Consider the following 57671-nt stretch of genomic DNA (forward strand, 5'->3'; position numbering starts at 1 on the left):
CAAATTTAGACATGAATCTTTAAGAAAAAAGAGAACTGCAAGCCTCTGCACTTTTCGCTGCAATTCTCTGCACTTTCTGCTTGCAAAAAACATTACAATAGCTATTATAAGTTAGAGATATAAGGTTTAAAATCCCCCATTTAGGGGAGGGTTACTTAAAATGAAAGACGTATAAATTAATAAACAGTAGTACTTTAGTATGAATTTTATTGAAAATTGATTACATGAATATGGGCCAAAGGTAGGTGTTGCAAAAATTAACATTTATGCATCACTTACCTGGGGCTTGATTTTTATGGCGTCATAATGTTGCATATATTCGAGTGTCCACTCCGCAACAAGATTACACATTCCAAAAAAAAGCAATACTTACATATTGTGAAACGAACCAAATTGAATTGTTAGAAGACTATATTTTTGAGGAAAAACAAAGCAGCAAAAATTTGGAGAGAGAACAATTCCAAATTCTTATGCAGCAACTAAACTCAGGTGATACACTTATTGTCTATAAATTAGATCGTTTAGGTAGAAATCTTTCTGATATGATTCGTACCCATGAAAAACTGATTAAAAATGATATTGGGGGCATTGCTATTAATGATAACATTGATACGCGGAAGAAAGATGACATGACTACGAAAGTAATGGTTACAACCTTATCTTTGTTTGCTGATATTGAACGAAACTATATACTGGAGCGAACACAGGCTGGTCGTATGAAGTATGTAGAGAATGGCGGGAAACTGGGGAGAACTCCTAAAATTAATAAGTCTAAAACTGATTTGATACTTGAGTTACTTGAACAGGGAAAAGCGAAACAGGAGATTGCTGATTTTTCAAATGTTGACAGGACTACTATTTATCGCACATTAAAACGAAATGGTTATTAGGAACATTATTCATAACGAGTGTCATCTATGTATTATTCAGTCTCAAAGAATCGAATTGACAAACAATCATAGGAAGTATACCCGAAAAAACTAAAACGGATCATAACATGGAAAATAAACTCCATCCATGTCATGACCCATTTTATACGTATAGATTAACTCTTCAAACTATCACCATGTTATTACATTTTATGTCCCCACTGGTCAAAGTGATAGTCTTTACCGTCGATTTTAAACCAACCGTCTGCATAAAGTGAACCATCTTCTCTAGCACAGTACCAAAGGTATCCGTATGCAAGAGGCCAAGGTCTATATCCACCACCAACTTGGAACCATCCTGTTTTTGCTGCCCCTTTCTCATCGAAGTAATAATATTTATTATCGATAGTTTGCCAACCCGTTTGTGCTACGCCGTTATTGTCGAAATGGTATAGCTTACCGTCGATTTTTTCAAATCCTGCTCGGTTAACTGATCCGTCTCCATGAAAATAATATTTTTTTCCGTCAATGTTTTCATAAGCATTGAACGTGTAATTGCGACCATTTGTGAAATAATATCTTTTACCGTCTATCATTTTCCAACCGGTATAGAAAACTCCATCTTCTAAACTATAATATTCTAGTAGGTTCTCACTTTTGTTGAGCCCCGTTTTATAAAGCGAACCGTCATGCTTAAATGATAATATTTTGTTGTCCAACCCAACATTAACAACGCTGTCTATAACTTTTCCATTTAGATCAGAAACTCTCTCAAGCACACCTTTGTCAGAAACGTGAATAATTTTATTTTGATCTTCTAAGCGTATTTCCTTTTTATTTACCTCGTAATTTTGGAAGTAATAAATTTTACCATCTACTTCTTTTAGACCTTCTTTAACGATTGCTCCAGAAGCATCGGCATAGGAATCTCCATCCCAGGTTGATCGTTGTAAAACACCGTCATCATTAAAGTAGTAGTATTTATTCTCAATCAGTGAATCACTTCCACCTCCAGTAACCATGTAGCCATAAGGCGGTGAGAAATAATAAGTCTTCCCCTTAATTTCTTGCCAGCCTGTCAAAATGACTCCTTCAGCATCCGTAAAGGAATACCCACTACCTCGGTTTACCCAACTGTTCTTTATCACGTTTCCAGAGGAATCTTTTGCAATCCATTTCGTAGCATCTTTTTCATCAGCTACAGCCTGTACTTTATCATACTTCTGTCTCTCATTTTCTTTACCCGGATACCACTCTATTAACCAATTGTTAATTTCATTGTTGCTTTTACCAGGGAAGCCAATTTCAGATCGGAAACTCTGATCAGTATCGAACCCTGAAATATACAGATTACCACCTAAACTTACTCCATTTTTGTTATTCAAACGGAACTGAAATTTACCATCGTTAGAATTTCCTATCTGAACAAGTTCAAACACTTCATCATCGCCAAGCGAATCGGAATATTGAAGTCCGTTTCCTTCTTTTCCTGAAAGATATTTTGAACCTGTTTTTACGATTACTTTATTCGTTCCTTTTTTATAAGGGATAATTTGATAAGGTTTACCATCATTTAGTTTAATGAATGGCAGTTCCAGAGATGTCTCTATGACATTAGTACGCTCCGCCAATACATCAGATAATCGATCATAAAAATCTGCACGAGCTTTAGGATCATTATTAACATAGTTGTCAAGGACATCTTTAGATACTGGCTTTGAAGTCAATGTTACCAATCGTTTTTGCTCATCTGATAATTTATTTGCTATATAATCAAATAGGGTATCCTGACTATAAGTAATCACGTCCCAATCTGGAGTCCAAACGTCTGCATATTTTTTATAAAGTGGACTAAGTATTCTTGGGTTTTTACCAGATGCTTTTTCTACAAATCCAGTGTGATCTTGATTCATTACAACTCCGGTCTTTCCTTCGTTTAATTGTGCTTGTGTAATGTAAAGAAGATCGTGTTCTGAGATATTTGCTCCATTAGGATTTAAATCTATAATTGCTCCTGCGTCAGTAATTTTAAGCTGCTGCCCAGATTTTAGTTGATGATTTTCAATTCTTCCATTTGGATAGCGCACTTTAACTGACTTAGTAAAATTCATATCACCTTGTGTATGATACATGGAAATATTAAATTCCCCAGATTTAAAATTAGGAGCCTGATAAGCTAGATTTTCTGCATATACATCAATGGTAGTGCTTGGTGCTATATCCCCTGGTTCTAGTCCAAGTGCTTCATAAGTGTTTGCTACAGCACCTAATACAGTAATAGTTATATCTAATACCGCACCTACCCCTGCGCTAGCCTTATTTTCTGCTACAGGAGCCATAGAAAAAAGAATACCTAGTGCTGCTGTTGCAGGGATTACCTTCTTCCCAATTCCATTTGTTTTAAATTTCTTTTTCATTTCGTTCTCCTCTCGTTGTGAAATTATTCACTTTAAAATCAGTTAAAATTAATGTTCTGAAGTTCAGCATAGTTTAAAAACCTTTCAAAAGACTTTCGTAAATGTTACAAAAGTCTTTCATAACCTTATTTCTTTTCTGATGTAACAGGAAGAGTAAACCAAAATTCACTCCCTTGTTTACCGTCTGAACGATCTCGCACACCAATTTTGCCTTTGTGTATTTCAATTAATGATTGTGCAATGGCTAATCCAATTCCAGATCCCCCAGATTGTGAACCTCTTGAAGAATCCGTTCTAAAAAAGCGTTCAAATATGCGTAGTTGATCACTGTAGGCAATTCCTTCTCCTTCATCACGCAAAATGAATTGAACGTGATGCTTCTGCTTATTTTCTTCTACAATTAATTCAATCGTCCCAGCCACTGGAGAATATCGAATTGCATTATGTAACAAATTACTGATAACCCGTGCTATCTTACAAGGCATAATCCAGAGCTTAGGCAATGTATCAGAAACTTGTAATTGCAAATGGATCTGTTTTTCTTCTAATAAAATAGAATGTGAATCTAGTACTTCTAATAGAATACGATCCATATGTGTGAAACTCGGATAAAAATCTTCTTGTCCAAGTTCTAACTTAGAAAGATCAAATAAGTCATTAATTAATCCACTTAATCGTTGTATTTCTTTATGGATTGTCGTTAAGTACTGCGTTTTCATTTCGGGATTTACAATTACATCATCTTGTAATGCTTCAATCATCAATTGTATGCTAGCCATAGGTGTTCGTAAGTCATGTGAAATATTCGCAATGAGCTCTGTACGTGCTTTTTCTCCTTCTTCTAATTTCGTAAACCCTTCTTTTAATTTTTTCGCCATTTGTTGAAAGGCTGTTGCTAATTCTTTAAATTCTTGTGGTCCTTGTCCAATTCTATACGTCGTCCCAAATTGTCTATCACTAAATTCTTTTGTTAATGCAATTAAATTTTGAATAGATTCCGTAATGGGGCGTGTTAATAGCCAATAAATAATCGTTGAAAACGCCATTGCTACGATTACAATTCCTATAAATAGTTGCGTTTGTTCCGGTTTAAGTAACATTTTCATTTCGCTATACCAAATAGCAACTAGCATAATGCTGGTGCTTAATATATTCATCAATAACAATTGATTTCGTAATTTCATATTGTAGTTCCCCCTTGTTGTAACATAAAACGAATATCAGTTAACACATCTTATCGTAAACACCTTTCAATTTTCTTTCAAAACTATAACAAATTTCTTTCAAGAGTATCACTAAAGATTAAAAGGATGGATTGAAATTGCGAAACTCACCTTAAACCAAAATTAAATTCATAGCATACCCACAGAAACCTTTTTTAAATTTATCGGTTTGAACACAGAAGGAATAGACACATTATCGTTAATATGAATTAGAAACAGAAATTCACTTGTTTTTCTGTTATATGGATTAAGCCAACGAAAGACTTTTGTAACAATTACGAAAGTCTTTTGTAATGCTTGTGAAAGGAATTTGAAAGATATTTAAAGTAAGATAAACTTATTGCAAACACACATACGAACTACCTTATAAACTGTATATTTTATTTTTCTAATGCAATTAAAATGCTGAATTTGATATTGAATCATTTTTTGAATTTTAAGCGATTTATGAGTTCCAAAATATATTTGGTACAATCATCTTTATTAAATGAAGAACAAATCGCCCAGATGTGTTAGAAAAATAAAATTAATCAAACCGAGCTTCCCCCAAGCTTCTTTTTTACACAACAAAACCCACAGAAAACAATCTGTGGGTTTTGTTGTGTTTATGTTTTTTTACTTGAACAAGTAAGATTTTTTAAGATTTATTGCAGTAAAAATGCCTAACATATTAGTCGTATCAAATATGTTTGGGTTCTTTATTTTCAAGATTTTTTTCAATTAGGTCTTGATAACGTACAATTTTCTTTTTTTGATATGGTGACCCCTATTAGAGTGGATAGTTCCTTTTACTTAATCGCCTCATGAACCTTTAACTGCTTACCTTTTATCGTTGTGTTTTTCATTACTTTTAAAACAAGTGGTCCTTTTCCGTTTAATATCTCAACGTAAGAAACATTATCTTGAATCGTAATAATCCCGATATCATCCGCTGTAACACCTGGAATTTTGGCAATTGTACCAACGAAATCCACTGCTCGGATTTTCTTTTTCTTTCCGCCATTAAAATAAAGCTTCATGATTCCCTTATTGAGACTAGCGCTTTTATCTTTTTTCACAATTGGCTTAGCATTTATTTTTTCTTCAAATGCCGCCTTTCTTGTGATAACTGCTTCTTTTGAAGGTGCATCTATTTTTACAATTTCAAAACCGATATACGCTTCGATTTCTGTTAGAAATCTTTCTTCATACGGGGTTACAAATGTAATTGCTTTTCCGCTCTTACCAGCACGTCCCGTTCTTCCTGTACGGTGTACATAACTTTCTTTTTCTAATGGAATATCGTAATTAATAACGTGGGTAATATTCTCAATATCAATTCCTCTGGCTGCTACGTCTGTCGCTACTAAATAACGGAATTTCCCTCTTTTAAAATCATTCATTACTGCAAATCGGTCTTCTTGCACCATACCGCCATGAATTTTATCACAAGGATAGCCAGAACGGTTTAACTGTCTAAATACATCATCTACATTTTCTTGCGTACGACAAAAAATAATGCAACTATCTGGATTTTCAATCGTTGTTATATCTTTCAGAAGAGAGAACTTCTCTTCTTCCCTCACTTCTAAAAGACTATGTTCAATTTTATCTGTCGTAATTCCAGATGCTTGAATCTCAATAGTGATTGGTGATTCCATGTATGTACGAGACAAATTTTCAACATCTTCTGGTAACGTCGCAGAAAAGAGCATCGTCATTCGGTTCGTAGGTAGTTCGTCAATAATGGCTTCTACTTGATCGATAAAGCCCATATTTAGCATTTCATCTGCCTCATCAATCACCAAATATTTCAGACGCTCTAACGAGAAAGTCCCTTTTTCAATATGATCTAATACACGCCCTGGAGTGCCGACAACAATATGTGTCTTTTGCTTCAGTTCTAATTTTTGACGTGCAAATGGGGATTTCCCATAAACCGCAGTTGCTTTAATACGCTTAAATCTTCCTATATTCGTAATATCTTCTTTTACCTGCACAGCAAGTTCTCTCGTTGGTGTAAGAATTAACGCCTGCGGTTTATTTTCTTCCCACTCAACCATTTCACAAAGCGGAATTCCAAAAGAAGCTGTCTTACCGCTTCCTGTTTGTGATTTTACAACAAGATCTTTCTTTTCTAATGCAATTGGGATGACTTTCTCTTGCACTTCTGTTGGCTTTTCATATTGTAAGCTAGCAAGTGCTCTTACAATTTCTTTACTCAATGCGTAATCGTTAAAACTTTGTGGACTCATGTACTAACCTCATTTTGTTATAGATTCTTGTATGTATTTTTCACCATTGTATGAATACCATATGCATAATTCCTGCTAAACCTGTTTTCAAACCTTCAGAAAATACATCAATGTAGAGTATTAATAAGTATACCTGACACTCCCCATGCATGAATGCAGGGGGTTCTATTTCATCATCTTAGACTCCCTTGAAACCAACGAGACAAGAAACATTTGTTGGTGTATCGTCCTTGACTTTGATGGGTCTCACGACCGAAAGAATAGATTTTACGATGCAACATCTCTACAGAACATTTTCTAAAACGAAAAACTGTTCTCCTTCCGCCATTCGGCTTCCATTTGTTGTTTATGCACCACGGGGAACATGCCGACACCCCATATTCATTGAAAAATATAGTGAATTTTATTAAAAATAAAATATTATACGCCCATACTAGAAGGAATCGATTTTCCTTCTTTTCTCTTTTTCTTTAAATCGTTCATACAATCATCTAATAAGACTTGAATGTTCTTCCATTGTTTTTTGGCTTGTGGGAAAGATAATTTTTTTGACTTCGTGACACATTTGGCTAAAAATGCACTGTACAAATCTCGTTGTGCTTTCATACCACACTCACAGGTATGCCAACGTTCTGATAGTTTTTTCTTTTTGACGTTTCCACAATGACAGGTTTGAGACAATTTCGTTGTCCTTGTAGGTATATCGATAAACGTACCGTTTCTTCGTTTTAATTTTTCTTTCACTAAATTTACAAACATCGCAGGTGCAGAACGCGCAACAGAACGACCATATAATTTCTGAAATGCTTTATACGATAACTTTTCAGATTTGATGATTTTTGCTTTTTCAATGATTCGATTACTATGGTAACCATGTAATGTTTTTCGTGTTGTAGTGATTTTACGTTCTATTTCTCGCAACTCTGCTAATGTTTTCTTCATTTGATTAGAAATGTGCCAACGTTTTCGTCCTTTTTTGATTGTGCCATTTTCATTGTAATATTGCGGATTGTTCGCACGTCTTTGACGATCTGATTTTCGTTGTAATTTACATTTTTCTTTATCCAAATTAGGAATACCTTCACAAAATGAACGAAGTTCCGCAAAAGAATCTGTTACAGTAGCGATTGTGGATGGCCCAATGTCGAAACCTGCTGTTTCATCGCCCATTTTGTATTTTTGATATGGATACCCTTCTAAAGTTAATTGAAGGTAAAAGACATCTTTTCCTTTGATGATACGTTTCACAATACGACAAAATTTCACGCGTTGTTGCAAAGCATGGTTTAACCATTTATCCTTATCACCTTTTGGGAATACACAAGGAATCGTATCCTTTCCCACCATCACATAACCATTCGAATAGGTTAAAAAGGTTTTATTGCTTTTTCCTTCTAACGAAACAAATTCGCCTTTTCGTTTGAATTGTACACGCTTCGCTTTATGAAACGCTACTTTTTGAACAGCACGAAAAGCGCGAGTGGCAATTTTTTGACACACATGTGTTCCTAAATGGTACGCGATCATTTTGCTATCATTTTTTGTTTTCGTTCCGAATGACTGAATGCTTGCATCGGTGAAACCAAACGTTTCGTTTAATTGTTTAAAGTTATCTTTTCGTTTTTCTTTGTCTTTGACTTTATCTAAAGCAATTGTTTCTTTATATAAATCTGTTTTTTTGATTTTTTGTAAACGTTTTAGAGATTCACCCAAACAAGCATTATATAGTAAACGACCCATTTCCCCTTTGACAAGAAGATTACGTGTTTGTTTTTTATTTGTACGCATACGAATATCGGCAATATAACTAGGTGTTTTTTCTTTTTTCTTTACTTTTTCTTCTGTTTGAGAGGAAATGTTCATTTTTTTACACCCCTTTCTGATTTTCGATATATTGTTTTACTGTTTCTAACGTTGTTCCACCTACAGTGGAAACAAAATAGCTATTCGTCCATAAGCTTGGAATCCGGCTTTTTAATGATGGGTATTCTTGACGTAATAGACGAGAAGAAGCCCCTTTTAGATGACGAACAAACTTATTGATTCCGTATTGCGGGTCTACTTCTACTAATAAATGAACATGATCAGGCATGATTTCCATTTCGATAATTTCTGCTTCGATGGAATTTGCTGTTTCTAATAAAATAGTTTTCAACCTTTCATCTATTCCGTCTACCAATACAGGTCTTCGGTATTTCGGACACCAAACAATGTGATACTTGCAAGAATACACAACGTTATTATTACTTTTATATGTTTGATAAGTTTTCATGAATTTATGATAACATATATTAGATAATAATCAAAAATCTAATTTTAAGAAAAATAAAAAAACGACCTATCCCCATGTCTAAAGCCAGGGGCTTGCGGTCGTAAAATTTATTGGTCATTTCCAACACATATGCCTACAAAATCTAACACATCTTTTTCTAAAAAAGTTGTCTCTCAACAGAAACACATTCCATATATTTTTTATTGTTTTTTCCACTATTCTAGCATTCATTCTGCTTGCCCCCTTGAAAATCAAGTGTTAATCCAATATTCTTATACTATTAACTCTCTACTTAAGGTTGTGTTTAACATGCGTATTAATAAGTTCATTAGTGAATCTGGACAAGCATCGAGACGCGGTGCTGATAAATTAGTCACTGAAGGAAAAGTCACGATAAATGGAAAGGTTGCGAAAATAGGCAGCCAAGTCGAGCCCGGGGATGATGTTCGTGTAAACGGTAACCAAATACGAATGGCAAGTAATTATGTTTATATTGCCTTAAATAAACCCGTTGGTATTACGAGTACAACAGAAAAAAATGTTAAGGGTAATATTGTTGATTTAGTCAATCACCCATTAAGAATTTTTAATATTGGGCGACTAGATAAAGATTCAGATGGCTTAATACTCCTTACGAACGATGGAGATATAGTCAATGAAATTTTACGTGCTGAAAATAAGCATGAGAAAGAATACATTGTTACAGTAGACAAGCCGATTAATCCTGAATTTTTAAAACGAATGGCTGAAGGTGTAAAAATTTTAGGTACGAAAACGCTGCCTTGTAAGGTGGAACAACTTTCCAAATACGTTTTTCAAATCACTTTAACACAAGGACTAAATCGTCAAATTCGTCGCATGTGTGAAGCGCTTGGCTACGATGTGTATAGACTACAGCGAACTCGAATTATGAATATTCATTTAGGTAATCTACCCGTTGGACAATGGAGAGACTTATCTAAAAAAGAACGTAATCGATTATTCCAAGACTTGAACTATGAGCCAAAGGAATGGTAAAAAAAGATGGACCAAAACAGTATGAAACTGTTTTGGTCCATCTTTTTTACTTCTTTGTTTCAGCCTTATTACTTTGTAATTTTAGAATGTTGACTTAAATACTCCTGAACTCCCGGAGAAATGTCAAAGCGGTTTTGTCCTTTATATTCGATCGTAAAATCCTTACCTTCATTTGTTTTAAATGAGACTTCATAACTATCCATTTTATGATTGTAAGAAGTGCCTTTGATTTTCGCATCTAAATCGAAGTATTTCGCAATATACTTTTCTGATTCAGAAATGGCTATTTGTTTTTCCCATGGAGTACCGTTCCATGTGAAGTAAAGAAATAAAGCGGTAACGCCAATGAGAGAGGTTAGTAGAATGGCTATTCTAGTTATGTTTTTATTCACTTGAGTAATTCCTCCGTAACATGATATAAATTTATTTTAACAGTAATCCAACGAAATGTCCCCTTCTTCAAGCATTTGCAGAGCATAGTCCACTTGGTTGAATGGAATGAATATTGATCAGTCTTTCATGTAAGTAAATGTCAACTAACTCCAGAAAGGCATGAAAATCAGAAATCTCTGCATCCTATATCATACATATCAGCATCTCTATTATCCTTCAAAACAACCACCTTATCACCATATTCCCCTAACATATGCAAAATCTCCGCTTTACTCTCTCTTTCAAAATCCCTTGTCCACTTAAACATTTTCAAATACATGTGAAAACTTGGTTTATAGTTCGCTTTTTCAAACCGAAGTAGTTGTAAAATGAATCTTTTCGTTATTCTATATATCCTTTTCGAAAGAGCTACATCTAAAAAAATGATGATGTCTGCATGTTGAAAGCTTTGAGATACCCATGTATAATGGGCGCCTTCAACGATCCAAGCATCGGAACTAACAATATTGTTCAGCTGCCCATCTCTTTCTTCAGACGTATTTCTTATGTCCCCTTTTTCGGACCTTTTCCAAACGACGTTATCGAGCTCATAATATGGAACATTTAACTGTGAAGATAATATTCTTGCTAAAGTTGTTTTCCCGCTCCCAACAGAGCCTATGATATGAATTTTATTAGGAATTCCTTTCAATACGACCACCGCTTTATGAGTTTATCCCGCATTAACGGGCAGTAATGCTCCCACCTCAAAATTCGGTAAAAACAAAGAAGTTAGGTGGGAGATAAACTGCCCGTAAAAGCCCGATTGGTTCAACTAATAATCAGTGGGGGATGAAGAAAACCCCCACTGATTAAAGTTTCACTTTATATATTCCTAGCTACATCTTCTTCCCCATTCTCCAGCAGCGCTGATTGTAAGAATTTCGCTCTTCTCCCAATCTTTCAAGTCCTTGTTTTTCATAAAATTTGATCGCTCTCAAATTGGACTGGGCAACGCGAAGATGATATTCGAGTACATTACGTTTTTTAAACTGCTCCTCAGCATATTGAAAAAGTTCTTTACTATATCCCTCCCGCGTCCCTCGGGAATTACATATACAAAACTTACATACCCAATCTCTCTTCCTTCATACTGATCATACCGAAGCACTAATTCTCCAACTGCCTATTGATCACGTTCTAAGAGAACAAATCCTTCCGGGAAATGGAATTGCTTTTGCTTTGCATATTTTATATATTCACTCTCATCAAACGCAAGTTCTTCATCTGTATCTGTGAAAAATCTAATGATCGTCTGTTTATCCTTTTCAACATCGACACGACGAAATGTAAGCATTGGCATCATTTCCTTTCATCTCATACTTAAGTTAATCGTATAATTTCTTTTATCACGATAAAATAAGTCAAAACTTTAGGGTACACATAAGAAATACTTATGAATATAGAAAATCACTATCATCTTCAATCATGTCTCTCAAATTCCTTTCATTTAACCCTTTTTGACAAAAACCAAACCGTTTTCCTTTTATTCTTTTCACACGATCAACTACTTGTCCTAAATGATAGCCAGTATGTTCAACAAGGTGAAGGAGGCTATGTATATCTATCTCTACATTTTGTTCACTATTTACCACTTTCTCAAACTCTCTTTTCCAATTTGCAAATGTCTCTTCAATAATTGAACATAACGCCGTTGATGAGATGTCTAAATGAGGAAAATACTCTTCAATTCCTTCTTCAAACTTTATATCCGGATTCGAGTACCGAGCTGTATTTCTCTTTACATGCTCGCAAATATGTAAGGCGATTCCACCAATTGAATTCATCTCCTGCTTCCACAATTCTTCAGTATTTAAACACCCAATTGCTTGAAGTAGTTTCAGACGATAATGGTCGTACATACGATGATACGTAATTTTAAAAACCAATTGCATGTCTATCCACCCCATATTCCACATAATATTTTATTAAAACAATAATTTTCCATAAAATACATAATTATCTTACAATTAATCTAATATTTTATCCAGAGGTGAAAAAATGATGACGAGTAAAATACACGTATGGCATACCGGGCAAGTGTACATTGATCAAGCGATGGCATTTCAAGAGAAAACGTGGCATCCGCTCCCTTATACTGGATGGTTCAGAAGTGCCGCTAAAAAAAGGTGGATGCCTGTTTCCACATACTTAATTGAGCATCCAAAAGGATTCGTCTTAGTCGATACAGGATGGCACGAAGAGATGAGAACAAATCCGAGAAAGCACTTAGGCTGGCTCACCTCTACTATGTTTACTGGTACTTTACCAGAAGGACAATCCGTCGCGGAAAGACTGCAAGCGCAAGGAATTCAAAACAAGGATATTGATTATGTATTACTGACCCACCTTCACTCCGATCATGTAAGCGGGATAAAACACGTAGCAGATGCAAAACAGATTGTAACGAGCGAACTAGAATGGAATGCCGCTCAAAAAGACGCTGGATACATCAAGTCAATGTGGGAAGGTGTTTCTATCAATACGTTTCAGTTACACGAAATTCCGCACGGTCCCAACCGATTAGGCTATGATGTATTTCAAGACGGTTCTCTCTATATGGTATTTACACCCGGCCACAGCAAAGGATTATGCTCTGCACTAGTACAAACATCGAAAGGCTGGGTACTATTAGCAAGTGATGTTGGCTATTCAGAAAGGTCATGGGAACAAAATGTATTACCTGGGGTTACGGCTGATAGGAATGCCGCTCAAAAATCTTTAGATTGGGTCAGAGAATTTAGGCAACGAGAAGATTGTGTACAGGTAATCGCAAATCATGATCCCGATATTCAGGAGCAAGTGATAGAATAACAAAACCACACCACCGCTAAATCTATAGTGGGGTGTGGTTTCTCATTTAAATGTGTCTCAATAACTTTTTGTTCATACCTCTTCTATTTCTGTTAAATGGCATATACAAGAGTAGACATGCTATAAACGCAACAATTTCTAATGAAATAATATAGTAAGGATAAGGACCTAACATATCAAGTAAGGAAGCAGTTTCTGGCTTATGTGCTAAAAACATATAGTTCCCACCTGTTTCATAGTTTACGAATAAAATAATTGGTAGCAATGCATTTAAAAATAGCATCGTACGCTTAATCGATTGAAAAGTTGGTCTATATCCTTCCACCCACGTCATAAAGAGCGGTGACAAAATGAGTAATGCATGTGCGGTGAAAAATTCTAAGAAGCGAAAATGCGGAAATGCATACTGTAAATTTGGAGTTAAAATAGCTTGTGATGCCCCGAGAATTCCTGTAAAAAAGACAATTTCATATAGCTTATAGCTTTTCGTTATCATCATAATGGATGCCAAAAATAAGCTAATCGTACATAACTCAAATGGCAATGATGTACTGAGATGAAAAATCCCCGCCTTCACTTGCCATACGTCCAATCCAATTTCACTACCCACAAATAAAAAAGCAATTGTATAGCGAACCATCATATTCCACTGTTCTTGGCGAAGTAAATCTTGATAGTGGTATAGAAAGTACATCGCTAAACCGATAAGAAGAAGTATAATAACGTGTTGTTTCGAGTATGGGACAAACGGTTCTAATGGAGCTGCTCGAAAAAATGTTTCCATGCTCCCACCTCCTTTCTACAATATTATTGTAAAAAAGGAAAGACTCGTCAACTCTTTTACTTTCTGCAAAAACCAAAACAACCACATCACCTCTACAACTGTAGAGATAATGCGGTTTCACTTTTACAAATCCAAAACCCCTAATATTTCCTTCGTAAATAATTTGAAGTCACCCAAGTGTTTCTCAATAATTTTTTGAACAATGTCTAAGTTTACGCTTTGATAATCATGGACAGCAATATTTCGAAATCCTACTATTGCTTTCAAATTATTGCCTAAGTCTTTTTTTATAACGCTCGCTTCAACTAGTAAATCGAATGCCTCTCGGCTAGATTGTGGTAATCCTAGCTTCTTACTTGCGACAATATGCATCGCTAAATCAATACTTGCTTCACACGCTCGTTGTATATTTAAAATAATTGAATCCTGCTTCGTATAATCTTCTAAATTCTCTGGATTGTTTTCGTATACATCTTGAATTCTCTTTATACAACGTTCTATTGTAGCGATTTTGTTTATAATCACTTCACTCTTCATGTACAGCACCTCTTTTCTTAATAGCATCAAATATAACGCGTCGTTCCTCGTTCAATCTTGCATACATTTTAAGAACTTTCATTTCAAATACAATCTTACGCTCTTCATCCGAACAATATATTGTCTTTCCTTCATGGATAATCTGTGCTTGAAACACCGTTGATCCCTGTGATAAATCAACTAAATCAACATCTCTATGAACAATATCGGCTAACTCCTGCGCTAGTAAAAAACGTTCATAATGATCTAAAGCTACATCACTAACATATGCTATATCGATATCACTATCTGCTCTTATTCGATTTTGTGCAGTCGATCCAAATACAATAATCCAATACGGGTGTACTGCTTCTTTTAATTTTTCAATAATGGATGCTATCATGTTTTGAGGAATCATATTTATCCATCCTCCCTTACCATTCTTATCCTTTATTTTAGCATAAGGAGTACTAGACTACATACAAAACCAAAATCTTGAACACTTAAAAACCCCTGATTCAATATTTTTGGTTTTCACACCAATTTCCGGGAGCATCAATATTTTTATGGAATGAATTCCCTTATCCCCTTTATAATTTACTTAATACATATTGGTGGTGTAACAATTAAACAGTGCAGTACACTACCTCACTACATACACGAACATATTTTATAGTTTATAAGGATGGAGAGAATAAAGTGTTTGAGTTGATAATATTAGCTTTTTTTATAATGATTTCTAGTCTTTTAGTATTAGTTACCGGTTTATTTTGGTTTTTAGGTTCTTATTTTACCTTAACTACAAATGATAAAAAAGATTTCATGAAACAAGAATTAATTAAAGTGAGTTTCATATCTTCCTTTTTTTTAGTAGGTAGTATTCTCATTTTGCTTGCTTTCTATTTTTCTATATAGCTTCTTAGTACCTTATTTTAATTTGAAAGCCACCATCAAAGTTACTTATTCTACCTATACAAATATATGTTTTCATTTCCTCCTTCCTCTTATTCGGAGAACACTTATTTTCCAATACATTAAATACCAATTAATGTATAATGTTATTTGGTAAATTGTTAAAGTTTATACGGGGAAAAATGGTGAAAGGAGCTACATTATGAAAATTCATGTTGAAGCAGTCCCAAACATACCGAGAATTAATAAAGGCGATAATATTGGCGAGATCATTGCCATGTCAGTACTAAAATCGAATTTTGAAATAACAGATGGTGATATACTGTGTGTGGCTTCAAAAGCAATCTCAACCGCAGAGGGTCGAGAAATAGCTCTTAGCAATGTAAAACCAAGTGAACTAGCCAATCAGATACATAAAAAAGTTCCAAGAAAAGACCCTAGAATTATTCAAAAAATGATAGATGAAACTGAGGATCCGTTTGGTAGTAAGCTAGAAATAGACAATAACTATATTGGCGCTTGGCTGCCAAATGGAATGCGTTTAACGAGTGCTGGTATAGACAAAATCGATTCTGAACACGTTATGCTCTTACCAAAGGACCCCGATTTAAGCGCAAAAAGAATTAGCGATACGGTGCAAAAAAGGCTTAATGCCAAGGTTGGAGTGATCATTACTGATAGTGATGGACGTATCGAAAAAGCTGGAGCGACTCAGATTGCCATCGGTCTATATGGTGTCCCAGCTTTGAGAACGAGCGAATCAATCGATCCAGTTACCGGTGAAATAAAGAAATCTGTAGAGACATTTTGTGACCTCCTTGCCGCTACTGCCGCCCTAATAATGGGACAACGAGGCACAAATAAACCAGTAGTTAAAATTAGCGGCGTGGACTACGAATTTAATGAAAATAGCCAAATCATCGATTCACTAAGTAGAGTTTCAGAAGAGTATTTCAATTCACATAAGAGAGTAACTAATCCAAGTAAGGAATAACGTATATGAAAATTAAAGTATTACTAGCAAGCCTAATCGGACTGATACTCGTATGGTGTCTATCATCTAAGAATACTATAGAAGACGGGTTCACACATCAATTAGACTTTGAAAACAAGTTAAAAGAGTACTCAAATGGTACAATTAAAATTAAAGATTCAAGTATAGAGTATCGTGAAAAAGAAAACGACAGTGTCTATACCGCTAACTGGAATGGATTCACGATTTATTCAAAAATGGGTAAAAACGATTGGTTATCAAACTCATACTCAGTTACAACAGAGAAACAAGTATTTGAAGATAAGAAAGCAAATGAGCAATATCGTAAACTTATGAAAAGTATAATTCGGATTGCAGACCCAAAACTCTCTATCAAAGAAGTAAATAGGTTAATTGATAGAGGGGTAGACTTGAACGAGTTAAAAGGTAAAGAGGGTTTCTACTATCAACTAAAGGTAGGTCAAGACCCAGTAAACACGATTTCCTTTACGATTGTTCCTAAAGACGGATTTTAATAGAATAATTAATAGAAAGAGATAAGACCATAGTGATTGGTCTTATTTTTTTGGCTTCTTTTAAACCAATAGCTGAAACAATTTGAAATAGGGGTATCGAAAATAAACCTTTAATCCTATAATATAAGCATTTGGTGGTTCTTCAAGCGTTGTTAGTTTATGGGTATTTTTTTGTTTATAAGGGGAGAGCACCACATATCCATCGGGCTAGTATTTTGAAATGTCCCCCAAACGACAATTTTATTATTTTACAATTATTTATGAGGATTTAGCTCGATTTTTTCGTTTTGAGTAACAACCAATTTCTTAACTTGATGAGTATGGGGTACCGTCAGGAAAATACGAATTTACAACGCTAAACCCATTTTCCTGACGATACCCCATGTTAAAGAAGATAATATAAGCATACGAACACTTTCTCTCTAAAGTCTTTTGTAAGGACTTAATTAAGCTATGTCTATATAACTATACTAGCTCTACAAATATCTAAATTCGCCGTGCCCACATACCATATGACGGAAAAACCTCTTTCAACTTCGCAAACGTTTCATCACACCACGCTTTGGAGTTGAAATCACCAATAACGATACGCTGATTACCATCATCAAGCGATTGCGTCCACATTCCGTAGTCAGGGAAAATATCTTTGATTGTGTGGTATACATCTTCCATCCATCCAATTGAATTGAAGTCTCCTACAAAAATACGATACAATTCCTGAGCATTTGTGAACCATTCGAGCGGTTTATCTCCGTTTAAAGCATTTAGATCTACTTTTCCAATTCCATCAAGCCATCCCCCTGTTTCACCATCTGCATATTGCCATAAGTCGCATGCATATTTAGGTTTTCTTCCTCCATATCGTGGAATCCATAAGAAATCAGCTTGTACATTTTGTAACCCGTAAGATCCATGCATATGATGCGATACATATAAGCCAACTTTCCAACCCGCATCCTGACAAGTAGTAATAAATACTTGTGTTGCTTCTGCTAGATTCGTAGCTCCGCAGCTTGCTAGCGTATCATCTTCAACATCTAACACAAGAAATTTTGCATTTGGATTTACGCGTGCCAGAAAATCTTCGGCCTCGACAATGGCATCTGTAATGCTTACATAACAGCCGTAAGCATAAGCGGCATGGGGAATTCCATATGTTTCTAAATTTTGGACATGTTCATTGTACAGTGGGTCTATCTTCCTTGAGCCATATTGAACGCGGCAGATTGCTAGATCCAGTTGCGACGCAGCAATATCCCAATCGATATTATCATTGTATTTTGATAGATCTACGATATGTTTCGTCATGATTCAACATCTCCCTTTTTCGTTTTCATAATATAAATAATCGTTCTACAAGCATATTTGGCAATTGCTGTCTTAAAATAATTCTGATTTAAAGTAATCTCCACCTACTATCCATTCACACAAAAAAACCACACTGTTTCTAAACATTTAGAAACAGTGTGGTTTTCATTTTTATGCTAACGCAGATGCCTGATCTTGTTGATCGACCGGTACAACTGCATCTGTTAATGCTGCGTCTAATTCAGCTGTATATTTCCGCTTCTCTTCCCCGCTCCAGTTTAATGCTTCTGCCATGTAGCCAGTAACAGCGTCTTTCCATTCATATACCCAGTGAATATTGAAGAATACTGCTCCAGTGCGGCGTACGAAGAAATCGACTGGTTTTGTTGTCATTTCGAACTCCATTGCGTATACAAGTGGAAGAAGTACATCAAGCGGCATGTTATGGCGCTCTGCATCTCCTTTATATTCTTTCGCTAATTCGAAGAGTACATCGACGTTTGAACCGTAGAATTTTGCAAATTGCTCTGCTTGTTCTACTGTTAAACCGTATTTTTTTCCTTCTTGTGCTTTTTTCGCAATGAATGCCCTGAAGTGTTTCGAACCGCCCACATGACCGCCAGAGATTGGCATATGTTTCGTTGTACTTGCTGGGTATGAGCCGTGACCTTCTTTTTGCATTAAAGATGTTACATAATCTAGAACCATCTCTGCCATTTTGCGGTATCCTGTTAATTTTCCGCCGGCAATTGTGATTAAACCAGATTCAGAAGTCCAAATTTCATCTTTACGAGAAATTTCAGATGCGCTCTTTCCTTCTTCATAAATTAATGGACGAACGCCTGCCCAGCTTGATTCAATGTCCTTCTCTGTAATTTTTACGCTCGGGAACATGTAGTTAATCGCGTTAATAATGTATGTGCGATCTTCTGTTGTCATTTTTGGCACCGCTGCATCTTTATCATAGAATGTATCAGTTGTACCTACGTATGTTTTACCTCCGCGCGGAATCGCAAATACCATACGTCCATCTGGCGTATCAAAGTAGATTGCCTGCCCTAATGGGAAACGTTTTTGATCGATGACAAGGTGCACACCTTTTGATAACTGCAGTACTTTCCCTTTTTTCGAATTATCTTTTTCACGAAGTGTATCGACCCAAGGACCTGCTGCGTTAACGATCTTTTTACCGTACACTTCATATACGTTTCCGTCTAATAAGTCGACTACACGGACGCCGCATACTTTTCCATCTTTGTATAAGAAGCTGTCTACTTTCGCATAGTTGACTGCTTTTGCACCATGTTTGATTGCTTCTTTCATGACTTCGATTGTTAAACGTGCATCGTCTGTACGATATTCTACGTAGTAACCGCCGCCTTTTAACCCTTCTTGTTTCACAAGCGGTTCTCTCTTCATCGTTTCTTCGCGGCTAAACATTTTTCTGCGCTCGCTTTTCTTAACCCCTGCTAAAAAGTCGTATACACGAAGACCGATTGATGTACTAAATGCACCGAACGTACCGCCTGTATGGAACGGCAGCAGCATCCACTCCGGTGTTGTTACGTGAGGACCGTTTTCATATACAATGGCACGTTCCTTCCCAACTTCAGCGACCATTTTCACTTCAAATTGTTTTAAATAACGTAAACCGCCGTGAACAAGCTTTGTAGAACGACTTGATGTACCTGCTGCAAAGTCTTGCATTTCAAATACAATTGTTGATAATCCGCGTTTTGCTCCGTCTAGTGCAATACCAGCACCCGTGATTCCACCGCCGATAACAATCACATCTACCTCTTGTTTATTTACTTCATTTAAAACATTTTGACGTTGTTTACTTGAGAATTTCATGGTAATTCCTCCCTTTTATTACGAAAAAAAGAGACCACAAACATCACCATAGAATTGCTTCTATAGCGCGCTGTGGTCTCTCCAAATCTCCTACCGAATTATTAACTTATCATTATTATAACACTGTTTATAATTATTTGAAAGCCTTTGTTGCTTCAATTGCTTTTTTCCAGCCAGCATATAGCTCTTCACTTGTACCCGCTTCCATTGCTGGTGCAAAGCTCTTATCCATATTCCACTGCGCTGCGATTTCTTCTTGATCTTTCCAATATCCAACCGCAAGACCAGCTAAATATGCTGCTCCTAAAGCTGTTGTTTCGTTCACTTCTGGACGCTCTACTGGCACACCTAAAATGTCGCCTTGGAATTGCATTAAGAAGTTATTTTTCACTGCGCCGCCATCTACGCGTAATGTTTTTAACTCGATGCCAGAATCTGCTTCCATCGCACATAATACATCTTTTGTTTGGTATGCTAAAGATTCAAGCGTTGCACGGACAAAGTGCTCTTTCGTTGTACCGCGCGTTAATCCGAATACAGCACCGCGCACTTCACTATCCCAGTACGGTGTTCCAAGTCCAACAAATGCCGGTACAACATATACGCCGTCAGTTGACTCAACGCGCGCTGCATACGCTTCACTGTCACTTGCATCTTGGAACATACGCAGTCCATCACGCAGCCACTGAATAGCAGATCCCGCTACGAAAATACTACCTTCTAATGCGTATTCTACTTTTCCATTTAAACCCCATGCGATTGTTGTTAATAGACCATGCTCAGATGCTACTGCTTTTTCACCTGTGTTCATTAACATAAAGCAGCCTGTTCCGTATGTATTTTTCGCCATACCTTCACCGAAGCAAGCTTGGCCGAATAACGCTGCTTGTTGGTCACCCGCAACACCTGCAATCGGTACATTTTGACCGAAGAAATGATAATCAACTGTATGACCATATACTTCAGAAGACGGACGTACTTCTGGAAGCATGCTTGCTGGTACTGTTAACATATCAAGAAGTTCTTCGTCCCATTTTAACTCATGAATGTTATACATTAATGTACGAGATGCATTCGAATAATCTGTTACGTGAACGTTGCCGCCGGATAATTTCCATACAAGCCACGTATCAATTGTTCCGAATAATAACTCGCCGCGCTCTGCTTTCTCTCTTGCGCCTTCTACGTTATCTAAAATCCATTTTACTTTCGTTCCAGAGAAGTATGCGTCAATTAAAAGACCTGTTTTTTCGCGAACCATATCGCTATAGCCTTTTTCTTTTAACTCGCCACAAATTTCCGCTGTTTGACGAGACTGCCATACGATTGCATTGTATACAGGTTTTCCTGTTTCTTTTTCCCATACAACTGTTGTTTCACGTTGGTTCGTAATCCCGATACTAGCGATTTGCTCCGGTTTTACCTCTGCTTCACTTAAACAAGTTGCAATAACCGCTAAGATTGATCCCCAAATTTCTTGTGGGTTATGCTCAACCCAGCCTGGCTTTGGAAAATGCTGTGTAAATTCTTTTTGCGCAACATGTACAATTTTACCTTCTTTATTAAAAAGAATCGCACGTGAACTCGTTGTTCCTTGGTCTAATGAAAGAATAAATTTTTCCATGTTTATTTCCCCCTTATGCTACTCTTCTACTATTTGTATTTTTCCCGCTTTGTTTGCTTGTCATATAAGAGATTGCTAGAACAATCACCGTTGCAATCGTTACATAGATAAGTGCTGAGTTTTGCTTTCCTTCAAATACAACTTGATGGAATAATCCCGCTAATGATCCGCCTAAAATCGGTCCTACTACTGGAATCCATGCATATTTCCAATTCGATCCGCCTTTTCCTGGAATCGGAAGAAGGAAGTGTGCAATACGAGGTCCTAAGTCACGTGCTGGATTGATCGCGTAACCAGTTGTCCCTCCTAATGATAAACCAATACTTACGATTAAGAAACCTACAATGAACGGATTTAAACCGTCTGCAAACTTATTTGCTCCAATTGCTAAAATACCAAGTACTAGAATAAAAGTTCCAATGATTTCACTTAAAAGGTTTGCGAATGTGTTTGGAATTGCTGGTCCTGTCGCAAATACACCTAATTTTGTTCCTGCATCTTCTGTTTCTTTCCAATGTGGTAAGTAATGTAAGTATACAATACATGCCCCGATCATTGCCCCAATCATTTGTGCTGCAATATAACTTGGTACGTCGCTCCAAGGAAATGCTCCTTTAAACGCTAAGCCAATTGTTACTGCTGGATTTAAATGCGCTCCGCTAATTGATCCAACTGCATAAGCAGCTACTGAAACCGCTAAGCCCCATCCCATTGTAATAACGATCCATCCTGAATTTTGTGCAAATGATTTCTTCAAACTGACACCAGCACAAACACCGCCGCCAAGAATGATTAGTAATGCTGTCCCTATTAACTCCCCTAAAAATGGTGACATATAACCCCTCCATGCTCAAATTAAAACACCCTCAGTGAAAGAGAAAATTGAATGTCCATTCATTTTCAAAAGAAAAAAATCCACAAATGCACGCTTCTATAGAATCATAGAAACAATGAAATGTGGATCTCTTCTTTTCTCCGTCACGTTTATTAACTTGTTTATAATGTTAACCCCAATTGAAAGCGGTGTCAATTAATTTTTTTCATTTTTTTGTCACTTTTTATGAAAATGTTTCCATAATTCTTTCTTTGACGTTGTAATCGCTGTCGCACCAGCTGCTAGAGCCCTTTCCACATCATCCACACTGCGAATAAATCCGCCTGCTAAAATAGGTAACCCAGTCCGCTCTTTCACCTCCGTAATTACATCCACTAAAGCCCCTGGCAGCACTTCAATGTAATCTGGCTTTGTCTTTTCTAAAAGAGCACAACTCTTTTCCATTGCACTAGAATCAATTAAGAAAACACGTTGAATCGCAACAACACCTTTTTGCTTCGCTTTCATAATCACACTAGACCTCGTAGATAACACCCCGTACGGGTGAAACTCTTGGCATATATATTCCGTTGCATACGCATCACTTTGCAAGCCGTGAATTAAATCCACGTGTAAAAAGACTTTTTTACAATACTGCTTTGCAAGAGTAATAACACTTTTCAACTGAGCAACATGAATATCAAGAATAACGATATATTCATAGGAACTATGCAATAACTTCTCTAAATCTTTAATTTGCCGAACTGCTGGTAATATTTTTTGTTCATGAAATTCCATACGAAAAGCCCCTTTTTTTGTATCTTCCTATTTCTTATAGTACACAAATTAAGGAAAAAGAAAAGATGGGACCTTTTTCGTTCCAGCTTTTACGTCGTTTTTTTGTCGAATGGTCTTTATCCCGCATTAACGGGCAGTAAAAGCAGGGAATCACTGAGAAGAAAACTGCCCGTAAAAGCCCGATTGGTTCAACTAACCATCAGTGAGAAAAGCGTCACTGATGGAAGTTTCACTTTATCCCGTGTCGAATCGCCGATATATTGTAAAAAGCGCCGATAAATGATCTACTTCCGCCGATATATTGCGAAAAGCGCCGATATTAGCAGACACGAAAAAACGGGACTGATCGTCAGTCCCGTACAATGACTTACATATTAGCGCCTTGCGTTGAAACTTGCCACTCTACGCCGAATTTATCTTTGACTTGGCCGTATGCTGGACTCCAAAACGTTTCTTGAAGCGGCATTATAACTTGGCCACCATCTTGTAATTTTTCAAACACTTCTTGTGATTTTTCTGCATTTTGTATGTGAATAGCGATCGTTACTTGCGATCCAACTTGTTGCGGCTGACCTGGGAATGTGTCAGAAATCATCAAATCCGTATTGCCAATTTTTAAATGCGCATGTATAACGCGGTCTTTCGCCTCAACAGGAACCGGGAATTCCGGATTTTCAGGCATGTCTCCAAACGTTTGAAGGCTTACAACTTTTGCATCCAATGCATGTTCATAAAACTTAACAACCTCTTGTCCATCACCATTCGTCACTACATACGGGTTAATACCTAAAATCATCACAAGCACCTCTTTCTAAAATGTTTAACATATGCAATCGCAATACAGAACATACGTTTCTATTATTTTATCATATATTACATGTTTATGGAACTATTCTACTTCGTTTGTGCAATGAAAAAAATCGACATTTTTTTATAACCCCGCTCGAGTTTCGTGATACCCATCTTCTTTTAAAGTACTCATACCATAGACTCCTTATGTATAAATTCACAATATCCTTTCGCTTATACATGAAAATGTTCTAAAGGTAGAAATGCTTGAAATATAAATATAATTGAAAGGAGTGAGACAGGAATGGAAACCAGTACCTTTTTCGGACTGTTTTGGGGATGGGTGATTGTTATCATATCAGGAATACTTTTCGTACGCCCATCAGTACTGCGTGAGCTAAAAAAATTAGTAGTCGTAGACAGAGGATCTGGAATTATGTATGGCTTTCTATCTATTTTTTTAGGGCTAGGCACTATTATCCTGCATAATGTATGGACACTCAACTGGCAAGGATTTATCACAATCATTGCATGGCTCTCGCTATTAAAAGGAATTTACATCATTGCATACCCAGAACCATCTAAGAAAACCGACTTCGAAGTACGAATACTATCTACACGTATAGTACTTGCTATTATTAGTGCGTTGGCTCTATGGATGCTTGTAGTAATCTATATGAAATAAACTAGAAATCCGCATGTTCCTGATGCTACCCCGTTTAAAGGAGATGAGTAGATGAAGCTGAATCACTTGAATTTATGCGTAAATGACTTGTCAGAAGCGAGAAATTTTTTTGAAACATTTTTTGATTTTCAATTTTTAGAAGCGAAAGGAAAAGCTCTTGTAGTAATGAGTGATAATGATGGATTTATTCTTGTATTAAGCGATCCAAAAGCGTTTAAAGATGGAAAAGATGCGACATACCCAGAAGCTTTTCATATTGGCTTCTTAGTAGAAGAACCAAGTGGAGTTGATCAAGTATATAATCGCTTAATAGAGGGAGGTATAAGAATAGATAAAGAACCATATAAGGTGAGAGGAAATAGTTACGGCTTCTACTTTACAATGTTTAATGGATTGATGATCGAGGTTTCTTGCCTTGACTATAAAGATGGGAAAAGAATCTCAAGACTTAATAGCACAACATAACTTATAAAGCATCACAACAGAAAAAGGATGGTAACCAATCGGCTACTCATCCTCTTTCGGAGTTATTAAAGTAAAACAGAATCCTTATCGCTTTCTTGATTACGTCGCTCGCGCTCTTCCGCGAGGCGTTTCATATAGACTTCGCCTTCTTTTTCAATAAACTCATTATCCATTTCTTGCTCTTTTTTAGACGTATATAAGACCATATAACCACTCACAACAATTCCAATAATAATGAGATAAACCCACCATGGTAAAGTTTGCATTCGAGTTCCTTCCTTTCATCAGACAAGCTTTGTTAGTTTCACTGTATGAAAGAAAGAGAGATTTTATGACTACTATATTTATTCTATATGAATCCATTTTGATTTTCCGACATATAGATTGCTGCTATGCAGAAAAAAAGGAGCTTCCACCCGCTTTCTCCCTTTGTTTAAACTTCGCATGTGGCAGTCTTCTATGCATGGCCAGATGCTCTCGCCCACCTAAAAAAGATGATTTTATATAGTTGTAAGCACTAAAACAAAAGAAATAAGAGTAGTTAAAATACCTACTCTTATTTCTAGTTACATAACTATGCATCAGTTTACCTTCTGAACTTAACGATGAATCCAAACTGCTCCTGCAGTCTTATCATCCGCTTGACCTACTACTTCAAACTTCAGTCCAAGCTTCGGAACTTTTCGTCCTGCATCTGGAATTAACGTGTTCATGTATACTTTAGAATCATCAAACTTCGCCACACCTGGTAATCCTTTATAATCAAATACTCCGCGTGATGGTGAATTTACTTTCCACGCTGGTGTTTGATCAAATGAGAACGCAGCATCTGCAATTTGATAACGCGTACTACTTTTCACAGACGGCTGACCATTTAATGTTCCTACAATCGCTTCTGGATGAGAATCTACTACCCCAAGGAATCCTTCGCCTGGATGTACACCAACCCAGTTATCTGTAAAGCTTTGGTCTGCATACCATACAACAAGTCCTGTATTGTAGACTGGACCGCGTCCGTATTGCAACGCTTCATCAGAACCAGAATAGTTTCTCCACTCCAAATAGTAGTTATTTTTCTTATAGTCAATTCCATTAGAAACAGTAAAGCCTTTTAAAGTAAAGCTTGATTGCCCCTCTGCATCATCAGATAACACAACTTTACCATCTACTGTTAAAGCCGCATTATCAAGTGCAAATCCTCTGTAAGCTACAGCAATATCTGTTAAATAGTCAAATTGTAGTTTTACTTTCTTGCCTTTGAATTGACTTAAATCATAAGATTTATCAATCCACTTATCATTTGTTGTATCGACACCATTCTTGATGTCTTTGTCACCCATTCTATCAAGCTTTGTTTTCGTTCCATCTTCTGCAATCGCATATACATCAACGAAATCATATTTTGCTTCTAATTCATAGAATGCTTTGTAATCAAATTTTGCAGTCGTTGCATTTGTTAAATCGAATAATGGCGTTTCTAATGTTGTGTGGATGTCATTTCCTTTTGTACTATAGTAAAACTTCTGTCCAAAACCAGGTTCAATGTTTTTCACTTCTTTATCAGGTAAGTTCACACGAACAATTCCTGGACGTTTTGACTTCGTAACACTTTGATCTAAATACACTGCCGACCCGATACCACGAAGTTTATCATAGTCTACCTCAGTAATATTCGCCCAGTTACCCTTCATATTTTTTTGGAAGAACTCTTTATTTTGCGGAGAGAAACTTGTCGGTTCTGTTCCAGCAACTCTTCCAGCCCAGCTGCCGCCGCTCATAATAGACCAAGCTTCAACCGGCTCACCTTGTCCTGAATACTTTGTGTCGTACTCATCTGGTAAACCTAAATCATGACCGAATTCATGAGCAAATACACCAACCGCACCGTCTTCAGGCTCAATTGTGTAATCATACGCAGCCATCTTTCCATCCCATCTTTGTACAGATGATTTCGTGCCATCAATTGCATAAGGTTTTGCACCAAGTTTTGAACGGTGAGACCAAATTGCATTATCTTTCAACTTTCCACCGCCAGCTTCTTGACCAACACCAGCGTGAACAACCATTAAATGATCAATAATTCCATCTGGCTCATTTTTATTGCCGTCACCATTGTAATCGTATTGATCAAACTGATCATAATCAGCTAAATTAATTCCCTTTTCCACTGCTGCTTTTAACGCGTCTTTTACTAAATCACGTGGCCCTAAAGGTCCTTTATTATCATGACCGCTACCAGCATCAGAACCGTAATCAGCTGCTTTACCTGGAACAGTCAACCATTCTGTTACCGTACCGTCAACTGTATAGCTGCCGCCTGATTGCTCTTCATAATATTGCTTAAATGTTTTAATGTCCGTGCCATTGAATAATGTAAACGGCTCATCCCCAAACAGCATATTTTGATAATGCTCACGATTAAAATCATTTGAATACATATATCCTTGTTCTTGATCAATATTGTTATGTTTAAAATCACTATATTCTACAAGAAGCACAAGAACTTTATCTTTGCGCACAGAACCATTATAATGTGCTTGCTTCGCTGAAGAAGTTGGCACTTTCCCATTTAGCTTTCCAGAATTTAATCCAGGTACTTGTCCATTTCCTGCACCATTCTCTTTTTGATTCTGCTGCTCTTTCTCTTTCATCTTTTCATCTTTTACTTTTTTCATAAAGTCAGTAGCTTCTTGCGTAAGGCTGTCTTCTGGCGTTGTTTCCTTTCCAGGATTTTCGCCTTTCTTCTTCTCTATATATTTCTCTACAGCCTTTGCCGTTTCTGCTTGTGATGCAGAAGAATCAATAACCCCGCGTTCCTTCAACGCATTTGCCAAGCGATCCTCCGGTATTAAATGCTCATCTATGAAACTAGATGACGCTGATGGTGATTCTGCATAAGCAGCATGATCACCGAAAGCAAACATAGAACTTAGCATAGCCCCAGTTGCCAACACTGAAAAAGTTTTTAATTTTCTGTTCTTTTTCAACGTAGTCCCTCCCCTATTATGTATAAGTTGTCGACTTTTTGTGTCGACATTTCTATATTATTATCGATTGATGTAATTTTCAATATTTTTGTAATATACCGAAAATTACAAACTGACTTTATGTTAGAATAACAAAACAACTACAGAAATGATGGTTATTTCAAATCATTTCCACTTTTTGTGTTGAATAATAAAGGCATTAAAAGTAATAGCAGCTTGTAACTACTCAGCCATACATTTCATTTAGAAGTTTGATAAGGAGTATAATTCCAGCGAAAATACACTTACCTATAATTGCTTCCATGAAGATAAAAATGGACCTAGCCCTCGCTGCCTTTCTTTATTTTCAAACTTTGCGCGTGGCAGGAAAAGGCCCTGACCGCTTCTACAACATAGCCAGTCCCTCCCAGGCCACTTAAAAAAAATGCTTTTCTATCGGTTTTTCATAGAGTGACTGAGTAGTTATAGTAGCTTTTTCATTTATAGAAAACATAAAAGTAGCTAACAATCAATGAAAAAATTTTCAACCTCCACTGATTATTAGCTACTCTCTAACTTCTTTACTAAATTTTGAAATGAAAATATCGCTATACATTCACCTGTTTTCTCTTACCAACTTCAAATTGCTTATTACGAAACATAAAAGCAACTAAACTACAAAGCAATATAATTGGTATACTCGCTTTATATAAGTCTGTAAAACTTGCTGCCATCTCTTTTTCGGCGTAATGACTAATATCATCTGAGAATGTATCAACTTCTCTCCTTACGTCTTCTATTTTTCCCTCAACCGCTTTCGTTACTTGATTTGTAATTTCTTCCCGCTTCATTTCTCTGTATTCTATCGGAACTTCATTTAAAGCATTGTTTACTTTCTCTTGAATTATGTTTTCCTTTTGTTTCTGACTTAAATCAACATTATCAGTTCCTTGTTTCTTTTCTATATTTGATTCTAAGTTTTTATTTTGTATTTTTCCCTTTGTTACTGTTAATATTTGATCTTGTTCTGCTTTATCAACATGAAGATCATGCACTTTGTTTTCTGCATAGCTATACACATTTTCTTTATTAATAGATAAATTATGAGTCAAACCTGATACAAAAATAGCCACAGCTAATACAATTCCTATTTGTCTTAGCATGGACACGACACTTTGGGAGGCAGTTAATAGTTCTCCCTCAAATGAGGAAGCGGTTAATATAGTGATTGGCCCGATGATTAAACCGTAACCAACACCTAAAATTATACACGGAACGATAATTTCTTGATTAGTTGAATCAACGCCTATCATCTGTAAACAATAATAAGCAAAACTCATAACTATGAATCCTATTAATATAACCAGAACCTTACCAAGTTTCTTCATAATTAGTGAAGCAAACGGAGAAACTAAAAATATCATGGCAGAAATAGGTGTCACTAAAAGAGCTGCTTCAATTTCTGTTCGGTGTTGTATTTTTGTAAGGAATGTCGGAAGTAAAACAGTTACACCAATTAGAAATAAATTACTTAGTATAACTACGATAGAAGCCCCAACAAAGGTTCGATCTTTAAATAGCTGTAAATTTACCATCGGTGATGCAACTTTTCTTTCAACTAAAATAAATAAAATAAAAGAAGTAGCACTAATGATATAGCAACTCCATGAAAAGTTACTCAGCCATCCCCAGGCATTCCCTTTAACTAAAACAAGTGTAGAAAAGAAAATAGCACCACTGGAAAGTACTAATCCAGTCCAGTCAATTTTAGCTACAACTTGTTCTTCATTTTTTATTTTTAACATAATGAAACATAAAACAATACCAATAATACAAATTGGAATATTCACAAAGAATACCCATCTCCACCCTAAATTTTGTGTAATAACACCTCCTAGTACAGGACCTATAGCTGCTGATAATCCTTGTGTCACTCCTAAAAGACCGAGCGCAATATGCCTTTTTGCCAATGGAACGGCTGATACTCCAATTACCATACTTATTGGAAACAAAATAGCAGCCCCTATACTTTGAATAAACCGAGAAAAAACAAGAAAATCTCCCGTATTCGCAAACGCACATAACGCTGAACCCACTCCGAAAATTATTAAACCCATAATATATAATTTTGCCTTTCCAAATATATCAGCAATTCGCCCTAGTGGTATCGATAATACTGCAATAGACATCGTATATACATTCAATATCCAAGACATTTTCTCTAACGATGTGTTCACATCAGCCTGTATTGCTGGCAAAGCAATATTCATAATTGTCGTATCAATCATACATAGAAAAATACCTAAACACATTAAAAAAACAATTTTGATTCCTTTTGATTGCTCCATAACAATCCCCCCTTTCTCATATGTAACTTTACTTTTCATCTTCTTTTTTTTGCATTGTAAGCTGAGCTAATTTATTTTTTAATGTTTCAACTTGTGCAGTATAAGATGCAATCCCAAGATCTAATGAAATCTCTTCCGCAAATGTAATTCCTTCTTTCCACTTTTCATATTTCAAACGGAGATCTGTAATGTATGCTTCTTTTCTTTCAATTTCTTCTTCAATCCACTTTTCCATCGTATTCGTATCGCTATATTCCCCAAAATACATACGCATTAAAAAGTCAGAACGTAGAACATCCTTCTCTACATCTGTCTTCATATATTGATAAAATTCTTCTCTTCCTTCATCTGTTATAAAATACATTTTTTTATTCGGCTTCCCTTCTTGCATCACAACCTCTTTTTTTATTCTCCCTTCTTTTTCTAACTGTCTTAAAGTCGGATAAATCATTCCAAAACTGCCATCGAAAAAATGAGTGAATACTTCTTCAAAAACAATTTTTATATCATAACCAGATAATTCTTTTTCCATGAGTAATCCTAAAACAACATCTCTTCCTTTCAAAATATGCACCTCACATAATCAATATAATCAACAATCATATTAACATTGTTAATATGATTGTTGATTATATACTTTATTCCTTCATTTGTAAAATGTAACCATTAAAATACAATTTTAATGAGGGGTTTTTCCGTCAGGATTCCCTCTAAAATAAATGAATTCAGGTAACTACTCAGCTATACCTTTTAGAAATTTAGAAAAGGGTATGATTCTAGTGAAAATGTGTCTCTCTATTACTTATAAATTCATTTTTCCGCATATAGACTGCTGTCATGTAAACCGGGCAGGAAAAGGCCCTGACCGCTCCTATGCGTTGCCAGTCCCTCTCGATCATTTAAAAAAATGCTTTTCTGTCGGTTTTTCATAAAGTAACTGAGTAGTTACGAATTCATTTTAAACAAAAAGCCTTACTACATCAAAAAGTAGTAAGGCTCTTTTCCCATCTTGTTTAATTATGAAACGTCGGTTTATAAAACGAACGATTATCAAGCGCAAAAACACGCTCTGTATATTCACCTGGTTTTGTGCGACCTAGTGCACGGTCCATCATATTCATCTTCGCATCTAAGTTATCAATGTAATGAAGAATTTCTGCTTCTCTTACAAGCGGCGGCTTCGGACTGCCCCATTCTGCTTTGCCGTGATGTGATAAGACAATGTGCTGAAGAATTAATATTTCTTCTGCTTCAATTTGCAATTCATCTGCTGCTTTTCCAATTTCGTTTACCATGATAGAAATGTGGCCTAGTAGGTTTCCTTCTAACGTATACGTTGTGGAAATTGGTCCTGATAATTCAATGACTTTACCAAGGTCATGTAAAATTACGCCTGCATACAATAAGTCTTTATCAAGAGACGGATATAGCGCTGCAATTGCTTTTGCTAAGTCAAGCATCGACACAACGTGGTATGCCAGTCCTGAGACAAACTCATGGTGATTTTTCGTTGCAGCTGGGTAATCTAAAAATTCTCCTTGATACTTATTCAGCAAATGTCTTGTAATACGCTGAATATTCGGGTTACGCATTTCAAATATGTATTGTGTAATTTTCTCAACCATATCTTCTTTTTTAAGCGGTGCTTTTTCCACAAAATCAGAGATATCGTTTACTTCACCTGGATTTGCTACGCGAATTTGCTTGAGGCGAAGTTGAATGCGGCCTTTATAATTTTGAATATCTCCCGCTACTTTCACAATTGTTTCCGCTACATATTGCTGCTCTACTTCAGGTGACACATCCCATAGCTTTGCTTCAATATCTCCGCTTTGATCTTGCAAAATAACTGTTAAGAATGGTTTCCCGTTACTTGCGATTCCTTTCGTTGCCGACTTAATCATTAAAAATAACTCGACTTGTTCACCAACTTCGTACTGTGCAATTTTCTTTTTCATATCTTTTCCTCCACCGTCATCGATATAGTTAGTATAGCACATATACATTTTGATTTTTCAACATATAAATCTCTGCCATGCAGGGCAAAAAGTGACCTGCACTCATTTTTTATTTTTGTTTTAGCATTGCCCGGGGCAGGAAAAGGCTCTGACCGCTTCTATGCATGGCCAAATGCTCTCGCCCACCGAAAAAGAGAGAGGGTGTTTATATCGTTTTTTCAATTTGAATTTATACTACCTTACTTCTTTAGTCGTTGCATTTCATCTTCTGCAAAGAAAGATAAAAGATGCTTGTGACAAGTAAAGAAAATTACTTGTCGTTCTTTCGCTAACTCCTTCATGAGATGCACGGTTCGCTCTGTTCGCAGCACGTCAAAATGTACGAAACTATCATCAATAATAAACGGATACTGCCCTTCAAACGTATGCGCGAGCGCAAATCGCAGTGATAAATAGAGCTGCTCCGCTGTCGCTTGGCTTAATTCATGGCTATAAAAACGCAGTCCATCTTTTCTCTCTACAATAAACGGTTCATCTGCATCTGGCGAATAGACTTTTACATAGTTTCCGCCTGTTAAATAGACAAAATACTCTTCTGCTTTTTGCAAAATACGCGGCAGCTGCACTTCATGATAATACTTCTTCGTTTTACTTAATACCGCCTTTGCCGCAGCGTAAGCTGCCCACTTTTTCACCTGTTCACGCACTTGCGATTTTTTCAGTTCCCACTCATGAAGAACATCACTGTACGTCCGGCCTTCTTCTAACTGCGCGATATCGTGGCACAGAGCGGCAAGTGTATGCGTTAATTCTTTTTCCTCGCGCACGAGCCCATCTATTTGCTCCTGCTCTTTTTCCCGCTCTTCTTCATATCCTTCTAGACGATAACCGCTCTCCAATGCTGACGTCATTAGTCGTCCTTCTAGCACATCCATTTGCGGAATTAATCGATCAAGCTGCTGCTTTTTCTCTTCAATCTGCTCCGCTCGCTTTGCCGCCGCTAAAAACGCCTCTTCATCAGTTGCCGCGGCAATGCCCCAAAGCTGCTGACGTTCTTCTACTAGATGTTGCATTTGCTGGTGCGCTGCGGCATGCTCTTCTTCCCACGCCATAGCCTTTTCTAGCAACTGCTTTTTTTGCAATTGCTTTTCCTTTTCTTTCTGCACATCTTTACTTAACCCATACAAAAATAACGACGGTGTATCAACGCTTCTTTCGGTAACAACCGTTAGCTTCATTAGTTTATGTTCAAATTGAGAAATCATGTCTCCCTGTAATTCTTTTCGTTCTTGTTGCTTTGCGAGCTCCCGGTACAATTGCTGCATCTTTTCGATCCGTTCAAACGCCGGTAAGATGTGAGCGTATGTAAACTGATGTGGCAATGCGTATGTCTCTTTATACAATTTGACCTGTTCATTCACACCAAACAGATCACGTTCCCACTCATCATATTCAGAAAGAACACGGTCATACCCGCGCTCAATTTGCTTTAACTTAAATTCTTCGCGCTCTAATAACTTCCGCACTTCATCGTCTTTCTCTAGGCGATACTTAAGTTCAAGCGCTTCATCGCTTTCCTGTTCACCTGACCCTTTACTATACATCACATAAAAAACAACAAGGCCAATTAATAAAAAGACTCCTGCAAACAATAACTTACGACTATCCATGAAAACACCCACAAGCAACAGCAAAACATCCATAATGAACAAAACCATCGCCATTTTATTCATCTGCGGTGCATTGCGATTTCGCTTCTGACGAGACGCGGCACTTTGCACCTTTGGCAAATGGTGCTCCCGCTCCCGATCTGGCAATGTTTGCGACTGCAGCTTGTTCACTGTTTCTTCCTGTTCCTCTAATTGCTCCTGCGCTGTTTTAAATCGTTCATCTAACTGTTGCTTTCGCTTTTCTAACTCTTTTGCCTGCTGCACCATTTGCGTAATCGTTTCTTTCATCGCTAAGCTCACATTGAAAGAAAGAACGTCCTCACGCGCAAATGCAGTGCCGATTTGCTGCTGCAAATCTTGTATTTCTTCTTCGATATGTAAAATGCGCCCCGTCAAATCCCGTACTTCTTGCAGCGCTGCTTCATAAGACATGTGCTGCAAACGAAGCTCCTCTACGTACATATCTTGCTGAAGCAATTCTTCATTTACGTGCAATGCTTCTATTTCAGACTTTGCACCATTTAATTTCTGTTGCAGCGCCTCTCCTTGGATTTGAAGTGGTTCAAGCCGTGCTTTTATCCCTTCATAACGCGGCAACCCCTCAACAGGAAACGCATGCTCTGCATGTTGTTCTAAAAACCGTTCACACGTACGCCTTTCTAAAAAGAGCGGCTGCAACGCTTCTAACACTTCATAATCTTGCTTTCGTTTCCCCGCTTCTTGCTGCTCGGTGCGAATAATAGAAAGACGCTCTTCCATGCTTTTCTTCTTTGCAACAAGCTCTTCATACGCGGCAATTTTCCCTTGCCAATCTGCGAGCTGATCTTGCAGTTTTTTCAACTCCTGCAGCGCCACATTAATTTCCGGCTTGCGGCCATTTGGCTTAAAGCGCTGCTCCATTTCTCTCTCCAGCATTTTTTCCAGGCGTAGCAACCCGTCGCTGCCAACTGCACTTGCTGAAAATAAATAGTTGCCAATATCCCCCGCACCGATATGGTGAATGTTTTGCAACCCATGCATGTCAAAGGAAAAGACAGCATCAAACAACTGCTCATTCATACCCTTTAACAGCTGCTTTAAAATTTCCTCACCGCCTGTTTTTCCATCCGCAAAATAAACCGTCACTTCTCCGGCCGCCGTTTTCGGAAGACGCTCAATTTTTAATCGCCCGTACTCCTCTGTATAAACCGTAATCGCACCGCCATACTTCCCGCCTTCTTTCGGCTCATAGCGGCGCTGCCCTCTTGTGGGAAAACCAAATAAGATGCTCTTCATAAATGAACGAATCGTCGACTTCCCCGCCTCATTTTCTCCGTACAGTACGGTAAGCATAGAAAGGTTCAGATGGGTATTTTCTAATTTTCCATATCCGTAAATATGAAGCTTTTCAACTCTCATCCCTTGCTCCTTTCTTGCTCTAACAATTGCTCTAAAATAATATTCTCGGCACCCTTTTGAATCTCTTTCTTTTCTTCCTCAGAAAATGAATGAAGTACGTTCCTTGCAACAGGTGAAGTCCAAATTGTCCGCAGCACCTCATCCATATCCGAAAACGATTCAAGCTCTTGCAACACATTCCCGATAAAATGGTTCTCATTCTTCAACTTCTCAATTTCCGCAAACGAAACAGTTTCGTTCTTCCACTTCACAACATATACAAAATTACTGCGTTCCTCGCCAGATGAGACAATGTGAAGAATTTCTTCTACACGCCTCTCATCACGCAAATAAGAAGCAAGCGGACCTTTTCCTGTAAACGTCATCGTCACAAGCAACCCTTCCTCGTCTCTTCGCACATCGTTCATGCTCTCTTTACACGCATGAATAAGATCATCAACCGTTTCTAACTTATCAATAGGAATCGAGATTTCATCCCAAACAACATCATTCGTTCGGAAAAATGCTAGCTCTGCTCCTTGCTTAGACAAAGAAACAACGTACGCACCTTTCTCTCCTGTTTCTTTTCGGTGTCGCCCTTGAATATTACCAGGATACACAATGCATGGTTCTTCTAATAACACTTCACGTTTATGTATATGACCAAGTGCCCAGTAATCAAACTCTTTCTCCTTCAGTTCACGAATTTGAAACGGCGCATACCGATTATGCTCCGCATCTCCTTCTACACTTCCGTGAAGCATGCCGATATGAAACAGCGCATCTGTCATCTTTTTATATTGCTCTGTCATATTATCCGTCACAGCTTGCTGCTGATAACTAAATCCGTAAATAGAGGCAAGCAGCTCCCCGTTTCTATAAAATGATTTTTCTTCTATATAAGGCTCTGTGAAAATATGTACATTACTTGGAAACTCAATAGCTGCCCAGCTTCCGCCTAAATGATCATGATTACCGTGAATCACATATACCGGAATATCATACTGCGCGAGACGATTCATTTGCTCACGAACAAACACCTGCGCTCGTAAACTCCTCGTCTCTGCATCATACAAATCACCTGCCAGTAAAACAAAATCAACTTGTTCTTGAATCGCTTTATCCACAATACGCGCAAACGAACGAAACGTACTTTCCTTCATTCTTTCCCATATAAAAGCCGGCACATTCAGCTCCATCCCTTTAAACGGACTATCCAAATGCAAATCTGCCGCATGAATAAACTTTACTTTTTTCACAACGTAACGTCCTTTCTCCGTCCTACTTTGCTTGGTCAGCCGACTCACAATATATCGGCAAAAATGTATCATTTATCGGCGCTTTTTCTAATATATCGGCGAAAATACAACATTTATCGGCGCTTCGACACAATTTAAAGATTCCTCGACCACATTCGACACGCGAGTAGGCAAAGTTTCACTTTATTGTAACACTTTATATCACATATTTCTTTTGCATAATCGCTCATTTTATGACACAATAGTTATAACATTCTGATTATTTTTTGGAGGGAATTTTCATGGGCGTATACACACTAACAGTTTTCGAAAAAGACGGTTCCAAATTACTAGATGAATCATTTGAGGCTACGACGGAAGCTGATGCAAAATCAAAAGGCGAAACACTTTTACGAGACAAACAATTGTATGATCACACGCACCGCTGCACATCTTCAAGCGGAAAGCTTGTCTTATTCCAACGCTAAAAAAAGAAGCGTCACACCGCTTCTTTTTCACACTATATCTTCTTCACACCACAGAAACACAACTTCTACAATTCGATTACCAAATCGAGCGCGCTTATTCCACATACCTGTTTGAATCAGGCGCTTTAACTCATCCTTCATTTTATCCGTCCACTGCTGAATACTTTCTTTCTGATCGTACGGATAAATACTTGGAAACTCTTCATGCAAGAGACGCAGACTTTCCGCATCTAGATGAAAATGAAAAAAATAATTCGCAGTCAGAGAAGGCTCCTGCAATTGTAAAAACTGGTGGTCAATTTGCTTCTTATTACGATAAAACGTAATAATATTGACCTTCCCACTCGTAATCTGATCAATTTGAATTTCGTGTTTTTCAATAATCACGCTGTTCAGTCCACCTCAATATATGCTACTTCTAGTATATATGTCTTTAACCAATAAGTTAACCACTTTCCTATGGAAATTCATCATTTCACAAAAATACAATCAGAATGACTCCAAACAAGGAAGGAAGCGATCATATGCATTTCGGTAGCAAAGGTTGGTACGTACACGAACTAAAAAAATTAGGAATCCGTACTTATGAAGGCAGAAAACTAGAGTCATATCGTACGCATATTTTGGCTAGTTTACTTGAGAAGGCGAAGAGACAGTCGGCTTAATGAAAGGAAGCTCCTTCTTATACAGGACTAAATCAATAGTAAGCATTTTTATATACAAACGTGGGCAAATATGTTCGTATACTTGCTATTGATTCGGTTTCAAGCAACTGGCGAAATCGAAAAAGGACATCACGATGAGCTCGTTTATTGTTTGAAATTAACAAATAACTTAACATCACTTGTATGAGTAATACCTTTTTCTTTTACTGATGTAGCTTAATAACTTATCAATACCTAAATGGTAAAAAGTCATAAAAAATAAGGGGTGATACATATTAGTCATGTATAATATGTATCACCCCTTTTTCCGCAATCGCGCCCTATAAAGTGAAACTTTAATCAGTGGAGGTTTTCTTCATCCCCCACTGATTATCAGCCCTCACCAATCGGGCTTTTACGGGCAGTTTATCTCCCCCACCTAACTTCTTAAGAAAAGCGGAAGCGGCTCGCTCAGAATCGTAGGACGCCCACGCACAGGGCGGAGAGGCGCTTTTTGCCTCGTCCGAGGGGGTGAAACGACCGGAGATTCTAGCCGCTAGAGCTAGACAACAAAGAAATGCGGAAGTGGCTCGTTCAGAATGTGAGGGGGATGGAGCTTCTGACGTAGAGGTGTTTTTTACCTCGTAGGAAGAAGCGAAGCCACCGAACATTCTAGCCACTGAAGCTAGACAATGCTTTTGCCGAATTTTGAGGTGGGAGTATTACTGCCCACGAATAGCGGGATAAATTATGCAATTGCTAAAACCAATAACTTCCATAAGGTTGAATAAAAACCTCATTTACTTTATGACACGGTTCTCCGTTGTATATCTAAATGAGGTTTTTTCTCTTTTATAAATATCCTAACAACGCATTTAAGCAATCATTTTCCATCCTACTAAGTAGTATACGGGCTTGTTCGATAATTCTATTTATAAAAATTCGCTCCTTTTTTATTGACAGAAAATTCAAACTCATTATATAATTTTTGGTATTACCAATTTCTTTAACATGTATTACCATAAAATAAAGGGGACGATGGCTTGAAAGAAAAGGAACGCTCCTCAGATAAAATTGAGAATGGATTAATTAGATCCATATTGGCTGGTGTTTATTCTGTAGGAAGTACTTTACCGCCAGAAAGAGAGCTTGCGAAAGAATTTGGTGTTGGTCGCCCAACTATTCGGGAGGCGCTTCAACGTTTAGAAAGGAGTGGATGGATAACTGGAAGAAAAGGAATGCCAGCGATTATTAATGATTATTGGAGCAATGGGAATCTAACGACACTTATTAATATTGTTGAGAATCATCATACCATTACAGATGAATTTATTATGTACTTATTAGAATTTAGAAGTTCGTTGACTCCGACTTATATTCGTAATGCTGTTACGTTTAATCAACCTAAAGTGGTTGCTCTCCTTGCCAATCTTGAGCAGCTTGAAGATAGTGCAGAAAGCTATGCAGCATTTGATTGGGATTTGCAAAAAAGGTGTGCTGGGCTTGCTGCCAATCCGATTTTTCTACTCATTTTAAATAGCTTCGATTCCATTTATGTAGATATGGCGAAAAGATATTTTTCTGTAAAAGTTCATCGTGAGTTGTCCTTCAACTATTATCACGACTTATTAAAAGCTGCATTAAAGGGAGATGCAATTGAAGCGGAAAGATTGTGTAAGACAACACTGGAGAAAAGCTTGGCTCTCTGGAAAGATAGAAAAAAATAAAGAAAGCTGGAGGCGTGATAAATGAAACTAAAATATTTTAAAGAGTATTTTTCCTACCCTGATATATTGATCATGAGCTGTCTTTTCCTTATTAGCTTTGGATTTATGATTCTACATTTAACCTCTATCGGAATTTGGGGTGCTTTTATTTTGGGAATGATTATGTATTCCTTATCTGAGTACGCTACTCACAGGTTTATTTTTCATCTAAAGCCACCAAAGAATGCATTTTTATTAAAAATGCTTAAGCGCCTACATTATGACCATCATACAAATCCGAATGAATTACATTTATTATTTTTACCCTTATGGTATAGTGTGCCAAACATCGCAATTGCAGGAGCAATATTTTATTTTCTTTCATCGAGCTTTGTCATGACAAACGCATTTATTGCAGGTATTATGCTCTTTTTATTATTTTATGAGTGGAAGCATTATATCGCCCATCGCCCTCTTCAACCAATATCACCGTGGGGGCGCTGGATGAAAAAGGTTCATTTATGGCATCACTTCAAAAATGAAAATTACTGGTATGGTGTTACAAACCCAGCCTATGATTTTCTCATGGGCACCTTTAAAGACCAAAAGGATGTTACCCAAAGTAAAACTGCTAAAAATCTAGAAAAACGTGGTGACCAGAAAATAGAATTATAAAAAACAATCCACTGTCATCATCCTGGAAATGTCGAATGAATTTTGCAGCTTCGACATTTCTCAGGGAGTGACTGGCATTTTTACCCATCGAGTAGTAAGCATGGTAATAGATTGCATAAGGCTCGTTTGCAAGTTTTTCTTACCGAAAAATGCATCCGCCTTGTTCTCTATTTCTCTTAGCATTGCGGCATTTTCACGAAATGTTTCGCGGATTCTATCTACAATCTGCATCGCGTTTGCCCCAGTGATTTCTTTAGCGACTCGTTCCAGAAGAATCTTTATATCAACAGAAAATTTCCGCGTAAAGCTATGGCACCTGACAATGTTATTGCGGAGAAACTCGAAATATTCAGGCGTGAAAGCACGGCTTATACAGCCCCCTCATCCCTGCATAAGCAACCTTCAATTGCTCTCTAAGTTGTTTGTTATCATCTTCTAATTTCTTAATCTTCCGTTTCAGTGATTCAATAAGGGCATCCTTGTTACTCTCATTTATTTCTCGCTTAACTTGTTTTGAAGTAGGGGCTTGTGATTGTTGCTGCCTCAACGCTTCAATCCGGTTGCCAATGACTTGAATTCCCAGAATATATGACCTGCTCTTGAAAAGTAGTCCTAGCAATGCATATCGAATTACCATTCTTAAAACTCCTAACATTGCTCTTAAATTGTGAATTATTTGTTTCAAAACTCTTATATCCATTGTCCAAATTTTAACAAACCAATATGATAAACATATGCCCTTTTAGTCATATGTGTTTTTGATAATAATAAAAAAGAAAAATATGATGATTTTGCTACGCGTCATTATCAACAACAACAAGTGATATATCGAGGGTATTTCATTTTATTTATCCTTGTCATATTTCAAGCTACCGAAGGAATTTTATTTGTATACAAAGATTTAAATCTGATAATGGCATTGCATTTACTATTTATTTCCTGCTTGTTTGCTGTACAATATTAATTAACCATGTTAAGTACAAGAAGGAAAAGAGAAGAAAGAAATAGAGATAAATAAGGGGGACAAGCAGAATGTTTTTAGCTCTGCGTGAATTAAAGCAATCAAAATTAAAATATGGATTAATTGGGCTTATGATGATTTTATTATCATTTTTGGTCCTTGTGATTTCTGGATTAGCAAATGGTTTAGCGTATAATACTGTCTCTTCCATTCAAAATATGGATGCTAAAAAGTTTGTATTAGCAAATGATGAGGAAAATTCATTGCTCCGTTCACAAATTAAGAAAGAAGATGTGGATGATGTAGTAAAGCAAGTGGGGGCAAAAGATGCTGTACCATTCCATGTGAAAATTTCGACATATGAAAAGAAGGATAGTTCAAAAAAGGTTGATATTGCAATATTTGCAAGTGAACGCGAAACATTTTTGGAACCAAAGATTGTGAAAGGGCATGCATTAGGAACAGCACAAAATGAAATGATTGCTGACGAATCGATTAAAGAAAAGGGCATAGATATTGGAGATATGATTATCGATCCGGTTTCTAAAAAAGAATTTAAAATTGTTGGCTTTACAAGAGGTCAAAAATTCAGTCACACACCTGTTGTTTATGTGAATCAAGATGTATGGGGAGAAATTGCACAGCCGATCCAAAAGGATTACAACGCAATTGCTCTTCGTACTGATAAGGAAGTAAAAAATGCAAATGTAATAGAGAAAAACGAAGTTCTTCAAAGTATTCCAGGCCATAAAGGGCAACAAAACTCATTAAAAATGATTATTGCATTCTTACTCGTGATTGCAACACTCTTAATCGGTGTATTCTTCTATGTTATTACATTACAAAAAACACAGCAATTAGGTGTACTAAAAGCAATTGGAACGAAAAATTCGTATTTAGCAAATATGTTAGTTGTACAAGTCTTATTCTTATCTGTTGGCGCGATGACGATAAGCATCGTACTTGTAGAAGTGTTACAAAGAATTTTACCAGAAAGTATGCCGTTCTTATTGACAACGACAACGATTGTCCAATATGCAGGAATCTTTATTGTAATTAGTATACTAGGATCACTGATTTCCTTATATCAAGTATTAAAAGTAGATGCACTAGAGGCGATTGGAGGAGGCATGTAATGACATCGCTATTGAAGCTAGATAGAGTTAGTAAAGTATACGGCGAAGGAAACACAGAGGTAACAGCCCTTCATCCAATTTCACTTGATGTGAAGGCTGGAGAATTCATCGGTATTGTCGGGCCTTCTGGCTCAGGAAAAAGCACATTATTATCGATTGCTGGAGCATTATTATCACCATCAAAAGGTAATATTTATATTGGTGAGCAAAATATTACTCATTTATCAGAAAAGGAAATGACAGATATTCGGTTAAGAAAAATCGGGTTCATTTTTCAATTTGCTAACCTTGTTCCCTATTTACATGTAAAAGAACAATTACTATACATTGCCAAATTAAAGAAAGAAGACCGAAAAGAATCTGAAACGCGTGCGAATCACTTGCTAACAGTATTTGGACTATCTCAGAGGAAAAATCACTATCCACATCAGTTATCTGGCGGGGAAAGACAAAGAGTTGCAATTGCTCGTGCTTTTATGAATAATCCAGATTTAATATTAGCAGATGAACCAACGGCAAGCCTTGATTCAAAACGTGGGCGAGAAGTTGTCGAAATGATGAAACGAGAAGTAAAAGAAAATCAAAAAGCTGCGATTATGATTACGCATGATGAGAAAATTCTTGATGTATGTGATCGGATATTAACACTTAGAGACGGAAATTTAATATAGAAAGTATGTGAAACAGCACAGGAGGAATTCCTGTGCTGTTTTTGTGAATTATTATCTATAGATCAAATGTTATCATGGTTTTATTAAGTACCACACCTAAAGAAAAACAAAAAGCCCACCTCACTTTTCTTCCTTTTCTTTACGGACCTTTTCGACGTCTTCGAGCGTTACACCTTGGTACTGCGCTAGGGCGTTAACAAGCTCTAATAGATCAGCTAGTTCTTCTAACTTATGTTCTGGAGTTTCCGCTTCTACATACTCTGCTAATTCCTCTTGTATTTTTTTACAGATTTCGTCTATATATTCTTTTTCATTTAAGATTCTTGTTGTGCATGTCTTTCCTGTCTTTTCAATAATTTCTGGGATACGATCGCGTACTAATTTGTTATAGACTGGCATCGCAAGTCCTCCAATATTTTTCTATTTATTATAGCACGCACAAAAATCCACACTTTCCGCAAGTAAGACAAGCTTTCCTTTTCATGCTCCTACATATACTATTAAAAATTAAAAAGGAGAAGGTTCACCATGTATTACGGAACAAAAGGCTGGTACGTGTATGAGTTAAAAAAGCTTGGAATTAATTATTATGAAGGGCGGAAATTGGAAAGTTACCGAGCGCATGTGCTTAGGAATTTGTTGCTGAAGGAGCAGAGTGAAAAGGAAAATAAATCAAGTGCAGCTTCCATCAATGAAGGTTTTACTGCCCACGAATAGCGGAGTAAATTTGAAAAAACCTTAAAAAATTTAAGGTTTTTTCTATAAAAATGGAATGCTATATTACAAACAATAATTATTATCAAAACAACAAGGAGGCTCTTCTTCCCCCACCACTTCAAATTCTCCTTTTCCGTCTCTATGGAGCAAAAAGAACAAAATACCTAAACATAAATGCCATAAATGCAAAAACAGAGATTGTACATATACATGCTAAATGCAATATGATATAAAGAATTTTCATTTTCCCTTTAATAAAAAACGAATAGATAAACCCAAATAAAGGGTTCAATATTAAAAAAGGTAAAGAAATAGCGATAACTACTTTACCAATCATATGTACAATCGTTGAATCGAATCCTGATAAATTCAAGACACACATGAGTAAAATTAATACACATATAGTTGCAATTAAAGAGGTTACCGCAACCTTAAAAGGATTTCGGAAAAACTCCTTCATAAAATATATCCCCTTTTTCATATTTTCTGTCGATATTTACTCCTTCTCATATATATATTCCGTTAAATAGAAATAATTACCTTCTTCAATTCGTGGACTCTCAGTTATGTGCATTTTAAACAAACTTTTTTCCTTTTCCCCTCACTCAAACCCGAATTCCGCCGTCCGCTGACGCACTCCACATGACTTGGATAGTGATGTAGCAGTGTTTATATTAGTTTGGTATTAAAAATCCGTCTATACCGCCCTACATGAAATTCATATGATATATAACAAACAATATTTCATTTTTTTGAAAGGAGGCAGTTCATTGTCTTTAAAGAAATTTGTCGATGCATTACCAATTCCTCCTGTCTTAAAACCAGAAGGTACCCATAATGGAATCCCATTCTATGAGGTAACGATGGAGCAAGTTAAACAAAAACTACATCGTGATTTGCCGCCAACTACCGTCTGGGGGTACAACGGTATGTATCCGGGCCCGACATTCGAAGTAGAAAGAAATCGCCCTATTTTTGTAGAATGGAACAATAAATTGCCCTTTGAACATCTGTTGCCTGTCGACCAAACGGTTCATGGTGCGGAAGCATCCGTACCTTCTGTTCGGACAGTTGTCCATTTACATGGAGGCCGGGTTCGTCCAGAAAGTGACGGATATCCTGATGCATGGTTCACAAGAGATTTTAACAATGTTGGGCCGAAATTCGTAACTGAAGTCTACTATTATCCAAACTGTCAACGCCCTACAACACTTTGGTATCATGATCACGCCCTTGGAATCACTCGTTTGAACGTTTATGCAGGGCTTGCGGGCTTCTACCTTATCAGAGATGAAGAAGAGAAAAAGTTGAATCTTCCGAGCGAAAAATTTGAAATCCCGCTGGTCATCCAAGATCGCTCGTTCTATGCCAATGGTGAACTCTTCTATCCATCCCAACCAGGAAATATGGCGCCCCCAGCAACGCAGCCACCTCCACCAATCGATCCTACATTACCAAATCCGTCAGTCACACCTGAATTTTTCGGTAACACTATTTTAGTAAACGGAAAAGTATGGCCTTATCTTGAGGTTGAACCGCGGAAATACCGATTCCGCATCCTCAATGGCTCCAATTCTCGTTTTTATCGTATGCAGCTGAGCTCTGGGCAAAATTTTGTTCAAATTGGTACGGATGGAGGGCTTTTGGAAAAACCAGTCCAAGTATCCGAAATCATCCTTGCACCTGCGGAACGCGCCGATGTCATTGTCGATTTTTCAAACCATAATGGTCAAAATATTATTTTAACAAATGACGCACCAACCCCATTCCCTGACGGCGATAGTCCTTCTGAAGATTTGAAGCAGATTATGCAATTTCGCGTCAAAGAAACATGCCGCAAACCTGACAAAAGCAAAATTCCAGAAACGTTGAGTTGCTTAGAACACCTGAATCCTCAGGATGCTGTAATAACACGAAAAAACACTTTACTTGAAGCTACCGATAATTTTGGACGCCCCATGCCATTATTAAATAACATGGAGTGGGATCAGCCCATTACAGAAACCCCGTATAATGGAACGATAGAGATTTGGGAGCTGTACAATACGACACCAGACACTCACCCGATTCACTTGCACCTTGTCAATTTTCAAATTTTGAATCGTGCTGTATTTACTGGCGATCCAAATGGTTCTAACCTCAAAGTCGGACCGCCCATACCACCTGATCCAAACGAGAGAGGATGGAAAGATACGGTTCGTGCTAATCCCGGCGAAGTAACCCGGATTATCGCACGCTTTGGGCCATTTACAGGTATCTACCCGTGGCACTGTCACATTCTTGAACACGAAGATTACGATATGATGAGACCATACGAAGTTCTAGCTAATCCTAGCTTTAATCCATGCGAACGAGATCCAAAACAATGTAGCGATAACGCCTTTTCTCAATGTTTTGACTGCTATAAACAACGTAAAAATAAAGACCGTAGAAAACGCCGATGCGATGATGATTAATATTCGAATTTGGTAACATTTTTTAGCAACATTCTAAAAAAAGAAGAGAAATAACTATTCCTTAATTTCTCTTCTCTTTAATTTGTAGCAATATGAATTTGTAGCACTATAGTGGTGGATTTTCCACGCCTAAATGAATCCAATCTTCTTTTGGTGGACCATACACTCCAAATGGTTTTATTCCTGCTTGACGCATAAGAACTGTAACTTGTCCACGATGATGAACGATGTGCTTAATGAGTCCCATTAAGATTGCAGCGTTTGATTCCTGTCTTCCAAATGCTTCTTGGATTTGCTTTAAGGATTCATCTGTCCATTGTTCTTCAATAACTTTTGCTGCATCGAGACTTATATTTTTGAAAGTGTCAGCAATTTCCTTCGCTGAAGTTGGTACACTTTCTTTATTGTCTACTCCATCTATCTTCAACCCGAAATGAGCTAAGTAGTTTGGAATATTTGTTGTAAAGTGCCATGCAATTCTTCCTAAAGTACGACCTTCTGGATAAACTTGTTGTTGTAACGATTCATCTGTCAAACCATCCAAAACTTTTTGAGTTAGCATCGCTTCCCTATTCCATTCACTAATAAAGTCTGAAATTGTTACATACATAAATCATTCCTCCACAATTAAATTTTTTCTCAAAATACAATGCAAAACATTCGTTTCTATATCTCAATTCCCCTGCTTGAATTAGAACTTCTCGTTGATAGACTTGCTTTTTTTATGTAGTAATTTATCCCTACGCTCATCTTTGTAACCAATAGAAACATACGTTCTTATAATATCGAAAATTCAGGAAAACTTCAAATAGACGGCAATCATTTAAAAAATTAAAAATGAGGTTATTACATTTTTAATACTAATGAAAAAACAAAAAAACCATTCATAATAAAATGGTTTTGAACATTATTACTTGCTTCCTCATCATCACAATCCGCTTTTCCTGTGCACATACTTTTTATATTGGAGCTTGTTCAAAAAACACATTTTTTGAACAAGCTCTTTAAAATTAAACAAACACTCTCTTCATTTCTTTCGCAATTTCATTCATCAAATCTTCCGCCTGCGGATATAAACCAATTTTGTCCATAAACGCATGATCTGTACCGTTGTATTGAATCAGCTTCGTAGGAACGCCGCTGCGTGCAAGTTTTGCCGCGTAGGCTTCGCATTCTACTTTTAAATAATCAAATTCGGCCGTTGCAATTAGTGTTGGCGGCATACTGCCGAGCTTATCTGAAAGGAGCGGAGAAACGTGAGGATCAGTGATTTCCGCTTTACTTTGCAAATAGAGACTGAAAAATAACTCGCCGCTTTCAGCCAACCCTTTAATCATTGGAGTGATGAGCTCAGAATAGTTGCGAATCTCATATTGGTCGATGCTCCAGTTGAAATCCTCAGTTTGAACGCCAGCCATATTCACTGTTGGGTAAATAAGCGCTTGAAACTTAATCATATCTGTTCCTTTTTCAATATCCATGAGCGTGCACACCGTCGCTAAATTCCCACCTGCACTGTCTCCAGATACAGCAATTTGCTGCGGATTCACATGCATTTCGTCAGCGTGCTCATACACCCATGTTACCGCTTCGAAACAATCTGTCAGCCCTGCTGGATATGCATGTTCAGGCGCTAAGCGGTAATCAACGGAAATCACAACGGCGCCAGCTTTTTCTGCCAATGATTTACACGGATTTTCCACGACATCCACACTGCCGCCTATGAAACCTCCGCCGTGAAAGAAAACAACTGCAGGCAGAATCCCTTCGTTAGCAGGCGTGTAAATTCGTAGTGGAATCGGTCCATTTGTGCCATCAATTGTTTTATATGTCGTTTCGACTTTACTTTTCGTTACGTCGTCATTGTTCCACCCCATCATAGCTCGGATTCCTGTAACAAAACCTGCCGTATCTGAAGGATCAAATGATTCACTTTCCATCGCAGCCATTTTTTCTGCCGCTTGTAAAGTCACTTGGAGAACCCTAGGATCTAATTCGCAGGTTGCATCAGAGTCAGGAATTCGTTTCACAATAAAATCGAAGCCTCTTTTTTGGATAGTTTGCACATCCTCACTCATTTTCGAAACTAGATTCATGTAAGAAGTTGTATTACTCATCATTACCGTCTCCTTTTTTGATTATTTTAATTTCTCCCATATTTCGCTGTTCGCGAATCTTCCATTACACCGTTCCAATTGAGTCCAAAGGCGAAATCATATTCATTTCCTTCAGAATCAACGTGGCATTCCATATCATGTGCAACATCTTCTAACTGCTGTTCAACTGTTCTCATATTCGCCGGCATTTGCATCGGCAATAAGCCTGATGGCTCATAAACTCCTGTTAAAACATCCATAATCACCTGATCCTGAACGCCAAAGTTCGCTACAATCGCATCAACTTCCGCTTCGAATTCTACGACAACCATTGGATTCGACAATAAAATTGATACGATGACCGGCTTTCCTTTCATCATTTCTTTCGTTTCAAGCACCATGTCCAAGTCAGATGAATTGTGCGTTGTCACTGTTTTCCCTTTATACGAACGGTTTAGTACATCGTTTTCTCTAGGATCGCCGGCAATACTTTGTTCGCGGGCATGCACGGCTGTATACGGCTTGTACTGAAGGCTAATTGGTACATAACCGTTCCCTCCATTATCGGCATCTTCCTGGCTGTACCCCGCACCTGACTTCGGACTTTGGATAAACACAAGACCGAAATCTGCTTCGTCTGGATCATTGGTAATATCGAAATATTTTGCCACAACGTCAAGATTGACTGGATGCTCCAGTTTCTCCGGCGTTGACATACCAAACCAATCCTTTCCAGCTGGCAAATATCGCTTCGGAATGTATACTTTGCTTTTTTGCTTCATCGGCAACGTCTGTCCTTTATTTTTCAAGAGGACGATTGACTTCAACTGCGCTTCATAACCCGCTTTTACAAACTCTTGATTGCAGACGATTTTCTTGCTTTCCTCAGGCAATAGATAAGGATTTTCGAAAAGGCCGAGCCTAAACATATTCATAAGCAGACGAACTGCTGATTGTTCGAACCGTTTTCTCATATAAGCCTCTCCGTGCTCACATACACCTAATTGGTAAGCTTCTAAAACAGGACCAACTTCGTTATTCCCTCCAAACTGGTCCACACCAGCCATGAGCAGCTTATAGTGACGCTCGGCAACGCTCAGATGCTCAACGCCCCATGACTTACCGGTCAAAAATGTATCTTTAGCGCCGTCCTCATCAGCAGTAATTAGCCAGTCGGTGCAAACAACGCCGTCATAACCATATTGCTCTCGCAGTAAATCAGTAATTAAATAAGAACTATAAGAGTTGCCGACATTCTCTCCGTTTACTTGATCTTGATCGAACGAAATCGTGTAATACGGCATAACCGCAGAAGCCTTGCTTGTCTTGCCTTCTAGCTGAAAAGCCCCCTCGACAAACGGCTTCAAATGCTCATCAAAATTGTTTCCTGGATAAACAGCATACTTTCCGCAGCCAAAATGCGCGTCTCTGCCGCCTTCACCGCTGCCTCCTCCGGGCCAATGTTTTACCATCGCATTTACACTGTCCAGTCCCCAGCCATCTTCTATTTCTCTCGTACCTTCTGATGTTTGAAAACCGTCCATATAAGCGCGGGCCATATCCGTAGATAGAAGTGAATCCTCACCAAACGTGCCATTAAATCGGAACCAGCGCGGGTCAGTCGCAATATCAATTTGCGGCGACAGTGCTGTTGTCATGCCAAGCGCCCTATACTCCTTCGCGGCAACTTCTCCAAATTGACGTGTCACTTTAGGATCAAATGTTGCCGCAAGTCCAAGCGTTTCTGGCCAAAATGATACGCGAGAATCCGCTCCTGCACCGACGTTAAATTCAGAGCTGGCATCAGAACCGTGACGCGGGTCTGAGCTATTGTTTGCTGGAATGCCTAAACTTGTCCCTTCCGCAGCAGCCTGCAGCTTGTTGTTCCAGCGTGCAGCCGTTTCTGGATTTTCAACTGTTGTAATAAGAACATGGCGGAGATGATCGTTCGTCAAAAAGGCAATTTGCTCATCCGTCAAATCCCACGGCTTAGCGCCGCTCTCTTCATAAGATTTTCCGCCATAAGTTCCCGGAAACCAACTATCGCTCGCAGCTGGAACTGCTTGATGCCGGCTGTACAGCATCAAGCCAGCAATTTGTTCGATAGACATGCGCGCCGCAAGATCTTTCGCCCGTTCCTCAGCCGATAATCTCCAGTCCTCATACGGCTTCAAAACTCCATCTTTACTTAAGTTTTTAAAAAGCAAACCGTTCTGCTCAATGATGCGGACCCCTGATAAAGCGGAGCAGCCTAGTAGCGGCCCGCCTTCGTTACGGACGTATTCAACTAACGGCTCACCTGCGTTTTTTTCCTTGGCTGACATAGAAGATCCCTCCATTTCTTTAAACTAAATTGATATTTATCACTGTATAGCATATAAGTCACATATCTTCAGAAAGCGTTTACAGTTTTATTATAATGAAAACCGCTCGTCTCCGAAGAGACAGCGGTTTATCGACTTTTATTTCCATATTTAATCTGTTTGTGTAAGCAACATCATTCATTCCATGAAAAAAGGTTAAATTTTAACACAATTTGTTACCAAACAGGAATGAGTTCAATCAGCTCGACTCCATGCGGCTCCAACATGGAAATACAAGTGTAACTGTTATCCACTTTAATATACTGACTCGTCATACGAGGACAGGCGCCCGCTTTCAAGTATTCCACATCTTCTAAAGAGATTGATTTCGGCGCTCCCATCTCAACCCAACGGTCGTAGCTGCTCCCATGCTTTCGGCCAAGCGTACGAGTAACCATTCGATACTTGCTGCTCGGTAAACCTGTCAGCTCCAGCTCTAATTTTACCGTCTTTACGTCCTTAAAACCGTTATATCTGTTCACTGCATCGATAAAGGAAATATCACCAAGCGCGTAAAAATCATCGAAATGACAATAATTAAAGGTCAGCACTTGATAACCGTCCCGTCCAGACGTCACGATGTAACGGTCACCACGCTCAATAAGTCGATCACCCAATTTCGCCAGTAATTCATAAGCAATCATCCCAGCCTTAGGTATGCCATATTGAGCAATCAGGCCAAGCCCACCATGAAACAAATCCGGCGGCGCAGCCGTTTCTTCAATGTTGTCGCTTAGCACCCAATAGCCAAAGCCTTCAATGCTGTCCAAGTTTTCGATAATATTTTTGACGATATAGGCAGCTTTGTACAACGTATCATTTGTTAGCTCGCGATGATACGAAGTCGAATTCCACTCCGTCAAATACAGATTGGTCCCGGACATCTGATATTTCTCAAGCAATCTTTTCTCATTTGCTAATCGATCCTTTAGAAAATATGGATTCGGAGATCCACCGCCAAACTCTTCAATCAGTTTCCGAAACGACTCCAATTCATTAAATATGTTACATTGCTCTAAATTACTCACCATTTCATGCGGGTAAAAATGAAGCGGAACGAAATCGGGCATGCACTGCCGCTCATGGCAAAACGCGAAAAACTCATCGTAAAACTTTTCCCCGTCAATGGTAATGATTCGGCCGGGTGCCCCGATTTGAAGACGAGGCGATATACGTTTCACAGTTTCATAGGTACGGGCATACAACTCCATATATTCCTCCATCGTCCCCGGCCAAAACGCCTTCAACTCCGGTTCGTTCCAAAATTCGAATTTCCAAGATTCTACCTCTTCCTTGCCGTACCGATTCAGACAGTGGCGTAAAAAGCGATCGACAAGCTCACACCATGTATCCATAGACTTTGGCGGACTCATATAGCTCTTTACATAAAAAATCGTTTTGTCTTGATCCGCAGCCAAGGCAGATGGCATAAAGCCAAGCTCAATAAACGGCTTCAGCCTAACAGAAAGAAGAAAATCAAATAACTCATCGACCAATCTAAAATTGTATACCGGCTGCCTTATCTCATTCTCCGTGTATACCATCATAGAATCATCAAATATGCCATGAAACCGCAAATAGCGAAACGGGCAGCGCTCCTGAACTCGTTTCAGCTGCCACTGCACATCCGCATGCAATCCTTCTTTTGCTTTTCCAATCGTAATTAAGTTCTTCCATGTATGCCTTATCGAATTGCTGTGAGCGGATACACCAACCTGATATGCCTCCGTTTCTAGCGCCGTAATCTCTTCTGCCTGCTGCGAAGGACTTCTCTGTAAATATTGGCTAATAATTCCGAGTGCGCTCGATTGATTAAACGTCAAATAATTGGCAGATTCCCGTTCCTTCTTCTTCCCAAAATCCGGACGAAAATGCCTCCGATATTCACTTGGCGTTACGTTATACCTTGCTTTAAAAGCAGTATAAAACGACTTTGCATTCGGAAAACCGTGCTTTAAGGCAATATCAACAATAGACATTTCGCCGTTGTAAAGCAGTTCCTCCACCGTATGTTTCAAACGAATACTCGTCAAATAAGATTGAAAATTAAGGCCGATGTTATCACTGAAAAACTTAGACAAATACGGAACAGACAAAAATTCGCGCTCGGCAATTGCCTGTAACGTAATCGGCTCCTTATAATGCTCATCTATGTAAGTAATAATCCGGAGCATCCGCTCCATATACTTCTCATTCATAACGCCAGCAGATGCAGGAACCTTAAAGTGTTTTAAAAGAATAGAGAGCACTTCCAGCATTCGAATTTGCATATCAATCTCATACGCATCGCCTTTCTGATAATTGAGTTGCACCATCTCAGCAAGCAAATGCCGCATCTCATCTAAAGCATGACGCCGCTCCTTATCCCCCGAATAACAATTGAAGCTAATCTCATCCGCCTGTACTATATGTTCCTTCAAATAACTGAAAGGAATCAGAAACGTTACAATAATGTTCCGATCAAGGCCAATCACCTCATGCACATGACATTGGTTGATAAGCAGCACGTCTCCCTCAGAAAGCGTTCGTTTCTCATGACTTAGCCGAACCTCCACAGTACCGCGCAGCACCAAAATAATCTCTACGCTATTATGCCAATGGCTCGGTACATAATTCACACTGTTTAGTGAAACATCAAAGGGCAGACTGTCATTCGTCTCAACCAACTCGTATACAGCATTTCGCATGAAGCTCTCCTCCTTTTGGAACGGTACTTTTGCTTATTTTTTAGAATGGTAGTTTCTTTTTAAGTATTGTGAAAGATTCATATTGCAGTACTTTTCCATATATTATACATTGGATAAAAAGTAATTTTCAAAAGATAACCTATAAAGAAGGAACCGTCATACATAAACATCTTTCAGGGGAGAGAGAAAACGATGAAACTTAGCAGATTACAAAAAGGAGATATAATCGGGATTTATTCCCCTTCATCACCAGCAACTTATACAGCACCGAAAAGATTTGATCGAGCTAAAAAATTTTTAGAGAACAAAGGGTTTCATATAATAGAAGGAAATTTAACTAGAAAACATGATCACTATCGGTCTGGAAGCATTAAAGAGAGGGCTGAAGAACTAAATGAGTTAATAAGAAATCCAAACATCAAATGCATCATGTCAACCATTGGCGGGATGAATTCTAATTCAATATTGCCTTATATTGATTACGAAGCTTTTATAAAAAGCCCGAAAATCATGATCGGTTATTCTGATGTGACTGCCATCTTACTCGGGATATATGCCAAAACTGGAATCCATACATTTTATGGCCCTGCATTAATCCCTTCATTTGGTGAATTTGAACCATTTGTTAACTTTACATACGAATATCTTAGTGACGTGTTAGAAGAGAAACAAACATTACCATATATGATTAAAAAGCCGCCGTATTGGACGGACGAGTTTATCAATTGGGAAGAAAAAACGAAGGAAAAACAACGTATAAAAAATGAGTGGATCTGTGTAAATTCTGGAAAAGCAACAGGACGATTAATTGGAGGGAATTTGAACACCTTAAGCGGTATTTGGGGTAGCGAATATATGCCAGAAATAAAAGAAGGAGATATTCTTTTTATCGAAGACACATCAAAAGATGCCGCTACCATTGAAAGAAGTTTTTCTTTACTAAAACTCAATGGCGTATTTCATAAAATCTCTGGTTTAATTCTTGGCAAACATGAGCAATTTAACGATTGTGGCACAAATAAAAAACCATATGAAATTCTATTAGAAGTTTTAGATGGCATTAACATACCCTTTATTGCGGATTTTGATTGCTGCCACACCCACCCGATGTTAACCGTTCCAATTGGTATGAAAATAGAGATGGATGCAACGAATAAAACGGTACGAATTCTTGAAGAGTGGATACGTTAGGTCTATTCAATAAAAAATAGATTCATATTCTCTCAAGTATATGTATTACAAAGAAATGTAATACATAAGAAATAATCTTCTTATTGAACTGTACCCTGTAAAATGGACAGTTTAATAAATATACACGCTGAGCGATTTCGCCATATAAAAAACCGACTCCAAGAAGGAGCCGGTTTTGTCTTTATTTACTAGCAACGTGGAAGATGGAAAAAATTAATAATTGCATTTAAAATAGCATCCCATACAGGTGTTTGCATCATAATCCCTCCTTAAATATTAATAAATCTATATATTTATATTGTAAAATTATTTGGAGATTTTTTCAAACTTTTTTTGTTATTAATTTACATATGATTCAACTTCACACTTCTTATCTCCTATATACCAATGGGATAAAAAGGTTCATCACCATAACATGTGGTTGATTTTTCTGAGATGAATTCGTTTTAGTACACGGAACGGAGAGTGGTGACTCCTGCGGGAAATAGCGAGGAAAGTGAGACCCCGCAGGCTTGCCGAGGAGGCTCGCTCTCGCCCCGCGGAAAGCATCCACTCGGAGTGCAGTGTACGCAACCATGACTTTTGGTGATGAACCGATAAAAAACAAAAAAGGAATATTCATCCAAATCCATATATACTGCAAGTAACGAAACAAACAAGAGAAGCAAAAGAATGGCTAAGAGAAGACAATAAAAGATTTAACTATAAGCCTTATAGCTATTTTTGAACTTATGTAAGCGAGAAAAGCAGACCTAATATGGTATATTGTTATAGTTTTTTCCTTTTTGTTGCCCAACATACAGAGTATAATCGCAAAACTTTAAGAGATATGCAATATTGCATATCTCGATATATTGATGTTGTTTCAAGTGTTCATTATAATTTATCTATATAAATCAATTTTAATTTTCCGACATATAAGTTGCTGTTATGCAGACTGCAACACCACCTGTACTCGCTTTTTCCCTTTGTTTTAAAACATCGCATGTGGCAGAAAAAGGCCCTGACCGCTTCTATGCACGGCCAGATGCTCTCGTCCTCCCCTAAAAAGAAAGAGGTTTTTATGTCGGTTTTTTAATTTGGATATATATAGTATAAAGATTTGTACGTAATTACTTTGATATTTTTGTAGGAAATTATTTAGAAAAGAAAAGTAGAGGGGAAATTTATGAAAATTTTAAAAGGAATGCTCGCATCTACAATAGCAATTACAACTTTTACTGGAGTAGGACAAACTTCTAATATAGTAAGTGCTGCTTCAAACGATTCAGTAGTACAAAAAAAAGAAGCGAATGTAGAAAAACAAGAAGAAAAGCAAGTTATTGTAAAGTTTAAAAATGAGATCAATTTACCATACGAGGATGGGATAGAAAAGCGAATAAAACAGGAAAAAAATGATATAGTACTAGAAAAGTTTTTTTCTGAATTCCCAGATTTAACATTAACACGCTTATTTACATCTGTAAGTCCTGACGAAATTCAAAGTCTAAATAAAAGTGCTGAAACCGATAATAATACTTCATCTTCTAACTTATTAAATTATTATGTAATTCAAGTTTCAAAGAATGGACAAGCAGAAGTATTAGTAGAAAAGTTAAAACAATCATCTTTAATAGAGGATGTATACATAAAAGAACCGGAAAATGTAACACCACCGGAAGTACAAATGCCAAACTTATTTCTTAATCCTTATGATGACCCTAGATTTGAAAGCCAAGGATACCTAAAAGAGGCACCATACGGTATTAATGCGCCTTACGCTTGGGGGATCAAGGGAGGCGATGGAGAAGGTATAACATTTACAGATATGGAGTATGGCTGGCTATTAAATCATGAAGACCTAGAAAAGCAAAATATCGAACTTATATCCGGAAAAAATGTAGAGGGTCACGTTGCGCACGGAACATCTGTTTTGGGCATTGTTTCTGCGGAAGATAATCAAATCGGCAATATTGGTATTGCACCAAAAGCCACAGTAAAAGTAGTATCTCAAATTAGGGATGATGGTAGTTATAACACAGCGGATGCCATATTAAGTGCTGTAAAACATCTACATGCCGGTGATGTTTTATTGTTAGAGGCACAATCATCTTATGAAGGATATCGTGATAAATATTTACCAGTTGAAGTGCAACCAGATGTATTTGATGCGATTCGCACTGGAACGGATAAAGGAATTGTAATCATCGAGGCTGGAGCAAATGGTTGGAATGACTTAGATGAATTTAAAAATAAAGATGGAAAAAAAGTCTTGAACCGTAATAGCAAAGATTTTAAAGATTCCGGTGCAATCATGGTCGGAGCTGCTGTACCAGCTGTTCATCACGGACGTTCATGGTTTTCAAATTATGGCAGTCGAATTGATGTATATGGATGGGGTGAAAAGGTAGATACAACTTCTGCAGATCCAAATAGAAATGTTAAAAATTTATATACGTCTAGCTTTAATGGTACATCGAGCGCTTCACCAATTATTGCCGGTGCAGCCGTTTCCATACAAAGTATTGCGAAGGAGCATTTGGGTCAATCCTATAAACCAAGTGAGTTAAGAGACATCTTAAGTAACCCAAATACAGGAACACAATCTGGAGAGCCAGATTATGATAGAATTGGTGTTTTACCAGATTTAAAAGCTATATTGTTAAAATTAGGATTTCAACCAAATGGAGAAGATTCAAAATACCTAAGAGAAAAAGAACCAAATAACGAAGATTCAAAGGCAAATCTAATAGATTTCAATACGACTATTAAAGGAAATCTTAACGACAATGATAAGTCAGATATCTATACTTTTACGATTAATTCACCGCAAAATATAGATATTTCCGTAGTAAATGAAAAACAAATTGGAATGACATGGACACTTTATCATGAATCAGATTTAGAAAATATGGTAGCCTATGGGAAAAATAACGATAATACCATTAAAGGTGAATATAATGCGAAACCAGGAAAATATTATTTGCATGTCTACAAATATGAAAATA

General features: G+C 37.5%; 50 protein-coding genes and 3 pseudogenes (1 of these 53 running past the window's edge). 18 read left to right on the forward strand and 35 right to left on the reverse strand.

The genetic code is table 11. The annotated features are described in order from the left end of the window. Nucleotides 1-317: 317 nt before the first annotated feature. A complete protein-coding gene (locus Q9306_RS16015) occupies nt 318-890 on the forward strand; it encodes a recombinase family protein (RefSeq protein ID WP_306200403.1) in 573 nt (190 codons plus the stop codon). Between the two features lie 182 nt (nt 891-1072). Here the strand turns inward: Q9306_RS16015 and Q9306_RS16020 are convergent, their stop codons facing one another. The 5 genes from Q9306_RS16020 to tnpA form a co-directional block, all read right to left on the reverse strand. Then, nucleotides 1073-3286, reverse strand: coding sequence for an N-acetylmuramoyl-L-alanine amidase family protein (locus Q9306_RS16020; RefSeq protein ID WP_306200281.1), 2214 nt, complete (start codon nt 3284-3286; stop codon nt 1073-1075). Between the two features lie 125 nt (nt 3287-3411). Then, complete coding sequence (locus tag Q9306_RS16025; protein ID WP_306200283.1) at nt 3412-4470, reverse strand: sensor histidine kinase; 1059 nt, start codon at nt 4468-4470, stop codon at nt 3412-3414. A gap of 827 nt (nt 4471-5297) precedes the next feature. Next, nucleotides 5298-6743 (reverse strand): DEAD/DEAH box helicase, encoded by a 1446-nt coding sequence (locus Q9306_RS16030; RefSeq protein ID WP_306200285.1) that lies wholly within the window; start codon nt 6741-6743, stop codon nt 5298-5300. A 420-nt stretch (nt 6744-7163) separates the two neighbouring features. Continuing rightward, on the reverse strand, nt 7164-8606 hold the full coding sequence (locus Q9306_RS16035; RefSeq protein ID WP_306200287.1) for a zinc ribbon domain-containing protein: 1443 nt from the start codon (nt 8604-8606) through the stop codon (nt 7164-7166). 4 nt (nt 8607-8610) lie between these two features. Further along, nucleotides 8611-9015 carry an IS200/IS605 family transposase gene (gene tnpA / locus Q9306_RS16040; RefSeq protein ID WP_306200289.1) on the reverse strand — a complete coding sequence of 135 codons (405 nt, stop codon included), beginning with the start codon at nt 9013-9015 and terminating at the stop codon, nt 8611-8613. A 300-nt stretch (nt 9016-9315) separates the two neighbouring features. Here tnpA and rluF point away from each other — a divergent pair, with 300 nt between their 5' ends. Continuing rightward, nucleotides 9316-10032 carry a 23S rRNA pseudouridine(2604) synthase RluF gene (gene rluF, locus Q9306_RS16045; protein WP_306200290.1) on the forward strand — a complete coding sequence of 239 codons (717 nt, stop codon included), beginning with the start codon at nt 9316-9318 and terminating at the stop codon, nt 10030-10032. 68 nt (nt 10033-10100) lie between these two features. On the opposite strand, the gene Q9306_RS16050 is transcribed toward rluF, so the two are convergent. From Q9306_RS16050 to Q9306_RS16065, 5 genes and pseudogenes are all read right to left on the reverse strand, one after another. Next, entirely contained in the window at nt 10101-10433 is a 333-nt protein-coding gene (locus Q9306_RS16050; protein ID WP_306200405.1) for a YfjL-like protein, read from the reverse strand. 158 nt (nt 10434-10591) lie between these two features. Further along, nucleotides 10592-11125: a shikimate kinase gene (locus Q9306_RS16055; RefSeq protein ID WP_306200291.1), complete on the reverse strand. Its 534-nt coding sequence runs from the start codon at nt 11123-11125 to the stop codon at nt 10592-10594. A gap of 178 nt (nt 11126-11303) precedes the next feature. Continuing rightward, nucleotides 11304-11531 (reverse strand): annotated as a pseudogene (locus tag Q9306_RS24665) (GNAT family N-acetyltransferase); the annotation flags it as partial. 59 nt (nt 11532-11590) lie between these two features. Next, complete coding sequence (locus Q9306_RS16060) at nt 11591-11770, reverse strand: hypothetical protein (RefSeq protein WP_306200293.1); 180 nt, start codon at nt 11768-11770, stop codon at nt 11591-11593. 88 nt (nt 11771-11858) lie between these two features. After that, on the reverse strand, nt 11859-12359 hold the full coding sequence (locus Q9306_RS16065; RefSeq protein WP_306200295.1) for a hypothetical protein: 501 nt from the start codon (nt 12357-12359) through the stop codon (nt 11859-11861). A gap of 109 nt (nt 12360-12468) precedes the next feature. On the opposite strand from Q9306_RS16065, the gene Q9306_RS16070 reads away from it, so the two are divergent. Continuing rightward, nucleotides 12469-13278 carry an N-acyl homoserine lactonase family protein gene (locus Q9306_RS16070; RefSeq protein WP_306200297.1) on the forward strand — a complete coding sequence of 270 codons (810 nt, stop codon included), beginning with the start codon at nt 12469-12471 and terminating at the stop codon, nt 13276-13278. Nucleotides 13279-13324: 46 nt separating this feature from the next. Here the strand turns inward: Q9306_RS16070 and Q9306_RS16075 are convergent, their stop codons facing one another. The 3 genes from Q9306_RS16075 to mntA form a co-directional block, all read right to left on the reverse strand. Further along, entirely contained in the window at nt 13325-14062 is a 738-nt protein-coding gene (locus Q9306_RS16075) for a YwaF family protein (RefSeq protein WP_306200300.1), read from the reverse strand. Between the two features lie 123 nt (nt 14063-14185). After that, nucleotides 14186-14599: a type VII toxin-antitoxin system HepT family RNase toxin gene (gene hepT / locus Q9306_RS16080; protein WP_306200302.1), complete on the reverse strand. Its 414-nt coding sequence runs from the start codon at nt 14597-14599 to the stop codon at nt 14186-14188. After that, entirely contained in the window at nt 14589-14996 is a 408-nt protein-coding gene (gene mntA / locus Q9306_RS16085) for a type VII toxin-antitoxin system MntA family adenylyltransferase antitoxin (RefSeq protein WP_306200304.1), read from the reverse strand. The genes hepT and mntA overlap by 11 nt, the downstream gene beginning before the upstream one ends. Before the next feature lie 696 nt (nt 14997-15692). On the opposite strand from mntA, the gene Q9306_RS16090 reads away from it, so the two are divergent. Together Q9306_RS16090 and Q9306_RS16095 are read left to right on the forward strand one after the other, a co-directional pair. Further along, entirely contained in the window at nt 15693-16484 is a 792-nt protein-coding gene (locus Q9306_RS16090) for a coenzyme F420-0:L-glutamate ligase (protein ID WP_306200306.1), read from the forward strand. Between the two features lie 5 nt (nt 16485-16489). Then, on the forward strand, nt 16490-16999 hold the full coding sequence (locus tag Q9306_RS16095) for a hypothetical protein (protein WP_306200308.1): 510 nt from the start codon (nt 16490-16492) through the stop codon (nt 16997-16999). A gap of 486 nt (nt 17000-17485) precedes the next feature. Here Q9306_RS16095 and Q9306_RS16100 read toward each other — a convergent pair whose 3' ends face one another. The 6 genes from Q9306_RS16100 to Q9306_RS16125 all read right to left on the reverse strand — a co-directional run bounded on the left by Q9306_RS16100 (nt 17486) and on the right by Q9306_RS16125 (nt 24193). Next, nucleotides 17486-18307 carry a GH25 family lysozyme gene (locus Q9306_RS16100; protein ID WP_306200311.1) on the reverse strand — a complete coding sequence of 274 codons (822 nt, stop codon included), beginning with the start codon at nt 18305-18307 and terminating at the stop codon, nt 17486-17488. Between the two features lie 171 nt (nt 18308-18478). After that, nucleotides 18479-20161: a glycerol-3-phosphate dehydrogenase/oxidase gene (locus tag Q9306_RS16105; RefSeq protein WP_306200313.1), complete on the reverse strand. Its 1683-nt coding sequence runs from the start codon at nt 20159-20161 to the stop codon at nt 18479-18481. 133 nt (nt 20162-20294) lie between these two features. Continuing rightward, complete coding sequence (gene glpK, locus Q9306_RS16110; RefSeq protein ID WP_306200315.1) at nt 20295-21785, reverse strand: glycerol kinase GlpK; 1491 nt, start codon at nt 21783-21785, stop codon at nt 20295-20297. A 13-nt stretch (nt 21786-21798) separates the two neighbouring features. Then, nucleotides 21799-22620 (reverse strand): MIP/aquaporin family protein, encoded by an 822-nt coding sequence (locus tag Q9306_RS16115; RefSeq protein ID WP_306200317.1) that lies wholly within the window; start codon nt 22618-22620, stop codon nt 21799-21801. A 216-nt stretch (nt 22621-22836) separates the two neighbouring features. Beyond that, nucleotides 22837-23397, reverse strand: coding sequence for a glycerol-3-phosphate responsive antiterminator (locus tag Q9306_RS16120; RefSeq protein WP_306200319.1), 561 nt, complete (start codon nt 23395-23397; stop codon nt 22837-22839). Between the two features lie 367 nt (nt 23398-23764). Then, on the reverse strand, nt 23765-24193 hold the full coding sequence (locus Q9306_RS16125; protein ID WP_306200321.1) for a VOC family protein: 429 nt from the start codon (nt 24191-24193) through the stop codon (nt 23765-23767). Between the two features lie 297 nt (nt 24194-24490). Between Q9306_RS16125 and Q9306_RS16130 the strand changes: the two genes are divergently transcribed. Next, nucleotides 24491-24871: a hypothetical protein gene (locus Q9306_RS16130; protein ID WP_306200323.1), complete on the forward strand. Its 381-nt coding sequence runs from the start codon at nt 24491-24493 to the stop codon at nt 24869-24871. A 51-nt stretch (nt 24872-24922) separates the two neighbouring features. After that, complete coding sequence (locus Q9306_RS16135) at nt 24923-25336, forward strand: VOC family protein (RefSeq protein ID WP_306200325.1); 414 nt, start codon at nt 24923-24925, stop codon at nt 25334-25336. Between the two features lie 65 nt (nt 25337-25401). Here the strand turns inward: Q9306_RS16135 and Q9306_RS16140 are convergent, their stop codons facing one another. The 7 genes from Q9306_RS16140 to Q9306_RS16170 form a co-directional block, all read right to left on the reverse strand. Then, a complete protein-coding gene (locus tag Q9306_RS16140; RefSeq protein ID WP_306200328.1) occupies nt 25402-25602 on the reverse strand; it encodes a sporulation YhaL family protein in 201 nt (66 codons plus the stop codon). Between the two features lie 333 nt (nt 25603-25935). Beyond that, entirely contained in the window at nt 25936-28323 is a 2388-nt protein-coding gene (locus Q9306_RS16145) for an immune inhibitor A domain-containing protein (protein WP_306200330.1), read from the reverse strand. Between the two features lie 587 nt (nt 28324-28910). Beyond that, nucleotides 28911-30650, reverse strand: coding sequence for an MFS transporter (locus Q9306_RS16150; RefSeq protein ID WP_306200332.1), 1740 nt, complete (start codon nt 30648-30650; stop codon nt 28911-28913). A 28-nt stretch (nt 30651-30678) separates the two neighbouring features. Continuing rightward, nucleotides 30679-31215: a PadR family transcriptional regulator gene (locus tag Q9306_RS16155; protein ID WP_306200334.1), complete on the reverse strand. Its 537-nt coding sequence runs from the start codon at nt 31213-31215 to the stop codon at nt 30679-30681. A 448-nt stretch (nt 31216-31663) separates the two neighbouring features. Next, nucleotides 31664-32608: a 3'-5' exoribonuclease YhaM gene (gene yhaM, locus Q9306_RS16160; RefSeq protein ID WP_306200335.1), complete on the reverse strand. Its 945-nt coding sequence runs from the start codon at nt 32606-32608 to the stop codon at nt 31664-31666. Between the two features lie 239 nt (nt 32609-32847). Then, nucleotides 32848-35676, reverse strand: coding sequence for an ATP-binding protein (locus Q9306_RS16165; protein ID WP_306200337.1), 2829 nt, complete (start codon nt 35674-35676; stop codon nt 32848-32850). Then, nucleotides 35673-36914 (reverse strand): metallophosphoesterase family protein, encoded by a 1242-nt coding sequence (locus Q9306_RS16170; protein ID WP_306200339.1) that lies wholly within the window; start codon nt 36912-36914, stop codon nt 35673-35675. The genes Q9306_RS16165 and Q9306_RS16170 overlap by 4 nt, the downstream gene beginning before the upstream one ends. Nucleotides 36915-37195: 281 nt before the next feature. Here Q9306_RS16170 and Q9306_RS16175 point away from each other — a divergent pair, with 281 nt between their 5' ends. Beyond that, entirely contained in the window at nt 37196-37381 is a 186-nt protein-coding gene (locus Q9306_RS16175) for a YhzD family protein (RefSeq protein WP_306200341.1), read from the forward strand. A 27-nt stretch (nt 37382-37408) separates the two neighbouring features. Here the strand turns inward: Q9306_RS16175 and Q9306_RS16180 are convergent, their stop codons facing one another. Further along, a complete protein-coding gene (locus Q9306_RS16180; protein ID WP_306200343.1) occupies nt 37409-37768 on the reverse strand; it encodes a hypothetical protein in 360 nt (119 codons plus the stop codon). A gap of 137 nt (nt 37769-37905) precedes the next feature. Between Q9306_RS16180 and Q9306_RS16185 the strand changes: the two genes are divergently transcribed. The 3 genes from Q9306_RS16185 to Q9306_RS16195 all read left to right on the forward strand — a co-directional run bounded on the left by Q9306_RS16185 (nt 37906) and on the right by Q9306_RS16195 (nt 40406). Continuing rightward, entirely contained in the window at nt 37906-38046 is a 141-nt protein-coding gene (locus tag Q9306_RS16185; RefSeq protein WP_098916842.1) for a YflJ family protein, read from the forward strand. A gap of 1022 nt (nt 38047-39068) precedes the next feature. Next, a complete protein-coding gene (locus tag Q9306_RS16190) occupies nt 39069-39752 on the forward strand; it encodes a GntR family transcriptional regulator (RefSeq protein ID WP_306200345.1) in 684 nt (227 codons plus the stop codon). Between the two features lie 21 nt (nt 39753-39773). Then, entirely contained in the window at nt 39774-40406 is a 633-nt protein-coding gene (locus Q9306_RS16195) for a sterol desaturase family protein (RefSeq protein ID WP_306200348.1), read from the forward strand. Between the two features lie 60 nt (nt 40407-40466). On the opposite strand, the gene Q9306_RS16200 is transcribed toward Q9306_RS16195, so the two are convergent. Together Q9306_RS16200 and Q9306_RS16205 are read right to left on the reverse strand one after the other, a co-directional pair. Beyond that, nucleotides 40467-40637: a hypothetical protein gene (locus tag Q9306_RS16200; protein WP_306200350.1), complete on the reverse strand. Its 171-nt coding sequence runs from the start codon at nt 40635-40637 to the stop codon at nt 40467-40469. Nucleotides 40638-40755: 118 nt separating this feature from the next. Continuing rightward, a pseudogene (locus tag Q9306_RS16205) lies at nt 40756-40965 on the reverse strand (hypothetical protein); the annotation flags it as partial. A gap of 234 nt (nt 40966-41199) precedes the next feature. On the opposite strand from Q9306_RS16205, the pseudogene Q9306_RS24670 reads away from it, so the two are divergent. The 3 genes and pseudogenes from Q9306_RS24670 to Q9306_RS16215 form a co-directional block, all read left to right on the forward strand. Further along, nucleotides 41200-41361 (forward strand): annotated as a pseudogene (locus Q9306_RS24670) (heme A synthase); the annotation flags it as partial. Between the two features lie 77 nt (nt 41362-41438). Next, entirely contained in the window at nt 41439-42503 is a 1065-nt protein-coding gene (locus Q9306_RS16210) for an ABC transporter permease (RefSeq protein WP_306200351.1), read from the forward strand. Then, complete coding sequence (locus Q9306_RS16215; protein ID WP_306200353.1) at nt 42503-43174, forward strand: ABC transporter ATP-binding protein; 672 nt, start codon at nt 42503-42505, stop codon at nt 43172-43174. The genes Q9306_RS16210 and Q9306_RS16215 overlap by 1 nt, the downstream gene beginning before the upstream one ends. 120 nt (nt 43175-43294) lie before the next feature. Here Q9306_RS16215 and Q9306_RS16220 read toward each other — a convergent pair whose 3' ends face one another. Further along, nucleotides 43295-43573 carry a nucleoside triphosphate pyrophosphohydrolase gene (locus Q9306_RS16220; RefSeq protein ID WP_306200355.1) on the reverse strand — a complete coding sequence of 93 codons (279 nt, stop codon included), beginning with the start codon at nt 43571-43573 and terminating at the stop codon, nt 43295-43297. Between the two features lie 129 nt (nt 43574-43702). On the opposite strand from Q9306_RS16220, the gene Q9306_RS16225 reads away from it, so the two are divergent. Further along, nucleotides 43703-43891 (forward strand): YflJ family protein, encoded by a 189-nt coding sequence (locus tag Q9306_RS16225; RefSeq protein WP_306200357.1) that lies wholly within the window; start codon nt 43703-43705, stop codon nt 43889-43891. A gap of 139 nt (nt 43892-44030) precedes the next feature. Here Q9306_RS16225 and Q9306_RS16230 read toward each other — a convergent pair whose 3' ends face one another. Then, nucleotides 44031-44351 (reverse strand): hypothetical protein, encoded by a 321-nt coding sequence (locus Q9306_RS16230; RefSeq protein ID WP_306200359.1) that lies wholly within the window; start codon nt 44349-44351, stop codon nt 44031-44033. A gap of 310 nt (nt 44352-44661) precedes the next feature. Here Q9306_RS16230 and Q9306_RS16235 point away from each other — a divergent pair, with 310 nt between their 5' ends. Next, nucleotides 44662-46347: a multicopper oxidase family protein gene (locus tag Q9306_RS16235; RefSeq protein ID WP_306200361.1), complete on the forward strand. Its 1686-nt coding sequence runs from the start codon at nt 44662-44664 to the stop codon at nt 46345-46347. Nucleotides 46348-46453: 106 nt separating this feature from the next. Here the strand turns inward: Q9306_RS16235 and Q9306_RS16240 are convergent, their stop codons facing one another. From Q9306_RS16240 to Q9306_RS16255, 4 genes are all read right to left on the reverse strand, one after another. Beyond that, nucleotides 46454-46957, reverse strand: a complete 504-nt coding sequence (locus tag Q9306_RS16240; RefSeq protein ID WP_306200363.1) for a DinB family protein — start codon at nt 46955-46957, stop codon at nt 46454-46456. A 400-nt stretch (nt 46958-47357) separates the two neighbouring features. Next, nucleotides 47358-48464 (reverse strand): alpha/beta hydrolase, encoded by a 1107-nt coding sequence (locus Q9306_RS16245; protein WP_306200365.1) that lies wholly within the window; start codon nt 48462-48464, stop codon nt 47358-47360. A 26-nt stretch (nt 48465-48490) separates the two neighbouring features. Continuing rightward, on the reverse strand, nt 48491-50782 hold the full coding sequence (locus tag Q9306_RS16250; protein ID WP_306200367.1) for a glycoside hydrolase family 3 protein: 2292 nt from the start codon (nt 50780-50782) through the stop codon (nt 48491-48493). A 200-nt stretch (nt 50783-50982) separates the two neighbouring features. Next, nucleotides 50983-53493 carry a GH39 family glycosyl hydrolase gene (locus tag Q9306_RS16255; RefSeq protein ID WP_306200369.1) on the reverse strand — a complete coding sequence of 837 codons (2511 nt, stop codon included), beginning with the start codon at nt 53491-53493 and terminating at the stop codon, nt 50983-50985. 192 nt (nt 53494-53685) lie between these two features. Here Q9306_RS16255 and Q9306_RS16260 point away from each other — a divergent pair, with 192 nt between their 5' ends. Then, nucleotides 53686-54684 carry a S66 family peptidase gene (locus tag Q9306_RS16260; protein ID WP_306200371.1) on the forward strand — a complete coding sequence of 333 codons (999 nt, stop codon included), beginning with the start codon at nt 53686-53688 and terminating at the stop codon, nt 54682-54684. Nucleotides 54685-55852: 1168 nt separating this feature from the next. Beyond that, nucleotides 55853-57671: the 5' portion of a S8 family peptidase gene (locus Q9306_RS16265; protein WP_306200373.1), read on the forward strand. 32 nt of this gene lie beyond the right edge of the window; 1819 of the gene's 1851 nt are visible here — the first part of the coding sequence; its start codon is at nt 55853-55855; its stop codon lies beyond the right edge, outside the window.

The sequence above is a fragment of the Bacillus multifaciens genome, assembly GCF_030756675.1.
In the GTDB taxonomy this organism is placed as follows: Bacteria; Bacillota; Bacilli; order Bacillales; family Bacillaceae_G; genus Bacillus_A; species Bacillus_A multifaciens.

Bases quoted from the DNA above. Each gene is read 5' to 3' on its own strand.
- Q9306_RS16165 (WP_306200337.1), bottom strand. From the start codon at position 35,676: ATGAGAGTTGAAAAGCTTCATATTTACGGATATGGAAAATTAGAAAAT.
- Q9306_RS16135 (WP_306200325.1), top strand. From the start codon at position 24,923: ATGAAGCTGAATCACTTGAATTTATGCGTAAATGACTTGTCAGAAGCG.
- hepT (WP_306200302.1), bottom strand. From the start codon at position 14,599: ATGAAGAGTGAAGTGATTATAAACAAAATCGCTACAATAGAACGTTGT.
- Q9306_RS16175 (WP_306200341.1), top strand. From the start codon at position 37,196: ATGGGCGTATACACACTAACAGTTTTCGAAAAAGACGGTTCCAAATTA.
- Q9306_RS16125 (WP_306200321.1), bottom strand. From the start codon at position 24,193: ATGATTTTAGGTATTAACCCGTATGTAGTGACGAATGGTGATGGACAA.
- tnpA (WP_306200289.1), bottom strand. From the start codon at position 9,015: ATGAAAACTTATCAAACATATAAAAGTAATAATAACGTTGTGTATTCT.
- Q9306_RS16115 (WP_306200317.1), bottom strand. From the start codon at position 22,620: ATGTCACCATTTTTAGGGGAGTTAATAGGGACAGCATTACTAATCATT.
- Q9306_RS16100 (WP_306200311.1), bottom strand. From the start codon at position 18,307: ATGACGAAACATATCGTAGATCTATCAAAATACAATGATAATATCGAT.
- Q9306_RS16130 (WP_306200323.1), top strand. From the start codon at position 24,491: ATGGAAACCAGTACCTTTTTCGGACTGTTTTGGGGATGGGTGATTGTT.
- Q9306_RS16185 (WP_098916842.1), top strand. From the start codon at position 37,906: ATGCATTTCGGTAGCAAAGGTTGGTACGTACACGAACTAAAAAAATTA.
- Q9306_RS16140 (WP_306200328.1), bottom strand. From the start codon at position 25,602: ATGCAAACTTTACCATGGTGGGTTTATCTCATTATTATTGGAATTGTT.
- yhaM (WP_306200335.1), bottom strand. From the start codon at position 32,608: ATGAAAAAGAAAATTGCACAGTACGAAGTTGGTGAACAAGTCGAGTTA.
- Q9306_RS16150 (WP_306200332.1), bottom strand. From the start codon at position 30,650: ATGGAGCAATCAAAAGGAATCAAAATTGTTTTTTTAATGTGTTTAGGT.
- Q9306_RS16210 (WP_306200351.1), top strand. From the start codon at position 41,439: ATGTTTTTAGCTCTGCGTGAATTAAAGCAATCAAAATTAAAATATGGA.
- glpK (WP_306200315.1), bottom strand. From the start codon at position 21,785: ATGGAAAAATTTATTCTTTCATTAGACCAAGGAACAACGAGTTCACGT.
- Q9306_RS16200 (WP_306200350.1), bottom strand. From the start codon at position 40,637: ATGCAGATTGTAGATAGAATCCGCGAAACATTTCGTGAAAATGCCGCA.
- Q9306_RS16240 (WP_306200363.1), bottom strand. From the start codon at position 46,957: ATGTATGTAACAATTTCAGACTTTATTAGTGAATGGAATAGGGAAGCG.
- Q9306_RS16075 (WP_306200300.1), bottom strand. From the start codon at position 14,062: ATGGAAACATTTTTTCGAGCAGCTCCATTAGAACCGTTTGTCCCATAC.
- Q9306_RS16120 (WP_306200319.1), bottom strand. From the start codon at position 23,397: ATGGAATTTCATGAACAAAAAATATTACCAGCAGTTCGGCAAATTAAA.
- Q9306_RS16090 (WP_306200306.1), top strand. From the start codon at position 15,693: ATGAAAATTCATGTTGAAGCAGTCCCAAACATACCGAGAATTAATAAA.
- Q9306_RS16255 (WP_306200369.1), bottom strand. From the start codon at position 53,493: ATGCGAAATGCTGTATACGAGTTGGTTGAGACGAATGACAGTCTGCCC.
- Q9306_RS16035 (WP_306200287.1), bottom strand. From the start codon at position 8,606: ATGAACATTTCCTCTCAAACAGAAGAAAAAGTAAAGAAAAAAGAAAAA.
- Q9306_RS16025 (WP_306200283.1), bottom strand. From the start codon at position 4,470: ATGAAATTACGAAATCAATTGTTATTGATGAATATATTAAGCACCAGC.
- Q9306_RS16105 (WP_306200313.1), bottom strand. From the start codon at position 20,161: ATGAAATTCTCAAGTAAACAACGTCAAAATGTTTTAAATGAAGTAAAT.
- Q9306_RS16020 (WP_306200281.1), bottom strand. From the start codon at position 3,286: ATGAAAAAGAAATTTAAAACAAATGGAATTGGGAAGAAGGTAATCCCT.
- Q9306_RS16230 (WP_306200359.1), bottom strand. From the start codon at position 44,351: ATGAAGGAGTTTTTCCGAAATCCTTTTAAGGTTGCGGTAACCTCTTTA.
- Q9306_RS16060 (WP_306200293.1), bottom strand. From the start codon at position 11,770: ATGATGCCAATGCTTACATTTCGTCGTGTCGATGTTGAAAAGGATAAA.
- Q9306_RS16195 (WP_306200348.1), top strand. From the start codon at position 39,774: ATGAAACTAAAATATTTTAAAGAGTATTTTTCCTACCCTGATATATTG.
- Q9306_RS16215 (WP_306200353.1), top strand. From the start codon at position 42,503: ATGACATCGCTATTGAAGCTAGATAGAGTTAGTAAAGTATACGGCGAA.
- Q9306_RS16070 (WP_306200297.1), top strand. From the start codon at position 12,469: ATGACGAGTAAAATACACGTATGGCATACCGGGCAAGTGTACATTGAT.
- Q9306_RS16225 (WP_306200357.1), top strand. From the start codon at position 43,703: ATGTATTACGGAACAAAAGGCTGGTACGTGTATGAGTTAAAAAAGCTT.
- Q9306_RS16220 (WP_306200355.1), bottom strand. From the start codon at position 43,573: ATGCCAGTCTATAACAAATTAGTACGCGATCGTATCCCAGAAATTATT.
- Q9306_RS16065 (WP_306200295.1), bottom strand. From the start codon at position 12,359: ATGCAATTGGTTTTTAAAATTACGTATCATCGTATGTACGACCATTAT.
- mntA (WP_306200304.1), bottom strand. From the start codon at position 14,996: ATGATTCCTCAAAACATGATAGCATCCATTATTGAAAAATTAAAAGAA.
- Q9306_RS16260 (WP_306200371.1), top strand. From the start codon at position 53,686: ATGAAACTTAGCAGATTACAAAAAGGAGATATAATCGGGATTTATTCC.
- Q9306_RS16250 (WP_306200367.1), bottom strand. From the start codon at position 50,782: ATGGAGGGATCTTCTATGTCAGCCAAGGAAAAAAACGCAGGTGAGCCG.
- Q9306_RS16030 (WP_306200285.1), bottom strand. From the start codon at position 6,743: ATGAGTCCACAAAGTTTTAACGATTACGCATTGAGTAAAGAAATTGTA.
- Q9306_RS16245 (WP_306200365.1), bottom strand. From the start codon at position 48,464: ATGAGTAATACAACTTCTTACATGAATCTAGTTTCGAAAATGAGTGAG.
- Q9306_RS16095 (WP_306200308.1), top strand. From the start codon at position 16,490: ATGAAAATTAAAGTATTACTAGCAAGCCTAATCGGACTGATACTCGTA.